At 55.4% G+C, this 55,927-nt stretch carries 58 protein-coding genes, 1 tRNA gene and 2 pseudogenes (2 of these 61 cut by a window edge); 20 read left to right on the top strand and 41 right to left on the bottom strand.

Annotation, left to right across the window (positions count from 1 at the left end; all coding sequences use genetic code 11):
* The 10 genes from ACA051_RS10140 to ACA051_RS10095 form a co-directional block, all read right to left on the bottom strand.
* Positions 1-264, bottom strand: the start of a protein-coding gene (locus ACA051_RS10140) for a TerD family protein (protein ID WP_497374606.1). Its footprint begins 918 nt before the window's first position; the window shows 264 of its 1,182 coding nt (coding positions 1-264); its start codon is at positions 262-264; its stop codon lies off the left edge, out of view.
* Entirely contained in the window at positions 264-848 is a 585-nt protein-coding gene (locus ACA051_RS10135) for a TerD family protein (RefSeq protein WP_497374604.1), read from the bottom strand. Before ACA051_RS10135 ends, ACA051_RS10140 begins: the two co-directional genes overlap by 1 nt.
* 2 nt (positions 849-850) lie before the next feature.
* Complete coding sequence (locus tag ACA051_RS10130; RefSeq protein ID WP_497374602.1) at positions 851-1,609, bottom strand: HAD family hydrolase; 759 nt, start codon at positions 1,607-1,609, stop codon at positions 851-853.
* Entirely contained in the window at positions 1,606-2,556 is a 951-nt protein-coding gene (locus tag ACA051_RS10125; protein ID WP_497374601.1) for an HpcH/HpaI aldolase/citrate lyase family protein, read from the bottom strand. Before ACA051_RS10125 ends, ACA051_RS10130 begins: the two co-directional genes overlap by 4 nt.
* Positions 2,556-3,650 carry a cysteine protease StiP family protein gene (locus tag ACA051_RS10120; RefSeq protein WP_497374600.1) on the bottom strand — a complete coding sequence of 365 codons (1,095 nt, stop codon included), beginning with the start codon at positions 3,648-3,650 and terminating at the stop codon, positions 2,556-2,558. Before ACA051_RS10120 ends, ACA051_RS10125 begins: the two co-directional genes overlap by 1 nt.
* Positions 3,643-4,401 (bottom strand): HAD family hydrolase, encoded by a 759-nt coding sequence (locus ACA051_RS10115; protein ID WP_497374599.1) that lies wholly within the window; start codon positions 4,399-4,401, stop codon positions 3,643-3,645. Before ACA051_RS10115 ends, ACA051_RS10120 begins: the two co-directional genes overlap by 8 nt.
* Positions 4,391-5,518, bottom strand: coding sequence for a phosphoribosyltransferase domain-containing protein (locus tag ACA051_RS10110; protein WP_497374598.1), 1,128 nt, complete (start codon positions 5,516-5,518; stop codon positions 4,391-4,393). Before ACA051_RS10110 ends, ACA051_RS10115 begins: the two co-directional genes overlap by 11 nt.
* 72 nt (positions 5,519-5,590) lie before the next feature.
* Complete coding sequence (locus ACA051_RS10105; protein WP_497374596.1) at positions 5,591-6,730, bottom strand: trypsin-like peptidase domain-containing protein; 1,140 nt, start codon at positions 6,728-6,730, stop codon at positions 5,591-5,593.
* An 80-nt stretch (positions 6,731-6,810) separates the two neighbouring features.
* Positions 6,811-7,806 carry an ATP-grasp domain-containing protein gene (locus ACA051_RS10100; protein WP_497374595.1) on the bottom strand — a complete coding sequence of 332 codons (996 nt, stop codon included), beginning with the start codon at positions 7,804-7,806 and terminating at the stop codon, positions 6,811-6,813.
* 620 nt (positions 7,807-8,426) lie between these two features.
* Positions 8,427-8,624: a hypothetical protein gene (locus tag ACA051_RS10095; RefSeq protein WP_497374593.1), complete on the bottom strand. Its 198-nt coding sequence runs from the start codon at positions 8,622-8,624 to the stop codon at positions 8,427-8,429.
* A gap of 446 nt (positions 8,625-9,070) precedes the next feature.
* Between ACA051_RS10095 and ACA051_RS10090 the strand changes: the two genes are divergently transcribed.
* The 6 genes from ACA051_RS10090 to ACA051_RS10065 all read left to right on the top strand — a co-directional run bounded on the left by ACA051_RS10090 (position 9,071) and on the right by ACA051_RS10065 (position 13,423).
* On the top strand, positions 9,071-9,400 hold the full coding sequence (locus ACA051_RS10090) for a hypothetical protein (protein ID WP_497374591.1): 330 nt from the start codon (positions 9,071-9,073) through the stop codon (positions 9,398-9,400).
* A gap of 101 nt (positions 9,401-9,501) precedes the next feature.
* Complete coding sequence (locus tag ACA051_RS10085; RefSeq protein WP_497374589.1) at positions 9,502-10,470, top strand: DUF932 domain-containing protein; 969 nt, start codon at positions 9,502-9,504, stop codon at positions 10,468-10,470.
* Between the two features lie 77 nt (positions 10,471-10,547).
* Positions 10,548-11,552, top strand: a complete 1,005-nt coding sequence (locus ACA051_RS10080) for a YqaJ viral recombinase family nuclease (protein WP_497374587.1) — start codon at positions 10,548-10,550, stop codon at positions 11,550-11,552.
* Positions 11,553-11,657: 105 nt separating this feature from the next.
* Positions 11,658-12,578 carry a recombination directionality factor gene (locus tag ACA051_RS10075; protein WP_497374585.1) on the top strand — a complete coding sequence of 307 codons (921 nt, stop codon included), beginning with the start codon at positions 11,658-11,660 and terminating at the stop codon, positions 12,576-12,578.
* A gap of 45 nt (positions 12,579-12,623) precedes the next feature.
* Positions 12,624-13,121: a RadC family protein gene (gene radC / locus ACA051_RS10070; protein WP_497374583.1), complete on the top strand. Its 498-nt coding sequence runs from the start codon at positions 12,624-12,626 to the stop codon at positions 13,119-13,121.
* A 122-nt stretch (positions 13,122-13,243) separates the two neighbouring features.
* Entirely contained in the window at positions 13,244-13,423 is a 180-nt protein-coding gene (locus ACA051_RS10065) for a hypothetical protein (RefSeq protein ID WP_497374581.1), read from the top strand.
* A 202-nt stretch (positions 13,424-13,625) separates the two neighbouring features.
* Here ACA051_RS10065 and ACA051_RS10060 read toward each other — a convergent pair.
* The 3 genes and pseudogenes from ACA051_RS10060 to ACA051_RS10050 all read right to left on the bottom strand — a co-directional run.
* Positions 13,626-13,797: pseudogene (locus tag ACA051_RS10060) on the bottom strand (IS5/IS1182 family transposase); the annotation flags it as partial.
* 138 nt (positions 13,798-13,935) lie between these two features.
* Positions 13,936-14,595 carry an inovirus Gp2 family protein gene (locus ACA051_RS10055; protein WP_497374579.1) on the bottom strand — a complete coding sequence of 220 codons (660 nt, stop codon included), beginning with the start codon at positions 14,593-14,595 and terminating at the stop codon, positions 13,936-13,938.
* A 584-nt stretch (positions 14,596-15,179) separates the two neighbouring features.
* Complete coding sequence (locus tag ACA051_RS10050) at positions 15,180-15,368, bottom strand: helix-turn-helix transcriptional regulator (RefSeq protein ID WP_497374577.1); 189 nt, start codon at positions 15,366-15,368, stop codon at positions 15,180-15,182.
* A gap of 1,711 nt (positions 15,369-17,079) precedes the next feature.
* On the opposite strand from ACA051_RS10050, the gene ACA051_RS10045 reads away from it, so the two are divergent.
* A complete protein-coding gene (locus tag ACA051_RS10045; protein WP_497374575.1) occupies positions 17,080-18,168 on the top strand; it encodes a hypothetical protein in 1,089 nt (362 codons plus the stop codon).
* 824 nt (positions 18,169-18,992) lie between these two features.
* Here the strand turns inward: ACA051_RS10045 and ACA051_RS10040 are convergent.
* A tRNA-Ser gene (locus ACA051_RS10040) sits at positions 18,993-19,082 on the bottom strand.
* 845 nt (positions 19,083-19,927) lie between these two features.
* Here ACA051_RS10040 and ACA051_RS10035 point away from each other — a divergent pair.
* From ACA051_RS10035 to ACA051_RS10025, 3 genes are all read left to right on the top strand, one after another.
* On the top strand, positions 19,928-20,143 hold the full coding sequence (locus ACA051_RS10035) for a hypothetical protein (protein WP_497374573.1): 216 nt from the start codon (positions 19,928-19,930) through the stop codon (positions 20,141-20,143).
* A gap of 269 nt (positions 20,144-20,412) precedes the next feature.
* Positions 20,413-20,889 carry a hypothetical protein gene (locus tag ACA051_RS10030; protein WP_497374571.1) on the top strand — a complete coding sequence of 159 codons (477 nt, stop codon included), beginning with the start codon at positions 20,413-20,415 and terminating at the stop codon, positions 20,887-20,889.
* Between the two features lie 128 nt (positions 20,890-21,017).
* Complete coding sequence (locus tag ACA051_RS10025; RefSeq protein ID WP_497374569.1) at positions 21,018-21,794, top strand: hypothetical protein; 777 nt, start codon at positions 21,018-21,020, stop codon at positions 21,792-21,794.
* A 234-nt stretch (positions 21,795-22,028) separates the two neighbouring features.
* Here ACA051_RS10025 and ACA051_RS10020 read toward each other — a convergent pair whose 3' ends face one another.
* Positions 22,029-24,152, bottom strand: coding sequence for an AAA family ATPase (locus ACA051_RS10020; RefSeq protein ID WP_497374567.1), 2,124 nt, complete (start codon positions 24,150-24,152; stop codon positions 22,029-22,031).
* Positions 24,153-24,905: 753 nt separating this feature from the next.
* On the opposite strand from ACA051_RS10020, the gene ACA051_RS10015 reads away from it, so the two are divergent.
* Entirely contained in the window at positions 24,906-26,759 is a 1,854-nt protein-coding gene (locus ACA051_RS10015) for a PAAR domain-containing protein (protein WP_497374565.1), read from the top strand.
* Between the two features lie 11 nt (positions 26,760-26,770).
* The gene (locus ACA051_RS10010; RefSeq protein ID WP_497374563.1) at positions 26,771-27,427 is read left to right on the top strand and encodes a DUF2931 family protein; all 657 of its coding nucleotides are present in this window, start codon (positions 26,771-26,773) and stop codon (positions 27,425-27,427) included.
* Positions 27,428-27,473: 46 nt separating this feature from the next.
* On the opposite strand, the gene ACA051_RS10005 is transcribed toward ACA051_RS10010, so the two are convergent.
* The 17 genes and pseudogenes from ACA051_RS10005 to ACA051_RS09925 form a co-directional block, all read right to left on the bottom strand.
* The gene (locus tag ACA051_RS10005; protein ID WP_497374561.1) at positions 27,474-28,199 is read right to left on the bottom strand and encodes a hypothetical protein; all 726 of its coding nucleotides are present in this window, start codon (positions 28,197-28,199) and stop codon (positions 27,474-27,476) included.
* Positions 28,200-28,218: 19 nt separating this feature from the next.
* A complete protein-coding gene (locus ACA051_RS10000) occupies positions 28,219-30,123 on the bottom strand; it encodes an SGNH/GDSL hydrolase family protein (protein ID WP_497374559.1) in 1,905 nt (634 codons plus the stop codon).
* A 1-nt stretch (position 30,124) separates the two neighbouring features.
* Positions 30,125-31,075 (bottom strand): hypothetical protein, encoded by a 951-nt coding sequence (locus ACA051_RS09995; RefSeq protein WP_497374557.1) that lies wholly within the window; start codon positions 31,073-31,075, stop codon positions 30,125-30,127.
* Positions 31,048-31,752 carry a hypothetical protein gene (locus ACA051_RS09990; RefSeq protein WP_497374555.1) on the bottom strand — a complete coding sequence of 235 codons (705 nt, stop codon included), beginning with the start codon at positions 31,750-31,752 and terminating at the stop codon, positions 31,048-31,050. Before ACA051_RS09990 ends, ACA051_RS09995 begins: the two co-directional genes overlap by 28 nt.
* A gap of 2 nt (positions 31,753-31,754) precedes the next feature.
* A complete protein-coding gene (locus ACA051_RS09985) occupies positions 31,755-32,297 on the bottom strand; it encodes a baseplate complex protein (protein WP_497374553.1) in 543 nt (180 codons plus the stop codon).
* Entirely contained in the window at positions 32,294-33,214 is a 921-nt protein-coding gene (locus ACA051_RS09980) for a hypothetical protein (RefSeq protein WP_497374551.1), read from the bottom strand. The genes ACA051_RS09985 and ACA051_RS09980 overlap by 4 nt, the downstream gene beginning before the upstream one ends.
* The gene (locus ACA051_RS09975) at positions 33,211-33,921 is read right to left on the bottom strand and encodes a DUF4376 domain-containing protein (protein WP_497374549.1); all 711 of its coding nucleotides are present in this window, start codon (positions 33,919-33,921) and stop codon (positions 33,211-33,213) included. Before ACA051_RS09975 ends, ACA051_RS09980 begins: the two co-directional genes overlap by 4 nt.
* Before the next feature lie 448 nt (positions 33,922-34,369).
* Positions 34,370-34,591 (bottom strand): annotated as a pseudogene (locus ACA051_RS09970) (phage tail protein); the annotation flags it as partial.
* Positions 34,584-35,759, bottom strand: a complete 1,176-nt coding sequence (locus ACA051_RS09965) for a baseplate J/gp47 family protein (protein ID WP_497374547.1) — start codon at positions 35,757-35,759, stop codon at positions 34,584-34,586. The pseudogene ACA051_RS09970 and the gene ACA051_RS09965, both read right to left, overlap by 8 nt.
* Entirely contained in the window at positions 35,756-36,073 is a 318-nt protein-coding gene (locus ACA051_RS09960) for a DUF2590 family protein (protein ID WP_497374546.1), read from the bottom strand. The genes ACA051_RS09965 and ACA051_RS09960 overlap by 4 nt, the downstream gene beginning before the upstream one ends.
* Positions 36,070-38,052, bottom strand: coding sequence for a phage tail tape measure protein (locus ACA051_RS09955; RefSeq protein ID WP_497374544.1), 1,983 nt, complete (start codon positions 38,050-38,052; stop codon positions 36,070-36,072). Before ACA051_RS09955 ends, ACA051_RS09960 begins: the two co-directional genes overlap by 4 nt.
* Positions 38,053-38,058: 6 nt before the next feature.
* Entirely contained in the window at positions 38,059-38,199 is a 141-nt protein-coding gene (locus tag ACA051_RS09950; RefSeq protein WP_185045103.1) for a DUF6890 family protein, read from the bottom strand.
* Between the two features lie 23 nt (positions 38,200-38,222).
* Positions 38,223-38,510 (bottom strand): putative phage tail assembly chaperone, encoded by a 288-nt coding sequence (locus ACA051_RS09945; RefSeq protein WP_497316696.1) that lies wholly within the window; start codon positions 38,508-38,510, stop codon positions 38,223-38,225.
* Positions 38,511-38,542: 32 nt separating this feature from the next.
* The gene (locus ACA051_RS09940; protein WP_497375533.1) at positions 38,543-39,010 is read right to left on the bottom strand and encodes a lysis system i-spanin subunit Rz; all 468 of its coding nucleotides are present in this window, start codon (positions 39,008-39,010) and stop codon (positions 38,543-38,545) included.
* Entirely contained in the window at positions 39,007-39,918 is a 912-nt protein-coding gene (locus ACA051_RS09935) for a lysozyme (RefSeq protein ID WP_497374542.1), read from the bottom strand. The genes ACA051_RS09940 and ACA051_RS09935 overlap by 4 nt, the downstream gene beginning before the upstream one ends.
* A complete protein-coding gene (locus ACA051_RS09930) occupies positions 39,918-40,934 on the bottom strand; it encodes a phage major capsid protein, P2 family (RefSeq protein WP_497374540.1) in 1,017 nt (338 codons plus the stop codon). The genes ACA051_RS09935 and ACA051_RS09930 overlap by 1 nt, the downstream gene beginning before the upstream one ends.
* 1 nt (position 40,935) lies before the next feature.
* Positions 40,936-41,838 carry a GPO family capsid scaffolding protein gene (locus tag ACA051_RS09925; RefSeq protein ID WP_497374537.1) on the bottom strand — a complete coding sequence of 301 codons (903 nt, stop codon included), beginning with the start codon at positions 41,836-41,838 and terminating at the stop codon, positions 40,936-40,938.
* Between the two features lie 162 nt (positions 41,839-42,000).
* On the opposite strand from ACA051_RS09925, the gene ACA051_RS09920 reads away from it, so the two are divergent.
* The 3 genes from ACA051_RS09920 to ACA051_RS09910 all read left to right on the top strand — a co-directional run bounded on the left by ACA051_RS09920 (position 42,001) and on the right by ACA051_RS09910 (position 45,183).
* Positions 42,001-44,064 carry a terminase large subunit domain-containing protein gene (locus ACA051_RS09920; protein WP_497374535.1) on the top strand — a complete coding sequence of 688 codons (2,064 nt, stop codon included), beginning with the start codon at positions 42,001-42,003 and terminating at the stop codon, positions 44,062-44,064.
* Positions 43,976-44,842, top strand: a complete 867-nt coding sequence (locus ACA051_RS09915) for a phage portal protein (RefSeq protein ID WP_497336801.1) — start codon at positions 43,976-43,978, stop codon at positions 44,840-44,842. Before ACA051_RS09920 ends, ACA051_RS09915 begins: the two co-directional genes overlap by 89 nt.
* Before the next feature lie 80 nt (positions 44,843-44,922).
* Complete coding sequence (locus ACA051_RS09910; protein WP_221106938.1) at positions 44,923-45,183, top strand: ogr/Delta-like zinc finger family protein; 261 nt, start codon at positions 44,923-44,925, stop codon at positions 45,181-45,183.
* Here ACA051_RS09910 and ACA051_RS09905 read toward each other — a convergent pair.
* From ACA051_RS09905 to ACA051_RS09875, 7 genes are all read right to left on the bottom strand, one after another.
* Positions 45,168-45,371 (bottom strand): hypothetical protein, encoded by a 204-nt coding sequence (locus tag ACA051_RS09905; protein WP_221106939.1) that lies wholly within the window; start codon positions 45,369-45,371, stop codon positions 45,168-45,170. The two genes, ACA051_RS09910 and ACA051_RS09905, sit on opposite strands and share 16 nt — an antisense overlap.
* 514 nt (positions 45,372-45,885) lie before the next feature.
* The gene (locus ACA051_RS09900; protein ID WP_221106940.1) at positions 45,886-46,119 is read right to left on the bottom strand and encodes a hypothetical protein; all 234 of its coding nucleotides are present in this window, start codon (positions 46,117-46,119) and stop codon (positions 45,886-45,888) included.
* Entirely contained in the window at positions 46,113-46,391 is a 279-nt protein-coding gene (locus tag ACA051_RS09895; RefSeq protein ID WP_497374533.1) for a hypothetical protein, read from the bottom strand. Before ACA051_RS09895 ends, ACA051_RS09900 begins: the two co-directional genes overlap by 7 nt.
* Positions 46,392-46,453: 62 nt before the next feature.
* Positions 46,454-46,705: a hypothetical protein gene (locus ACA051_RS09890; RefSeq protein WP_497316665.1), complete on the bottom strand. Its 252-nt coding sequence runs from the start codon at positions 46,703-46,705 to the stop codon at positions 46,454-46,456.
* Between the two features lie 14 nt (positions 46,706-46,719).
* On the bottom strand, positions 46,720-47,013 hold the full coding sequence (locus ACA051_RS09885) for a hypothetical protein (RefSeq protein WP_497316663.1): 294 nt from the start codon (positions 47,011-47,013) through the stop codon (positions 46,720-46,722).
* A gap of 470 nt (positions 47,014-47,483) precedes the next feature.
* Positions 47,484-50,135, bottom strand: coding sequence for a toprim domain-containing protein (locus ACA051_RS09880; protein WP_497374531.1), 2,652 nt, complete (start codon positions 50,133-50,135; stop codon positions 47,484-47,486).
* An 11-nt stretch (positions 50,136-50,146) separates the two neighbouring features.
* Positions 50,147-50,386, bottom strand: a complete 240-nt coding sequence (locus ACA051_RS09875; protein WP_221106955.1) for a hypothetical protein — start codon at positions 50,384-50,386, stop codon at positions 50,147-50,149.
* Between the two features lie 65 nt (positions 50,387-50,451).
* Here ACA051_RS09875 and ACA051_RS09870 point away from each other — a divergent pair, with 65 nt between their 5' ends.
* The 5 genes from ACA051_RS09870 to ACA051_RS09850 all read left to right on the top strand — a co-directional run bounded on the left by ACA051_RS09870 (position 50,452) and on the right by ACA051_RS09850 (position 54,681).
* Positions 50,452-50,712 (top strand): helix-turn-helix domain-containing protein, encoded by a 261-nt coding sequence (locus tag ACA051_RS09870; RefSeq protein ID WP_245006776.1) that lies wholly within the window; start codon positions 50,452-50,454, stop codon positions 50,710-50,712.
* Between the two features lie 55 nt (positions 50,713-50,767).
* A complete protein-coding gene (locus ACA051_RS09865) occupies positions 50,768-51,880 on the top strand; it encodes a phage integrase (protein WP_497374529.1) in 1,113 nt (370 codons plus the stop codon).
* A gap of 41 nt (positions 51,881-51,921) precedes the next feature.
* Positions 51,922-52,611, top strand: coding sequence for a crotonase/enoyl-CoA hydratase family protein (locus tag ACA051_RS09860; RefSeq protein ID WP_497334829.1), 690 nt, complete (start codon positions 51,922-51,924; stop codon positions 52,609-52,611).
* 214 nt (positions 52,612-52,825) lie between these two features.
* Positions 52,826-53,548, top strand: coding sequence for a 1-acylglycerol-3-phosphate O-acyltransferase (locus ACA051_RS09855; protein ID WP_497309446.1), 723 nt, complete (start codon positions 52,826-52,828; stop codon positions 53,546-53,548).
* Between the two features lie 161 nt (positions 53,549-53,709).
* The gene (locus ACA051_RS09850) at positions 53,710-54,681 is read left to right on the top strand and encodes a magnesium and cobalt transport protein CorA (RefSeq protein ID WP_497309444.1); all 972 of its coding nucleotides are present in this window, start codon (positions 53,710-53,712) and stop codon (positions 54,679-54,681) included.
* A gap of 109 nt (positions 54,682-54,790) precedes the next feature.
* Here ACA051_RS09850 and ACA051_RS09845 read toward each other — a convergent pair whose 3' ends face one another.
* Both ACA051_RS09845 and ACA051_RS09840 read right to left on the bottom strand, forming a co-directional pair.
* Complete coding sequence (locus ACA051_RS09845) at positions 54,791-55,513, bottom strand: amidotransferase (protein WP_497309442.1); 723 nt, start codon at positions 55,511-55,513, stop codon at positions 54,791-54,793.
* Between the two features lie 95 nt (positions 55,514-55,608).
* On the bottom strand, positions 55,609-55,927 hold the 3' portion of the coding sequence (locus ACA051_RS09840) for a 3-hydroxyacyl-CoA dehydrogenase NAD-binding domain-containing protein (RefSeq protein WP_497374527.1). 1,826 nt of this gene lie beyond the right edge of the window; 319 of the gene's 2,145 nt are visible here — the last part of the coding sequence; its start codon lies beyond the right edge, outside the window; it ends in the stop codon at positions 55,609-55,611.

Raw genomic sequence — 55,927 nt, 5'->3', positions numbered from 1 at the left:
TTTCTCGACAGCAGGCTCCAGACGGCTTACATCCAATGTGAAGACTGCGCGGCCGGCAGACGACTCAGTCATCTGCACGACTCCGCCCAGCACACTTGTCTGGCCGTAGAAACACATATCGCCGTCGCCGCGGACCTTGCCCGAAGCCCCCAGAACGAAGGCCGAGACGTCGATGTCGGCCCCGGGGATCGGTGTGTAATTGATGTCTACGCGAAGCAGGCCGCTGGCAACCGGCGCATTACCACCAGGTACGAGAGTTGCCATTAGCGCAGCGCCTGAACAGCCAGATTCACCAGGTCATCGGCAGTGCGACCATTGGTGGTCTTGCCGATCGCCTTGAACTCCCAGCCGCCATTTTGGCGTGACAAGCTCGCCATCACGATACCGGTGTGTCCACCCTTTTCGGACAGGTTGAAGCGCGCCAGTTCCGAGTTGTTGCCGGCATTCACAATGCGGCAGTAAGCGTTTTCTACTTTCTCGAAAGTTTGCCCGGTGAAGCTATTTACTGTGAAAATCAGGAATTGAACTGCCGCCGGCAGACGCTGCAGGTCGACGTGAATGGTTTCGTCGTCACCATTGCCATCACCGGTACGGTTGTCACCGGAATGCTTGATCGAGCCGTCTTGGGACTTGAGTTGACGGAACCAGACCAGATCAATGGGCTTCAGGTTGCTGTCGAGAAGAATGCAAGAAGCATCCAGATCGATCGCGCCGCCGCCACCTGTCAACTTGCCGAAAAAACCAGCTTTGACCGGGTCCCAACCCAGACCCAGGCTGATGCTGGTCAAAGCGCTGCCGGCCGTTTTTTCCAGGGAGATGGTTTGTTGTTTGCTCAGGGTAAGTGCCATGGTTACGCTCCTTGTTGATCGTCAGTGTTCGCGTCGCGATCAGATTTGACCGCTACTTGCAGGCTGGCTTGAGCAACGTTGCTCACGCCAGGGTTCCCGCCTTTTGTTCCCCGCATACGTCCACGACGCCACGCAGGATGAAAATGTCGCCAGTGTGCTTCTTGTGCCGCGGCCAGTAGCTCATGGTCGCCGCGGGTGTCGCCCCATGCTTTCAGCCGGTATTGACTCAACGGTCCATAGACAGCCTCAAGCCTGAGCACTTTGTTCTCGCACCTGCAGTTGCTGCCGGTGATGCGCCCAGTCAACAACCCATCAACAACTTCTAACTCGGTACCGATCAACTTGACGCCTAAGCGGTCAGCGAACGGCTGGAGTACCAGGGCTGGTGATGCTGAGCAGAGAGTTACCTCTGAACCAGCCTCAATCTCAGCGGCGATCGATTTTAACCCTGAAGGCCGCATAAGCTGGAGCCAAAACAACCCGCAGAAATTCACGGCCTGTTTATGCACCCACTCAGCCTCCACACCGGTAAGAAACGTACTGACCAATTGTGCTTTGAGTTCGTCACGAGTCATTCGCCGTGCGAGGAATCGAATACTTGGCAACGCGAGCGACAGCACACGTCGACTGAACTCGCGCCTGCCGAATGCAAACTTCAGAAATGGGACGAAGCTGTCATGCCGGGTAAGGGTGCCGTCGAAGTCAAAGACCGACAGCACCTGTTTCCCATGCATTTCAGGCCCGAGCATTTCCTGTGTCATCGAGCCGCCTCTGCCAAGCGAATTGGCGTGTCGCCATTGCCGGCATCTGGTTGCCGTACTCCGTGCCACTCCGCGCGCTCAAGGATCTTGATCGCCCACTTGTAATGGGTCGCTGGCTCACACATGACTTCGTTGTGCTTGAAAACGGCCGGGGCTACATCGCTGACAATCAACTTCGCACTGTTGAGGTCCTCGAGGCTAACGCGCAGCGTGTCCTGGATGATGCTGATCTGGCTAGGATGAATCGCCGTCTTGCCAACCAGACCGTGGGCGATGTCGAGCTCCAACTCTTCACTCAGCAAATTCGGGGTCGCGAGCTGCTCGAACACTGGTGCAGTCAGCGCAAAGCCCTGCGATCCCATAACCCCGGCCAGCATCGGAATTACGTAGCCCATCGGAGTGCTGTAAAGAGTCGTGGCGGGGTTCCGCCGTAGACCCAGGCCGCCCATTAAGTCGTTCCCGCCAATGCGCAAGGCGATGATGCGGTGGTTCAGGTTCGCCTTGAGCGCCTGGCCCAACTCCACCATTGCAACGGGGTTGAAGACGTCGGTGGTCTCCAGCGTTGGCATAAGTAACAACTCAGGATTCGTCACCGCCTGCTCCCAAGCGCCGAGGTTTCGCAACGTCAGCTTTGGAACCACGAATCCATCGACGTGCTTCATCAACGGCCAATCATTCAGCACCGCCGCCATCCCCGAGTCTCGGGGTCGAACGAAAAGTAATGGGCCGTCCGCCGGGCGCCCACCGCGGCCATTGATTGCCGTCAGCAGGACATGCAAGTTGCTCAGCGCGGTTTCTACATCGATGTCCGCTACTGCGTCTTCGAGACAAACCACCAAGGAACGCAGCTCTGGCAGCTTGGTACGGAAGACCACATCGAGCAGATCTGCACGGGTTGCCGGCATGTAGAGCGTCGCGCCAAGCGCGTAAGGAGAAAGGATTTTCATCAACTCACACTCCGAATGATGGTCACTGCTCTGTATGGCCCCAAAGCGGCACCGACCTCCTCCACAGAAACGCCTGCACCTTCAGTCAGGTGCATCAGTAGCTGAACGTCGCTGTCGCTTCGATCTCGGACCAGTACATGGTCAGGAACGCGGCGCAGCACCGCCCGAGTGGCCTCAGCAATGCCCGGCTTAACCCGATTCAGGTTGGTGATGTCAAAACGAGCGGCCAAAGACTCAACAACATGCCTGGCTGCGGCCTGGAGATCGAATTGCTCGCTGTAAGTCCACGGCGTAGCTGCAGAGACAGCGCCCAATGCTTTGCGATGAGCTTCAATCCGTTCGATGAAATCGCGGGTTACGTCGTGGTCTTGCAAGTGGTCGTACACGACACAGCCATGGAGTCCGCCATCGGTAGGCCAGATTGAACGTGAAACCAGACCCGACACGGTGGCACCCAGAATGCCGGATGGAATGACCCAGTCTTCGGCCGAAGCGGAAAGCCAGGCTCGACCGCATGGGTCCGCCAGAACAACCAGACGCGGATCTTGCGGGAACCGCGAGTCACCGTTGAGGCTTCGCTGAATTTCGCCAGAGATCGCACCCTTACCGGTCCAGCCGTCGACGAAGACGATGTTCTCCGCACCGTGCTCCTTGATGATCGCTTCAAGCGCTACGGTATCGATGCCGCGATCACGAACGATGCTGATGCCGTAATGGTGGGCGTCACGGCCCATGTCGATCAGTGCACGGCGCAGCAGAACACCCAGCGGAAGTCCCGCACGAACAAATGAAACCAGAACAATCGAAGGGCCGGCGCAAGCTTCATTCAATGCCAAAGCCAAGGCCTGAACATCGGTGGCCATGTGGACACCGTTCTGAGCCAGGGCGCGCTCATATAGCGCCTTGTGAACTTCAGTCGGCGCACTCTCCAAGCTGATCATTTCGGAGTAGTGCTTCTGCTTCGTTTGAATCAGACGCTCTTTCTCTACGACGTCGGTCACTTCCATTTGTACGGGCTGAAGCAGGAAGTGAACATCGTTCTGAGAGTAGCTGCCGCTACCTACGGTTTTGAGGTCAGCAATGGAGCTAGTCATTGAGCTTGCCCCCAACCAGTTTCGCCAATTGGCTGCGCGCTGGAGTTGCCCACATTTGGCACTCCTCCATGAAGCCGAGGTCTGTAATGCTGTCGCCAAACCCAATCACAGGCCGCTCGCCATTGACCTCACGATCACGGCGCAACAGTTCCTGTACAGCCACCTTCTTCGATAGGCCTGTAGGCAAGAAAGCGAGGTTGTTCGAGTTACCGTGGATGTGCATCCCTTCCAACAAACCCCGGGCCTGGACTTCAGCCAGTACTGTATTCAGGACTTCATCGTTGGTTTCGTTGTGCTTGGTCACCACGTAATGGCGCAGACTTTCTTCCTCAACCACCCATCCGCGCAACGAAATGCCAAGCTCTTTGCCAATAGCCAGTGTTTCAGCGCAGAGATCTGGAAGACGTAGTTGGAAGTCAGCAAGGACTACACGCATGTGCGAGTTCCATTCCTCGTCAAGCTTGCCATCCGGACCGAGAATCACACCGCCATGGGAACAGACAGCGCCGTGGGTAAACGATAGGTTCACCCGACTGAAGGCCTCGACGCTGCGCGCCGTGACGGGCACAACGTCAGTTGTGGCCAGCAGCCACTCAATAAGGGACTTCTGAACCGGGCTCATGTAGCCGTTCGGTTGCCCTTCAACGTCGAAGGTGGCCGGGTGACGCGGCGTACCTTCTTTCATTTTGCGTGCGGTTTGGAACAGGGTGTCGTCGAGGTCGGCCAAGGCCAATGGGCGATTATTGAGCATCGACAATTACCTCCGCGCCCAGGGCTTCAACAAGTTCAGCCGGGACTGCCTGCGCCGGAGTTTCCGTACAGATCAGCACGCGATCAAACTGACCCGGCCGCACGTTGTAGAGGAAATTGGGGATGCCGAGGCCGTAGTTGTCCGAGAAAGACAGCGCATGACCAATGGCGTGGCCCAAGGCGATAGGCGAACGAGTGGTCGAACTGAAATGCACATCAGCGCCAGCACGCTCCAACCGCTCAGCAAGCAGGAAAGGTCGCCACACAAACTCACTGGTACCGACCACGAGAACGCGCTCACCGGCCTTGATCTGTAGATCGGGTGCCAGGGTGTCTTCAACCTTACGTACACCAAGACGGCCCCAATCATTATCAGGAGCCAACGGCCACTCGCCAGAAGCGACGGTGCCCACCGCCGGCATAACCGGCAACGGAGCATCGACGTCTTCATGAAATTCGTATGAGCCTTTCAGCAACGAAACCTGGTGCGCAGATTCGCCAATGGCGTTGCGCACGGCGTCGCGGGACCAATCTGTGAGCACGCAAGTCACGACTTGCTCAACCTTGCTCAGACCAGCATCTACCAGCGCGCGGTGCAGGTTGATAAACGTTTTGCCGGTTGAGGCCTCATCGTCGACCAGGACCAGCGAGCGCGCATTCAGCATCATTTCCAGAATTTCGGGATCGACAGGCCTATGAAACAAATGGGAACTGGCGTGGCTGTGCTCTTCCTCGAAGCGAGCGAAAAGGTTGGTACCCGTAGGGTGCCGCGTGCTGACCATGTAAACCGTGTCAGGGCGAGTGGCACTGAACGCACGATGTACACCGGCACCCAGACCGACTGCGGTCTCGGCCATGCCGATCACAAGGACTGGGCCGGGCAAATTAGCTGGAATTTCTGCAGCCAGCTTTTCGAAACTTGCATCCATAACTGATGGGCGCACTGGAATGTGGCGACCCAGTACTTTCGACACGAACAGAAACGCACGCTTCGGATTATTGCGCTCGGCAAAGCCGAACAAAGAGTCCGGGGAGATGAGGGAGCCATCTACTTTGACATCGAGCAGCCCGCGCACCAATTGCGCGCTGAGCGTTTGTGTACTTGCGTCACGATCCATGAAAAACATTCCTAAAAAGCGTGGGCTCAATACCCTAACGCCGATGACGCGGGTTTCAAGTCAAAATCAGCGCTAAAAATTTCGGGCTTCAACACGCCACATTGACGACTGGGCTTCACGCGCCAACTGTGCTGTTGTGAACGTCTTGACGACAGATGTTTTGCTGGCCTCAACGCGGCACGCGTCAAGGAATGAGAGGAGGAGCGACGACTTAACGGCAAAATTCATGTTTTGCGCGTCAGGTAGCGTGGACGTCACCAAACCAACCACTGCACCTGTGAAGTCGAACAATGGACTACCACTGGAGCCTGGTTGGATCGGGGCAGTGAATTGCAGCAGGCTTGAATCGTTGTGCAGACCGAACAAACCTGAAATGCCACCTTGGGTGACCTGGACACCACCACCGGCGAAGCCGGCTAGAGGAAAACCTAGCGCAACAACGGATTCCCCAAGCTCACAGCCGAAGTCTGCTTTGAAGGCAACAGGCTGTAGCTGGGGCGAATCCAACACCCTCAGCAGAGCTATGTCATTGCGGCGATCGACTACCACGGGTTCTGCCCGGTAGCGCCCCTCAAAAGAGGAAATGTGAAGCTCCTGCATGTCTTCGATTACATGAGCGCAGGTTAAAATGTGATTCTTGGAAACGGCAAAGCCTGTACCAGTCGCGCCAGCGCGCGAGCGATCAGAGTCAGGTGAGTTGCTGCGCCCTTTCGGGTGAGCGTCATTGATATCGAGGCCGATGCGGCGACCCAGTGCGGCCAAGCCATACGCCGAACCCTCAGCAAGGGCGCGAAACTTCCACTGCTGATTACGGCTGTAGAACTCGCCGATGATGATCGCGGACTCGCCGTTTTCGCGAAGGTCCAAGCTGTAATCAATCTGGCCATCAACCTGCAAACGCAGAGTCTGAAGGTCGCTGACTGGTCCGGCGGCGGAATAGGTGTAAACGATGAGAAGAACCCGGTCACTACCCACAGGGAGTGATGCCAGGTTCAACTTGCATCCGACTTTTTCCTGACCACCACTCCATTCCATCCAACCATGGGAGGTTTGGAACAGAGCAGGTTCACCCGTCGGGCGACGTTTCTCATCAACCGGCAATATGGCAACCGCAGCGTACTCCCCGAAGGCCGAGGGTTTGCCGCATTGCAGAGTCCATTCACTCCGTGCGCTCGATATTGCGGTGTTTGCGCCAGGTGCTAGCACCATCATTCCCTGATCTCTCCTTAGCCGAAACTCAATCCAACTGCCGCAGTAATGTAGTTAAATCAAACGCATATACATTGATATCATCATGATGCCACAGCGGCAATAGTGATCCCTTTCACACGAACATCTGGCTGCCAAACGGTAGCCGGCTCAGGCAAACCCAATCGGCGAGCCGCAAAAATGCCTGGCAAGTTGGTGCCGGTAGCGCGGGTATAGCCGATACCACCCGAGTAACGCGGGTTGATTTCCAACAAATGTGGATTACCTTCAGCGTCGTCTTTGGTCTGCACATTCACGATACCGTCACAACCAAAGTGCTCGGCAGCCTTGAGAGCAAGTTCAACCGCGGCTCCATCACGCTCAAAGCTTTGAAATACGCCTTCCTTTCGACGGCAGACGAAAGCTACCGGCCGCCCCGCTTCACAGACCATGTCCACAGAGCATTCGCTGCCGGCCATGTAGGGCATCATGAGCATCGGCGCCGGGGTTTCGCCCGCGCAATAAGCGCGCATGTACATTTCGAAATTCGCTTCGCGTGCATCAGGGTTGGCAAAGCTACGAAACGGATCAGCGTCATCCTTGAACCGCCAAAAACCCTGACCATAAATACCGACTGCAGGTTTGACGCAGACTTCACCGCTTGCAGAAAGGATCTTGTAAGCCGCAAACATCTCTTCAGCGTTCAAGGCTGTAATCCCGGGCACACAAGGCAACCCCGCACGTTCTGCTTCGGCGGTGAATCTGCTCTTGTTATCGACCATGTCGAAGGTGGACATCGACAAACCGCCGGTGACCAACACCAAGCCTGCTTTTTCGAAGCGAGCACGTTCGTGCTCAAATACATTGCCAACGCGCCCAGCCAAAATGACCTTGATGCTGTGTGCCAGCGCGGTAGCGATCACCCACTCAATACGCTCCCCGTTTTCTTTCGGTTCCAGGAAGCTCACGTCTGCAAGGGACGTGATCTCTGGACGCTCCTGACGGTGAGAGGCGTAGATTTTTACTTCTGCCGGCAGTGCCTCGCGCGCGCCAATAATTACGTCGCGCTGGCTGGATTGCCCTTCAAGAAACCAGATCATGAACACCTCGCTGATTGTTGCGCACTGACTGCTTTTTCGTATTGATGATTGCAGCCGTCGGATTCCCTTTGTTGGTCCGAAACATAACGTCTCCGGGCCTATCTTCAAGGCAGATCATGACGAACGATTCCCACGAAGTAGAGTGCGTTCCAAGCGAGTGATCACCCGCACTCCGGCCTGACAGGATCATTCCTGCGCTCCAGGTGAAGGGACATACGTTTGAAACCTAACTCGGGGTTTGAGGATAGAAGCGAAGAACCAGCAAACAGACCGCACAGCAAGAATTGGAGTTAGCGACACCGGTGCCCAAATTCGAAACGACAAGCCAGCGTGGGTGATTGGAAGCTGCTAGAGCAGCGTTCCTGCTAACTAGTTTGCCGGCGAACCATGAAACGAGTCCACAAAGAAACCATTTCCGCATATTAAGAATCGTTGCAAATCGAGACTTTAGAAGCTCTCCAGTAACGCCACATCAATGTTGCTTTGACAGAATTTCGCGTCCTGCGCCCTTTCTAACCGACGATCAATGAAGCGTAGGGTTTCATATCGCGCGAGGGTTTGCACCCCAAAACACACTCCAAAAATTCAGTTTCACTAGGCCAACAGTGAGACACCAACACTCACCCTTCCCCCAGTGCTCCGAAGCGCAGGGCTAAGGCCATGTAATCTGGATGAAATGCGTACCGATCCATCGTGTACAGCGCTTTGCGCTTCAGCAGACTCTCGTTCTCGTTGAACGATCCGTCATGTGGGGCATTGATGAGATGCATGCCTATCCGTACAGCTTCAAGATTGGCAGTCAGTTGTTCTACACGCATCTATTTATCCTCCTCGGGACTGAAGACCATACGGCCGGCATTGCACTGATCGGGCGCACCGCCGAGTGGGGCTTGCTCCGCATTGTTGAGGCCGATGCCAAATTGCCCCCCACGTGCCGAGGCAAGACTGCCCAACCTCCAAATCGGCACAATGCAGCAAGTCAATGGTTCGCGAGGAACAGACTGGGTCAGTGACATCTCGGCAACTGGATCAATTCGGCGTCGGCGCCAACAGGCACGTGGCAGAGACCAGGAGATCCTCGACGTGTGAGGGCATCGAAGCCTAAAAAATGCCCTGAATCTGAAAATATAAACCTCATCCTGCGTTTTTAACACTCTGGGCCGACTGCCGCTGTTTCATCGACAAGTAAGTCGCTCAAATTCAACTCAAAAAAAATACAGCGCTACATCACTGCTATGACATCCCCATCATGGAGCTTCGAACCATGTCATTGCAGTGCCCTCGCTGTAACTCACCCAAAATCGCCTCTCTCCACCTGGCCATGAAAATTGCGGCTGCCATCGGCACGGTCGGCGGTGCAGCACGCGGCGTCAGTGCTGCACTGGCAGGTGGCCAGTTAGGAGCCACTGTTGGCGCTCTCGCTGGCCCACTCGGAATCACTCTCGGAACTGTTTCTGGCGCCATTCTCGGCGGCCTTGTAGGTGGTGCCGGTGGCTGTGCATTGGGCGCTCAACTCGGCGACAAACTTGACCGCCATGTGCTCGCCCACAATCTCTGCCTGATCTGTGGACATCGTTTCAATCTACCAGCTTAAACCGTCCTCCCCTCCTCTCTTTTAGTACATCCGGTCAGTGCCACGCGATGCGTGGCATTTATGCCGGCTTGCACCCTCTTGCACCTTAAGGAATCGTAATCATGGCTCATCAAATCGAACAAATGGCTTACGTTGGCGCGCCCCCGTGGCATGGCCTCGGAAGTCAACTGACTCAAAAACAACCTATTGAAATCTGGCAGCGTGAGGCCGGTATGGACTGGAAGATCCAGGAAAGCCCCGTTCACTTCAAAGCCGACGCTATCGGCCATCTGGGTAGCATTCACTCGTTCCCGGAGCAAAAGGTGCTTTACCGCTCTGACACCAAAGCGCCGCTGTCAGTGGTTTCCAACCGCTATCAAATTGTTCAGCCGCGTGAGGTGATGGAGTTCTATCGAGACCTGACTGAAGTGTCCGGCTATGAGTTGGAAACCGCTGGTGTGCTCAAGGGGGGTCGTAAGTTCTGGGCATTAGCGCGAACCGGGCAAAACACCGCGTTGAAGGCCAACGATCAGGTCAACGGCTATTTGTTGCTGGCGACCTCTTGCGACGGCACGCTCGCCACCACCGCGACACCAACCACCGTTCGTGTGGTCTGCAACAATACCTTGTCCATCGCACTGGATGGCACCACTCGCGCCATCAAGGTGCCGCACAGCACCCGTTTCGACCCACAGGTTGTCAAAAAGAAATTGGGTGTCGCCGTCTCGCAATGGGACGAGTTCATGTATCGCATGCGCATGCTGGCCGAGCGCAAAGTCCAGTGGCATGAGGCCATGGGGTTCTTCATGACCGTATTGTGTGATGTCACGCCCAATAGCAAATTGCCTGAAATCCTCCCCAACGAACGCGCCCTGCGCAAAGTACAAAGCCTGTACGAGGGACGCGGCCGTGGTGCAACGCTTGAGTCGGCGCAAGGCACTGCCTGGGGTCTGCTCAACGCCGTGACCGAGTATGTCGACCATGAGCGCAGAGCACGCAGCAATGAGTACCGCATGGACTCCGCCTGGTTCGGTCAGGGGGCACAAATCAAGCAACGGGCGCTAGAGGCAGCGCTACAACTCGCAGCCTGAAATGCCTCCCCCCTCAACCATAACGCCCGTTCAGCACCGAGCTCAACGGGCGTTTTTGTGTCCGCAAGGTAACCCCTATGAAAGCGATTACTCTAAATGAAAACACCTACAAGAGCCGTCCTGCCCTTCGTCTGATCGGCACTAAGGAACTACCCCGTGAAGATTGGCTCTCCGTGCGCAAGCAAGGTATCGGCAGCTCAGACGCAGGCGCAGCGGTTGGCCTCAACCCCTACAAATCGCAGTTGGAGTTGTGGCTTGAAAAGACTGGTCGGGATACCACGCTACCGAAAATAGATCCTCAGGATGAGGAAAGCCCTGCCTACTGGGGCAATGTTCTGGAGCCGATCGTGGCCTGGCATTACAGCAAGCGCAGCGGCAATCGGGTTCGCCGGATCAATGCGGTACTGCAGCATCCGGATCCTAAACTGCCCTGGATGCTGGCCAATATCGACCGCGAGGTTATCGGCGCAGACGATGTACAAATCCTCGAATGCAAGACTGCCGGCATAAATGGAGCACGCCTCTGGAAAGAAGGCGTGCCCGAGTATGTGCAGTTGCAAGTCATGCACCAGCTCGCCGTCACCGGCAAACAGGCTGCTGATGTTGCCGTTCTACTGGGCGGCCAGCATCTGGAGATCCACCGCATCGAACGGGATGAGCAGATGATTGCTCGGCTGATCGACCTGGAGCGGCTGTTCTGGGATTACGTCGTCAGTGATACCCCGCCACCAGCAGACGGTTCGGCCTCAGCTGAGCAGGCCTTGCGGTGTCTGTATCCACAGGACAGTGGGCAAAGCCTGGACTTTAGCCAGGACACTCTGCTCTGTAAGACCTTTACCGAACTGCAGAGCGTGCGCGAGTCGATTGCTCTGCAGGAGAAGCAGGAAGCTCAGCTCAAGCAAACGTTGCAACAGGCCATGGGCGATGCCAGTCGGGCGACTTTCGCAACCGGCTGCATCACGTGGAAGAAAGCCAAAGACAGCGCGGCCCTGGATATCCCCCGCCTTCTGAAAGAAAAGCCCTATCTGCAAGTGCGCTACTCGACCACCAAAACCGGCAGTCGGCGCTTTCTGCTGGCCTGAACGCTCGTTCGCTCTTCCCTTATTTCCATGCCCTTTCTCTCCAACGCCACCCGGCCGTTTGCGCGGTCTCGGTGGCGTTTTTATTTCAGCTACAGGAGAACTCCCATGCTCAAAGGTTTAGCCATCACACCCCCGATTTTGGGCCGAATTTCCATCGGCAAGATCGTCGAAAGGAACGGCAAACGTCTGCCGGAGAAAGATGATCAGTTTACCATTACTTCGCAGGTTCAGAGCCGCGACGGCTGGCTGCTGCATCCACTCAATGAGGAGCTGCGCAACGGCCAGGACGGCAAGTTACGCAGCGTTCCGATCCGTTTGTTATTCAACGAACCGGACCTCAATTTTAGGGCTGACTACAGCCTGTTCGACCGTAACACCGGCCGGCCGCTGTGCGTCGGTAACGGCGAAACCTGCAAGCGTTTGACCAAGGATGGCATCCAGTCGTTGCCCTGCCCTTCACCTGACGGCTGTGCACTGGCTCAGGGCAATGCCTGCAAGCCTTACGGCCGGCTGAACGTGGTAATTGGCGATGACGATCCGCTGGGCAGTTTTGTCTTTCGCACCACGGGTTACAACAGCATCCGCACCCTGGCAGCACGCCTGCATTACCTGCAAGCCATCTCCGGCAATCGGCTGGCCTGTCTGCCGCTGGAGTTGCGTCTACGCGGCAAGTCCACCCGCCAGAGCCATGGCACGCCGATCTTCTATGTGGACATCACGGTACGCAGTGGCCTGAGTCTAGAAGACGCCTTGCTGGAAGCCAAACAACTGGAGGAAACCCGGCAAGCCGCGGGCTTTGACCAGAGCGCCTTGGATCAAGCGGCCCGGCAGGGTTTTAACAACGGGGCCTTTGAAGACAGCGAGGAGGAAAGCGGGGCCATCGTCGAAGAGTTCTTCCCCGCCCTTGAAGATCAACCCGGCCCTGTAGAGCCCCAAGGCCAACGGACAGCGCCTGCCCAATCCTCACTCGCACAAAAGTTGGAGTCGCAAGTCACTCGGCACGACAGCAAATCCACCGTCCAGTAACTGGATTTCTCAACCCGCCCTTCGCATTCGTACAGGAATACCCGCATGAAATATCACAAACTTATAGCCGGTGAAATGACCGGCACGTATGTCATGGAATCCCCGGTCACCGAAGCGGACATCCTGCAGATGGCTCAACAACTGGCGATGAGTCGCCTGTCTAAAGGCCGGTCACTGACTGAGCCAAAGCAGGTCTTCAGCCACCTGCAAACACTGCTGCAATACCACGAGTACGAAGTCTTTGCACTGCTGCTGCTCGACAGCAAACACCGGGTTATAGGGTTCAGGGAGTTGTTTAGAGGCACGCTGGATGGAGCCAGCGCGTATCCACGGGAAGTGGTCAAGATCGCCCTTGAACACAACGCCGCGGCCGTAATTTTGGTTCACAATCATCCCTCAGGCGACCCGGAGCCCAGCCAAGCCGATCGCACTCTGACCACAACCTTCAAGAACGCGCTCAACATGATTGGCACCCAGACGTTGGATCATATCGTTGTGGGCAGCGAAGGCTGCGTATCGATGGCTGAACGGGGCTACTTATAGCGGCTTCCTTTTCATTCTCAATTCATCCAATGGGCTGCACCTGACTTGGGTCGGTGCAGCCCATCGGCATGAGTTGCCTCTGCAGCAGTTAATGCCTATCCCCTTTTCGGTGAGGAAATGTCATGAGCGTCATCCGTTTTCTTTTTTTGCTATTCACCTTTTTCGGCGTTCTGGCCAGCTGTGCTGCTGCCGTACTTATGGTGGTTGTCCTACTGCGCTTTCCCCCGCTACTGATTGCCGTGCTACTGGCCTGCTGGATCTTCAGCCGACTGCAGAACAGCACAGACAAACCCTCTCAATGAACGGCATAGACCAGCGTGAGCAGCTTAAAGGTTGCTCACGCGGGGGCCTGACCATTCCTCTTTTGCCACATTAGTCGCGACTTCAGCACTACACAACCAATCAAATTCTCCAATGCGGCAGCTTCCAAAGAAGCCCAGCTCTATGTCAATGCGACGCTAGTAGATCGTGCTCAGGTTTTGCAACTGATGAAGGCCACGACGTTTCCAACAACAGTACGAACTGGCGGCAGACGCCTCGGATGGCCTTGCTGTTGTCTTTTCGGAAGTTGGCGATGGTCTTGAAATTCGGCAACAAACGCCTGGTCAACCACATCAGCTCAACGTTGCATTGAGCTGATGTGGTTGAGATAGCCGTAGATGTAGATCTCGTACAAACCGCCAATCGAATGCAGTGTTTGCTCGGCCACCGGCCCTCGCAGTTGCTAGGCACGTCCGCGACCTCATCGACAGGAAAGATACCTGCGAGCAGATGAGACGCTTCCTGCTCGATCATGGCGCGCTACACGGGCCCATTATCGTCTGCTACAACCAAACGCACGGCATCCACTACCGTAATCCTTGGTCTCAGCCTTACAGAGGTAACTGACCCGATAGAAGTATCGATCCATTTCTTCCGGGTCATCCTGAGAGAGGTGGTACGTGGCGTTTGCAGGGATATTCACCAAGCCATCAGCCTCCTCGAACGGAATCCTCAAAGCACTGGCCCAAGCAGCTTGAATGCGGCTGTATAGATTCTCCGTCTCTGATTGAAATCGCCCCACTTTGTGGTAAGCATCCCGATTGAGTAGCAGCACGAAGTGGTAGTGTGGCCGCCCCTGCCGCCCAATCTCCCTGACCCAGCACCAGCGAACACTAGTTCGATGAGCAGAGCCATTCAGGCGCTTTGAGCGCTTACGAGCTGATTGAATCCTGAAGGTCAAGGAATCGACAAACCTGGAGATGACGGTATTGCGTAAATCGGGTACTGAATCGTCAGGAAAACGTGGATCGAAACGTAATGCGAACACCTCGCGATGATCACTCAGTGCGAGCTGAGTCGTTTCGTACAGACGTTCAAGGTATTCAGAAATGAAGGGGCTGTAGGGCACCATTACCGGATGACCGCGAAAGCTGTCCTCGTGGTGCAGATGAAGATTGCTGTTGCCGATGTGACGCTTGGATTGGTTAGCCATGAAGGTGATCCGCTGAGTGAATACATAAACTCAGTGGGATGAGTATTTATTTACGGCTTGATCACCAATGGACTGACCTCGGATCAGCGTCTGGCGCTGATCCTGTGACTGGCTGAGCTATAGCAGAGTGAAGGAGTTCATGGTGCTTACCCCCATCAAGAGGGGAAGCCTAATAGCCCTCTGAGTAGGACCTAGATTGGTATCTATATTGATGATTGGTGATGTAAGGATCTATTAGCCTTTAGAAGATTAGTAATGATTAATAGAGGGTGTAGTAATAATACTAATACCGAGATCCACTACTCCGCTCCAGCCAGGGAGTAGAGCAGCGAATTACTGGAGAGCGCGGCGAGAACGTAGTCTTTTCAGTGATTCAGAGACTCTGGAACTAAACCACTGGTTTGGAGCGACAAGGTCAGCAGAAACGCCTCGCCACCAAGGTACTCAGCGCTTGTCTACAAGTTCTGCCGAACGTAAGTGCGGCGACCGCTGGGGCTCATACGGCATACAGGCATCACGACGGGAGTTAACTCCCGTCGTGATGCCTGTACATTGCTAATCGCGCTCTCTACTCAGGCTGTTGTTTAGTCAGTCAGGTCGCGCGCCTCGATCCTGGCCAAGATCCAATCGTGTACCTCTCCCTCTACCCAGCCCACGCAACGCTCCCCTAGAGAAACCGGCTTCGGGAACGTACTTTCAGCGATGTACTTGTAGATGGTCGACCGGGCCAAACCGGTCGAGTCGATAACGTCTTTCAGGCGAATGATCCTCATGAACGGGGCTCCTCTGTTCGTTCAGAGGATGGGCAGGGGCGGTATAAAAATAATTACCACCTCCACACCGCATGAATCGACTCGTCACTTCCTGAAGCTTTGAAACCACTCAGATTCGCGCAGGCAAACTACGTGAAGCGATGGCTATTTAGCTACAGCCTCACTATACGAACACTCTCTCCCTCGGCTACTACAGTCAGCCGCCCGCCTGGAGATGTTAATAGGCCGTAGCAAAATCGATCCTCAAGAATAATTTCCTGCTCCGCTGAAAACACTGCTGGGAAAGGCATTCTCAAATCGACTACATGACACCCACTTTCCTTACTTACAGCGCGGGAAGCCGAAAGCACGGACACGAATGGAAAAATTGAGTGCCCTCCATTTGAAACGACGGGACTCGGAAGAATCTGGTGATCCATTAAATGGAAATCTAAACGAACGACTAACTGCATTGCAGCTTGCACCCTTCGAGCCTTGCGGAGAGCAGCCAAATAAAGTGAATTCACAAGTTGCTGCAACTCGCCCTCATTGGGAAATACGTCACCTTCACTTCCGGTCGTTGTTCGTGGCGGTTCAAAATCCTCCCGAATACGATCCATCAAGACAGTGTTGTGCGCGTGAGGAAAACTACTGAGTGACGTCCAGCTCGTAGACAAGAAGCAGGATGCATATTCATCAACTCTGACTTGAAAAATGCGTGAAACTGCTAACTGATGCTTATCATGGAAAAATGCTAGGAACCTATCATTCGAATGTATTTCTTCCCTGAACCGTACGGCCGCCTCCCCCTCGATTTCTTCACCCGCCCATGGGTAGCACGATACGATTGAAGTCACTAATTGTCGGGGGCCCGCCAAATCGGGATGATTTAAATTTAGGAAGTAAAAGCTCTTAGTTGGTCTGAAGAGAACGGTGCTAGTCGCGCCAGGCACGTGCGCCCTGATCAGCCCGCCTGTCAAAAGTGTCTTTATCCGATTGCTCAAACGCTCACTGGTTAATCCGGTCAGCTTTGATAAATCAGCATGCCCAAGCGTACGAACAACGCCAAGCCGATCAGCCCGGCATAGCAGTACAGCCATAATCAGGCGATTCACATTACTCAGACGGCCAACCTGCCTAGTCTTCCTGACAGCTCTCCCCCGCACCAGAGCCCTTTCCAGCTGGACATCCTCACAATCCACTTCTGTTGGATAGTCCACAGGAGGCCTTTCTGTAGTCACCCGCGGTTGTTGCAATAGCTCGGCGATAGCCTCCAAGTGACAACTTGGGGACTCCGCGACACTGAGACAGCTGCCAGAGTCGCCCTTGATCCACTCTTTTGACGCCCGATAGAACCGTCCCGCGCGACCTTTGTTGCCTGTCAACTCGGAACGGCAAATGAGCGCCCCTACAGCGACTAGTGCCTTCAAAGACGCAGACATCACTGGCTCCGATACGCCAAAACTTTGCGCCATTTCTTTTGTAGAAAGCCCCTCGGACTCACGATATCCAAAGGACAAAACGAAGCATGCCAAGCAGTACCTAGACTCTGGCCCAAGCTCGTCACAGCGGGTGGTAAGCGCATCTAAAAGCATAAGTCTTCCGTGATAACCTCGTGATTGACTTTATATTACATTAGAAAATACACCCTGTATTTTTATTAAATATTATTCGTACCCCTATGAATAATTAGCCGTGGTAAAGTGACCAAAAAATAGACTTGAGTCACTTTATGAGCAATCAATCCCACTACCTGGCCTGGATCAACGAAAATGAAACCGGCCTAGCCGCTTGGATTCGCAGATACCTGACAAAGAGAGGGAAAAGCCTTCCGCGCAGCCTTCTTAAGCCCAATGAACTGGGTGGAATCAAAAGAGAGATTGAGAGGTGGCCGACTACCGGCCCAGAGGGCGACACGACATGGAAGCTATTGCGGCAAATGAACGAGGCCTGGACTCAGCAAAAGATCAGAGATAAGAGAAAGAAGAACAAGCAAAAGGCCTGTAGCTTCGTTCTATCCTCTGCCGCACAGAAAAATCTTCAGCAACTGACCAACGCGCATGGGCATGGCACTGCCGCTGATTGCCTTGAATGGCTACTGCAGAACAGCGGTGCTCAGTTCAAGGCCGCTGACAAGGAAAGGAAAGAGACAAAGGAACGACACAACGAAGAGTTGCGGGGAAAACAGAGCCATATCGACGCTCTAGGCCATCTTTTAGGCCATACGCTATGGGAACTTGCTATATCAACCACTGAATTGATTGAAGCCAGAAAGACGTGTCAGACACTCTGCGGCGCTCAAGAAGGTGAAATTGAAAAAGCATACGGAGTTGCGCGTAAAAATGCGATTGGACGGATCTCAGGACTAACGCACCTATCACCAAAACATATTGCCGGACTCATTCAACGGCCAAGTAGTGAAAAAATTACAACCAGCGAGCCAAATACTCTGCCAGCCAAACTAGGGCAGCCTTCTACTTCAAACATCGAACCTCCCAACTCGCTAGAGCAAGAACACCTGAAAGCAGAGAATTACAAGGTCGGAGGGATTAGCACTGCACGCCCAGAAGAGCCTTTAAAACTCGTAGGTCCCACTGAACAGTTCCCAAATATGACGAATCCAGATGATGCTGTGGAACTTCCCGGAGAACCAGAACATTTTGAGCAATCACACACGCAACTAGAATTTTCTATAGAGGGGGTGAAACTACCAAAACGCGGAAAACTCTCTACCGATACGCAAAAGTCACTTTCAAAGCTTTTTCTTCCACCAAAGCAGCAGGGTTTAGTTCCATTAGAGCCGGACGATGCCAGCGATTGATTCAGGTCGCTGGTTCCCATCTCAACCATGCACAGAACTAGAGGCCTCAAAGCTGTCTTTCTGCGCTGATCGAGCAAGCAGATGAAAGTCGCCGCACCATGCATAACGATGTTCGACAACAGGCAGCCAAGGAAAAAGACAGAAAATCAAAGCGAACGACTGAATTCAGCCCGTTAAAGTTCAACTGAACATCACCACGAAGCACTGCTTGAACGGATGAGCAACTGGGAGCTGTCCTTGGCGCAAGCTCAGCCATAGCTCTATAGGGCCGACACAGACACGGAGACGCTGGTCCGGGACAAGATGGTCCAATCGAGGAAAGAGACTAAGAAAGCCATTTTCAGGCAGGATATTACGATACCGAAAGCGGCGTGGTTGCCAAGTCGGCGCCTGGAGCAATACTGACGATCTCAACATGATGATGGACGACCACTATCAACATGAATAGAAAACCTACCAGAATGATTTAACAGGCCACCCTGAGTACCTGTAGCACACCCTGACGAGTTAGAACCTATTCAGGATTACAAGCACACAGAAAATCATTCACAGTGCCGAAACCGATCTGCCAATACTCGATGAAAATGAGGGGGCAGGCACTTCAGACTAACAATGCGGACCAACATCGTTTCAACCCGAAACCCACCCAAGTGAGCGCGGAGAAAAATCTACAGCCTAGGTGGCCTGAATTTGGCAATCTGGCCGTCGATCATCCCCATGAAATTCGTAGGAAATACTGAAAATCCAAGTGGGGGAACAAATGGGGGAACAGAATACGACGGATACAAAAAAGCCCCGTAAAACGGGGCCTTTAGGTTAAAATTTGGCGGTGAAGGAGAGATTCGAACTCTCGATACAATTTCTTGTATACACACTTTCCAGGCGTGCTCCTTAAGCCACTCGGACACTTCACCGTATCTCGTCAAACATGTTCTGTCTGTCGAGGCGCGCTAATGTAGTCGAAAGCTTTTCTGATGGCAAACTTTTTTTGCAGAATTTTCATGCGCTTAGCGTTTTAGTCGTTCCTGTCGGTTCCGGGCGATGGCAAACCTGCCAATCTCTGGCTTCGCGCCCTCTTCTATAAGGAGAGGAATGCACGGCGGGAGTGGCGAGCTACGCTTGCCCGGCGGGGAAAGGGTGACTGGCGGGTCAGTCACGGCGCTTTACCTGGCCTGCGGCGGTGGGTAACGTCTGCCCCAACTTTCATACAAGGAATAGCGTCATGAGTGAGTTGATTTCCTATCAACCCCCATAATTCGTAATCGCTGGTCAAAGCCTTATATTCTAAGGGCTACGGAATATTCGCTGTCTATTTCTGAATATATTATCGAGCGCCGTGGACACAATGTGGACACTTGGTGCCCGATTGCAAGAGCCTACTCGTCGTCCAGTTCTTCAGGCCGAAATCGCATAATAGTGGCGCATTCGCCGTCCAGCCGTACCGATACTCCATACGGGCTGACACTCCCTACCACCGTACCGTAGGGCTCCTCCCAAGGCCGACGCTGCAATACCCTTTCTCTCGGTACGCTGACGCGCTTACCGTGTCGAAGCTTACTAATGTCCATAGACTTCCTGAGTGACAAAAAGAAACTGAGCTCATGCTATCCCAACGATGTGGGTATATCGGTGAGTGCGATGCTGCGAAATGCCGTGGCTGACCCGCAAAGCCCGTCCTACTGAGTCCCCACCCTCGACCTGAAACATGACCTTCCAACTACGCTGCTATGCTTCCAGCTTTCCGAATGGAGTCGAAGCCATGGCCAGCGAATATTCCCTCCCAATTGTCCTCGAAAAAATCTACGAAAATCAGTTGGCCCTTGAAGCAGCGGTCATGGAATTGACGCTCCTGGTAGAGCAGCAAGGCTTCGCGGATGTCGGCGACAACGCCCGTAATGCCTTGGATCGAATTGGCGAGAATGCTGGTTTCATTAAGCAGGGTTTAGCGCGCCTCAGAGCGATTGAAAAGGATTAGATATTGGCTCTGTCCTTGGCTCTTTAAAAGGCAGATATCGGCCAAAAGCAGCCATTCAGACACCCCCACCCAGCTACTCCAGGACGATCTAATTGGGCTGCGACTGGCGAGATGCCTATGGCTCCTGCTTAGGCCCCATTAATGAGGTGAACCGGCTATTGAGCGAACTCGCAAGGAGACTCCCCAAAACGAATTCTTAGGGTTCAAAATGATTAGTCCGTTGTAATCTGGCTAGAATCAGTGCTGCGTCAGTCGAGTAGAGGTGAAGCATGGGTACAACGTCACTCGTGGCCTGGATCGCTCTCGCGGTTTCGGCGTTCAGTTTCTTGTTCAACGTGATTGGATTCTACCGGTCTAGGGCAAAGGACCTTTTCAGCTTACGCCAAGAGGTACTTATAAAAGCGGAAAAAACGCGGTCGTCCTGGGCTAGATCGATCCAAAACAACAAATCGCTGATTCACAAAGCAGAAGTTAACAATCGGCTTGAGCCAGAATTGCGAGCCATGCTCATTAATTTTCTAGGGGGCCATCAGGAGTTTTTGGAGCAATGTGAGGCAGATGCCTCGGCCTTTACTATGGACGTCTATGAGAACGGGGCGAAATTCACTGAGAGCAAATGCCGTGAATATCTACGGATGCTCGATCCAAATCTAGAAGTTTTTGAGAGGACTGAAGGGGTAGCTGAACGTAAGTATATTGAATTGATGGAACGAGCCGAGGCCGCTGGGCGCATGTCTCCTGTCTAGTGTGGGCTGGGACCGATCCCAGTGTGTTTTTAGCGCAAGTTTTGAAGGCAGCAATAGTTACAGCTGGAGTATGCGATTAGAAATACATGTTTTGATTGATTTTTGTTTGTAGCCATAAGGATGGATATATGCAAGTGTTATCGCTGGTGGTCAACATTTCAATGCTTGCCTCTATTGGCATACTTATATGGCTGCTAAAATATTATTTACCGAATTACGCTAAGGAAAAGGCAAAAAACCTTGCCACAAAGGAAGATATTGCAAATATTACAGATAAGATTGAGTCGGTTAAAACAGATTACGCAAAGCAACTTGAGCTTCATAAGATGGATATCTGGCGTGAGCAACAAGCCCATTTGTGGTCAAAGGAAGAAGTTAAAGTAAAAATTGATACATTTAAGAAGGCGGTTGTCACCGTCGCCAAGTTAAATAATCTTATTCTTAAACATCAGATGCTATCATCAAGTCGCGAATTAGCCCTTGCTGCGGCGGGTGTGGCTAAAAGTGAAAACGATAATGATATGCACAAGCTGCATTGGGAGATGTATATTCAATATAGAGAAAAGGCAGAGCTTTCATACGTTGCGTTTAGGGATGTTATTGTGGAAATAGGTGAATTGTTCGCACTGTTTTCGGTTTATTTTAATACTGAAATGTCTGACTCGTTACAGCGGATTCTGGGCCTTGCACACGGTGCGATTGGTTTGAAGATGACTTCAGATCAGTTTTATTCGCGCTTGAAACTTGAGTATCATGATTGCCAAGATATAGATATGGCCCGTGAAAAAGTCGGAGCTTATTATGATCGCCTTTGTGATGGGCAAGTGCCTACCGCGGAGTCGAATAAGTTTTTTGATCTGCTTAAATCATATATTAGGTTGGCGCGAGAGGAAACAAGTCAATAAAAGTAAGGCTGTGCGCGCTTTATTAGTTTTGTTGGCTGTTGAGTTTACAGCTCTATTTAAGATCTTAATGCCTGATTCTCACAAATTGCAACGAAATAATTGGCCGGATTCAGCCGTTGCCGACCGATAGATATGGGGCGGAAGCGTTTGATCGCGAACAGCTGTCTCGACGATTAGCGGATGTCAATGCCGACCTCGGTTGCGCGAAAGAGTGTATCAAATAAGCAGGAAATGTTAGACCTGTTCCAGTTTTTTAGAATCTCTCACTATTTTTTCGCACTCCATAATAATATACTCAGGGATTGTGTCGAATTTTGAAGGGTTAAGCTGACATATAAATTCGTTCTCAATATGATAGGTTTCATTGATGAACTTCTTAACCACAGAATTTCCCACCTCCAAATCTAATAATCGAAAAACCTGTAACCGCTCATAACCGTTCGAGCAACTCAAGTACAGGGCTCTCATTTGATCTATATCAAGTAATCGCTTTAACAATTTGGCATAGGAAAAAAGCGGTATATGGGTCAGAATATCAGTAAGCCCGTCGTCAAATTTGACTAGCTCCATCTCGGGATATAAGTTTTCAGGGTTTTTTTGTTCCCTCGTATCTATTGCATGCTCTCTTTTGTGTAGTAAGTTGGATAACACCTGGTAAGCATCGCCTCTGTTATCGCTGATCTCAAAAGAGCGCCTTAAATAGATCAGCTTAATAATATCGTCTTTTTCAGATGCTAGTGTACTTTCGCATATCTGGAAAAAGGTTTGAATATCCTCTTTGCTGATAGTGCACTCGCAAATTTTCCCGCTTGTAAATTTTAAAAATGAGGTAGATGTTTGATTGCTAAATTTATCTGAAAGTGACCTGACTGTATCGATTATAGGCTCTACATCATGAGTAAGCATCAGAACAGTTTTACCCTTCAGACATGAACTCGCTTCCCTGCGGAAGAGCATTTCTAATATGGCATATTTTTTGTTTTTGTCGAAGGATGAGATTGGATCATCGAGAATGACGAGATCCGGTTTTTTAGAAAGGCATTCATACATAAACAAGACTAAAGCAAACGCATTTCTTTCGCCGAAGCTTAGGTGCTGAGTTCCTCCATTAAGATGCAGTTCATGATCAATGTGTCTCAACCTTAATTGAGCTTTATCATCTTCACCTGCAATCTCAACAGAATAGCTGTATCCAGCATAGGATAAGAATTCATTTATATCTCTTTGATGACGCTCTACAGTCTTTTTTATTTCGCTTCGCTGTTGATTGATTTTTCCTTGAAGTTCACCGGCACGCGCAATCAATTTGTCAATCGCGGCGTTTATAGGGTGGATGGCTGCCTGCATTTTGGTCGAGTCAAGCTCAGGGAAAAATTTTAGATCAAGTTTATAGGCCGGCAATTGCTCAGCTACTTTAATATTGCCTTTGAATTGAAATGTAGAAACAGATTTGATCCTTTCGAGATTCTCGACAAGGTTATCAATTTGTTTTTTTATAGTAGTAATAGCTTCCTCGTGTTCTTTGTTAAGGCCTTCCGTGAGTTCTGTTATTGCCAAAATTCTTTCTTTTGCCCCGTCGGACAAGTAGTTGCCGAGCTTCTCGAACGCTCCAATTATGATAATCAAGTTCTTGATAATGTTTTTGTCATACTCCTCTCCTACTTTTCTGATCTGCTCTTTTTTATCCACTGCATTTGATGTGCAAAAAGGACAATTATCTGAAAGTTCTGAAAATTCATACCCTTTTGTCTGCCAATCTATCCAGCTCACGCTTTGTTTACTTTGGATAAAAGGAGTGTAGGACTCCAAGCCGGCAGGAACATGTTTTATTTTATTGCCGGAAGACAATCCTTTCATGCCGGCAGACTTTTTATCCAACCCAGCTTTACTTAGGCGAAATGCACCACCCATTTCCTTTAGCGTTGATATTAAGGTTTCCAACTCTTGGTTATCTGAAAAGATGTCTCTTATGTCGGAAACTAGTTTTTCTGCTTCCAGCTCAATAAGCTTGTAAACTTCTGTCCTAATGAATATATCAAAGCTGTTGCTAAGTAATTCGTCTTGTTGAAAAACGAACTGACTGACATACTCTTCGTTGAAGCACATAATCGTGTTTAACTGTTCTGCGCCTGTGATTTCAGGCCGCTTGTTTTCAGGGTTATTTTTTCGCAGCTTAAATGGCATAAGTTCGGCCAAGAGATTGTTATCTCGCTTCGCGCCAAGAAGAATAGCTTTGGCGATCGTGCTTTTCCCTGTGCCATTAGGCGCAAATTTTATGTTTAGTTTCTGTAACTCAAGCAAAATAGCGGCAAAGTCAATATTATTGCAGTTTCTAATTTCTATCCCTATCGAAGCCATATTTGCTCCAAATCCTACTTATAGAAATAGAAGAGCATAGTCGTTCCGTAGCTTGGTGCCAGTACACGGATGGGCTTTCTTATCATGAGCAGGAAAAGACAGCAATTCGCTTTCAAGCATCTCCCAGTCGAACGTCCGCTTATGGCCGATTTCTGCCCGTCGCGACCGTCAGGTTTGGGTCGATTGCGGTCACCCGAATTGGCCATCTCACCGCTGGTCACCTGTGAAATGCGCTAAACGGCCTGAAAGCCCCCTGCGCCGGGGATTCCAGGCAATTTGATACCCATTCTGAAACACGTCAAAAGCTCCCCTGGTGCGAGCTATTAAGAAATCAAAAACTCGATAAGACGCATGTTTTCGAACGACACTCCCTTGCAAACCGGGGCCTTTAGAAATCGGCCACCGACCTGGCTTGCTTTGGGTGTTGCGCAAAGCTGCTGCACTTCTTTGCAAAACCTTGCACTCCGTGAAATAGCCAGATACCTCACAGGCCCCGCAGCAGGCTTGGGCGCCGCCTTGATTTACACCACCACCCGATTTGCACATAAAAGGAACGCAAACACCGTCGGCGGGAGGGGGATAAGTGCTTTTTTCCGATGATTTTTTGTGAACCGGGGAATTTTTCAGGCTTTGGTGTTCCAACACCTGGACACGAGCTATTTACGTAGTCGAGTTTGGGAAACGTCTGATTGTTTTCTATTTATGAGTGTGGGCAAGGTACTGCCTCTATGAAATCTGATATGGAAGTCAAAAATGACTGGCAAGCCTGCTGCACGCAAGACCGATACCGTGAGCTGTCCTCGCTGTGGTGGAACAGCCATCGAATCCGGATCACCGAATGTATTTTTTGATGGTCTACCCGCTGCCCGGGTAACTGACTGCACCACCTGCGGCAGTATTTTGACCATGGCCGCCATGTCCTCGGTTCAGATCAATGGCCAGGCCGCACTGGTCACCGGCTCACAAGGAACGCATGGCGACACCATTACGGGTGGGTCATCGAGCATCATCATCGGCAACAACTTCACACCTGCACCTGTTTCGCCGGTTGGTCCGATGCTCGCGCATCTGGTTGAGCCTTCCAGCTACCCCCCCCCGATCACTGTACCTGCGTCTACCCTACCGCCGGCCGTAACTGCTGATGTCTCGGTTTTAGAGGAGGAAGAAGAGGAAGAAGAGCTCGATGATGAGAAACCGGTGGGTATTACTTTACGCATTGGCGTGTTCTTCGATGGCACATTGAACAATGCGAATAACAGCGTGATGGGGCAGCTGTGTGGCGCAACCCACGCCATCAAGCCTGAGGACCTGGACGCCAGTTGCAGACCGTATATGGCTGATCCGGAAAGCAGCTACGCGAACGATACATCGAACATAAAAAAACTCAGCGATTTGTATTATGTAAGTGAAGAGATTGACGAGTCCTCGCACCAGGGTAGCGTGTCCCAGATGCTTTACGTTGACGGAATAGGTACGTCGACCGGTCAAGCAGACAGCATGTTAGGCGCTAGCATGGGGCGCGGGACAGCGGGCGTAAGCGGTAAAGTAGAGGATGCTTTCCGTGAAATTGGGAAAAGGATTTTCCGGCTTTTCCAGACCTCCCCCGATTCTAAAATCGTAAGCCTTACTTTTGATGTTTTTGGTTTCAGCCGAGGCGCAGCTGCTGCACGCCACTTTGCCAATGAGGTGGCTCTAGGTCAGCAAGGCCCCTTGGGGCAAACCATTAAGATGTTTCGACGAGCCTTCCACGAAACTTTCAGCGGTGAATACCATCACGATATCAACGTTGGATTTATTGGCTTGTTTGATACTGTGCCGTCAGTAGGTGGCTTGGCCAATCTGGGCTATATACGTAGCCAAACACAACCAGGGCTCAAACTGTACCTATCTCGCAGCTCGTTTCCCAATGTAGTCCAATTGGCTGCTCGGGATGAAATCCGTGCCAACTTCGCCTTGAATCGAGTAAAACCCGATCACCTGGAAATCACATTGCCCGGTGTCCACTCGGATCTTGGCGGCGGGTACTTTCCTGAATCCGAAGAGAACCTGCTGATCAGCCCTATGCAGGCGCTGGATGTTCCCGTCACGACAGACGTGAAATACACCTCGATCTACCGCGACGCGCAACAGGTGAAGGCGCAGTGGGAAGCCAAAGGCTGGCCATCCGAAATGCTGGAGGTCGTGACTCCCTATGTTCGGGGTTTACCTCCATCTCAACAGGATCGTTTGAACCCTTACAAACGTGTCTATGCGGCGTTGCAGCTCAAGAAATCCGTGCGAGGCGAGCTGTCGCGGGTTTACCTGCGAGTCATGTACGAGTTGGCCAAGCAACGAGGAGTTAAGTTTGAGCACCTTGATGAGCAATATCCAACTTACACCATCCCATCGGAGCTTCAGGCGCTGTGTGACCGCTTCGTCGCGGGTGACTACAGTACAACTCCCGCCGAGGAGCAACTGCTCAAATTGAAGTACATTCACACCTCGGCCAGCTGGAACCCACCGACAATCTTGCAAGGTTCAACACCTCGGACCAGTGCGGGTTTACTCTACTTTAATGCCCCAACCACGGACGGGATTCGCGTACAACATCCCCATGTACCCGACTAGGAGTCAAAATTTTGCGATCACTATGGATCTTGTTGGGGGCTTTGCTTGTGGGTGCCTGCCAAGCGAAAGAGCTTTCGGGAGAGCATCTGGACCCAGACGCAGTGCCATGGGAACTCGGTTTTACCGAACCCAATTTTATGAGGGTTTGGGTAGAAGACAGTGCGGTAGTTGATATCGATGGCGTCTTGTATCGTCGAGTTGGGAGCGGCGTAGCAGCGGGAGGAAAAAGCAGTAAAGCAGACGCCGCTCGTGGTTGGCGCAAGGGGATTGGGGGTAACGAAAAAACCGTAGTAGGGGCCAAAATTCCTGTTCGTATCTATGTGCGCTGGCAATCGCTTGTCGAGCCGCAAACCTACCAAGGTTGGTTTGAAATACCGGAAAGTGCGCGGCAAATATTGCGCGATGCAGTGACAAAAGATTGCCTGGAATATCCGGAAGTAAAGGACTTACGAGCAGGAGGGTCTGTTCAACTTGGTCTTGCCCCTGGCGGGGTAGTACAAATTTGGGTGCGAGATCAGTGCCAACGGCCAATTAAAGTCGCACGCGGCCAAGCCACGATTGAACCCAAGGGGCCTGCTTTAGGACTCTCCCATGGTAGTTACTTCCCTTTGGAAGATGACTCTAAACGCTATATCGAAAAGAACGGCATCCCCTACGGAAGCTGGTGAATAACCGGTTGTTCAGCCCGCCCATTGGCGGGCTTTTTTCTGTCCGTTACATCAGGCCGTAGGCTCGATGCAGCTCAACTGAAGCGGCTTCAATATCGGAGTTATTCAGAGCTCGGTCGTACGCTCGGATAAATGCGTAGCCACCCACAAGTCCTGCTGTGGCCAGCGCCGATCCTTGGCCACCCAGAATATTCCGCCCACTGACAGACGCCCCCGTCGCGCCTTCAACGATAGGGCTGGTACCGACTTTAATTTTTGAGGTTGGGCCGTCGAAAACAGCAAGAATGACCGTCCACTCGGTCGATTTATCACCGCTTTCCAGTCGACTGGCCGCTGAGATACTTTCATAGAAGCCATTCGCACCTGGTGCGAGGATCTGGGCACCCGAAGCCATCAGACGCGCCTGATTCGCTGCGAAGGCAGAAGCCTTCACGACCATCGCGTAAGTCATCGACTGCGCGACCGCGACCGTCCCCGAGCCGTTTCCGATCTGCTGTGTCCCGTCAAATAAAACGGCTGGGTTACCGCTTGGGCCACCGGTCAGCGAAAACTTCGGTTTCCCCCAGCCCGTGTACTGGAAATTAAAGGTGCGGTTGACGATCGGCGCCGGCCCGTTTGCCAGCCAGGTGTCGATGGCGGCTCCGTCGGCCAGCGCTGCCAGACTGGCGGCATCGAGCTCGTAGATGATGTTCGACTGCACATCAGGGATGGTTGGCGTATCGGGCAGCGGGTTGGACAACACACCAGGTGCGCTAATCACGAGGGAAAACATTTGATGCTCCTTACTGCGTTCAGCGCAGCGCGGTGTAGAAAAATTCAGAAATCACAGGGGCACCCTTCGCCGGATCCGGATGGATCTTGTCATCACTGATCAGCGGGGTTTGGCCGGTGCTGGCGTACTTCGCGGGGTCGCCCATGGCGGCGTATTGCATATCCATAAAGGCAATGCACTGCGTCCAGCACCATGCGGCAGCGAGCTTGGCGTAGGCACTCATGGGGTACTGGCTGGATCGCGTGGTGTCCCAACGCATGGCGACGATGAAGGATGCCCCGGGATGGACTTCCAGGTGAGTCGCAACCACGCCCTGCAGGTTGGCGAGAAAGGTCGCCGGCGTAACCGACGCGCCCTGGTCATTGCCGCCCAGCATCACCAGCACGGCGTCCGCAGGAATGAAGCCCGTGGCGGACTTCTGCTGCGTTAACCAGGCTGCATCGTTCTTGTACCAGTCACCCGACGCCGAACCGCTGGCCGCGCACTTGGAAACGACCACCCCCGATGCACTGTTTTCGGTGTAGATGCCAAACAGCGTCGGCGTGCCGGTGACGACTTCCATGCGGAACTTCCAGTTACTGCCGACAGGCAGGACCGGGAAAGGCATTTGCTGGGGGCCAACCCCGGACAAAGACAGCGTGTTCCACTCCTGGGCATCACCCCAGCGATACCGCAGGGTGGAACTCGTGCCGTCACCCAGGAACAACAGCTTCGCCTTCGTCGCTGCGGTCGAGATATCCGCGGTGTCGACGGCGGTGATGCTCACGTAATCACCCACAGCCCCCGCCTTGATCGTCCTGTTATCGGGACTGGCCGTACCCAGTGGCGATAGCGTCCAGCTACCGCCGAAGTAGGTCAGGCTGCCATTGGTGTACAGGAAGTTTTTTGTGCCCAGGGACGAGCCGTGGTTGAAGCCGATGTAACCCGAACCGCCGAAGCCAAAGTCTTTGGCTAAAAATCGGGTGAGGTCATTCATGTAGAAGTTGTGGGCGGCGGAATATGAGTCGCCGATGATTTTCAGGTACAGCTTTACCCCAGGCACACCGGCGCGAATCTGGCCTTGTTTCATGCGCAACTTAGGCAGGTTGGAAATGTTGTTGTAAGCGGTTTTTGGATGGCTGTCGTCACTGCCGATCAGCGGTTTCAGCCGCTTGGCCCAACGAAAGATCACCCAGTCCGGCACCTGTCCGTCTGTGTCACGGATCGACAAGTCAGTCAGACGCCCCAGGGCATCAGGAAACGCATACAGTAGCCCCGGGACATACGCTGGCTTGACGCCCAGGTACTTGTACAACATTTTCAGAGCCCAATTGCTCGGCCCGCCATCCCGGTTGTTGATGCCCATCCACGTTTCATGTCCAGCAGAGTCACGCACAGCCACCAACGTGTCATTGACGCTCTGAACTTTGAATTTGCTCTGAACGAAGTTGTTGATCGTTTCAACGGCGGTCGAGCTCGGGTAGCGCGTTTGCTCAACCGCCACCCCCGCTTCATTTTTAAACAGAATGAGCGACTGGGCGTTCTCCGGTGAAACCACCGTGAAGAACATGCCGTCGGTTGTCGTGCGCAACCCTTCCGCCGTACTGGCTTTCACGCCGGCGGCCAACTGGGCGGCGTCCCTTGCCGATTCTGCGCGTAACGCCGCGCCGTTCGCCTCCGCCAAGGACTCAGTGACGTCCAGGAACTGGACAGGCAAACGGTAATCCCGTTTCCCTTTGGTGATGCGCAGGTCATACAGCCCGTTCGGTGCAGCAAACTGCGCCAGTCCGTTTGCGTCGACCAGGAAAGGGTTCAACAACCCCAAGCCGTTGCTTTTACGCAAACCGAAAACGATGTTCTCGGTCCCGCGCTCGTACAGGTAGCAGGTCGCACCTGGCAAGGCGTTGCCCAGGTCATCCTGTGCAAAAAAACTCTTGAGTTCCAAATTAGGCTCCGGTGATGGGCTTGAGCTGCCCAGTAAGCTGTAGGCCGGTACCGGCGTTGGTAGTGAAGTTAGCAGCGTTGGCGGGAACAGGGCTCGGTCCGTGGACGTGGGCCGCCAGTTCGGTGTTCATCTGCGTGACCAGGTCGATCAGATCGCACAGCACCTGCAGTACGTTCACCGACTCAGAACCCAGCCAGGTCTTGGGGGCGATACTGCGGCGGGCGCCTTCGATGCGCTCGAGCAGCTCGCCTCCCACCGTCAGATTGAGTTTTTGGCCCACCACCTGATTGAGGTCGCGCCCGCTGGCCAGGTGCAGGTCATCCAGCGCGGCCAGGCTGGCGGATCCGCCCGACAGCAGCTTGAGCGCGCCGATCGCTTCGATCGTCTTGATGCCCCCGACCGACTCGGTCGAATGGTCGTCCACCGCCACCGTACTGCTCTGGTGGCGCTCGACGTTGCTCAGGCTCTCAACCTCGCGTTCGATCGACTTGTCCTGGATCCGCCCATCGGTCTGGCGCAGCCAGTTGCCGTCCGCGTCGGCGCGTTGCTGGGCCGCCTCGCTGTGCTGCCACACCTGGTCACCTTTCGGCACCTTTGGCAGGCTCAGCCCGTGCGGCAGGATCGCCTGGATAAACGGCTTGCTTGGCAGGCCATAGGCGAAAGACACGACGACCCGCGTCCCTTCTTCAGGGAACGCGAAAAAGCCCATCTCATCGCCGCCCATGGGCATGGGCAGCGGCACGCCGGCGAGCACCGGCAAGTCCGGATCCGGCTCATCGTCCTCACCCAACAGTTCGAGGTCCACCGCAAAGCGCGGACGGAAGTCGTCGCAGATCCCGGCGCCGGCGGGGGCATCCGCCACACCCACCACACGGGCGAAGCGCGGCAGGTGATAACCGCCGGTGAGTTCGGGAAATTGCCGCTCTACGCTGCGGCGGATTGCGTCTTCCATCGGATCGCCATTTGGTTGCCGGCGAGCGTCACGTTGGTGATCCGCTCGCCTTGGTTGATGGATGCACCTGGTCGCAACCCGGGAAGGGCCGCGATCATCGCGCTATGATTGTTTTGGTAGCCGTTGAAGAGCTCGACGGGCAGCTGCAGCGGCGATCGGGAACCGAAAAAGCCGTCAGCCCAACTGCCCACAAACACTTCGCCGTCGCCTTGCTGCTGCCAGATAAAGTCGGGGATCCCGAACACCCGGGACAGGCTGTCCATGGCCTGATAGCCGGCGGCCAGGTTGTAGAAGAACGGGGCTTTGACTTTGGCGTATGCCTTGTCCGGCACTCGAAAGCTCAGCCCGGTTTTCTGGTTGATCTCGCTCAGCACCGTGCTCAGATCCGCATGGCGCAGATTGAGCGGCAAGGGGTTGGCCAGGATCGCCGCGAGCTCACGACAGAACAGCACTTGCTCGATCGCATTGGACGGCGTGCAACGCTCGACATACCCAATGAAGTGACGCTGCAGCGGGCTGTCGTTGTAGCCGATATCGAGCGTCACCAGCCCCTTCACCGACGCCGCCGCTTGAATGGTCAGCGTGGCGCGGCCGGGGGTGCGCAGTTCAAGGCGAACGTCATCGGCGATCAGGGGATAGACCACGCCACCGATGGTCAGCACCTTGTGCAGTTTCATGCTCAAGCCCCACCGCCCAGGTAGTTATCCAGCTTTTTCAGGGTGGCTTCAAAACCGCTCAGTTCCTGACTTGGTGCGCCGGGTTCACCTGCACCTGGTGCGGTCACCGACTGCCCCGGGGCGCCCTGCTGCGTGACATCTTTGGCCGATCGCCGCGTCTCGACCCGCTCGGGGTTGGAGAGCTTTTCCGCCAGCGTGAATTGAACAAGCCAGGCACGAAGCGAGTCGTCTTCCCGGGCGCTGACGCCGTCGGAGAATTGCACCTGGCGCACGCCGAACGCGGACGCGGTGTCGTTGACCAGTCGATAGGTTTTGAGCTGGCCACCGGTGCCGGTCGCCTCGGCCAGGCGCATCAAGTTGCGCAGCTGCGACTCATCGACAAACGGAATCAGCAACGTGACCGCCAGCGTCTTGGGCTTGAACCCTTTGTGGGCCGAGTCGGTGTTGCTGGTCTGTCCGGACAAGTCGTCACTTTCGATTCGCAGGTTGGCGGTGACCTTGAGGTTTTTGCCGCGTACCTGTTCGCCATCAAGCAGTAAGGTCATAGGCCCACTAGTTCCCGAACAAAGCCCAACCCTTTCAGGGAGCCGACCAACAGCACGCCGGCCGACAATCCCCACTCGTGCCCAGGTGCGTCGTCCTGCAGCAGCTGGTGCCGCAACTCGGCGGCATTCCCCGGACCGATCAAGCGGGCGCGCATGGTGTCGTCTGCAGTGCCGCCGGTGAACTGCGATTTAAGGTCGGCCAACTGTTGGGCCTGTGCCTGGGCCTGGCTGGCTTTGCGGGCAGCCAGTCGCCCCAAGTCCGCCATCGGCGAACTGTCCGCGTAGCTTTCCAGTGCCGACAGCTGACTGTTCAAGGTTTGGGTGGCGGCCTTGGTCACGGTGCAACGCTCCAGGGGCAGCGCCCCCCAGCGCGGCAGCGTGCCGGCGGTAGGCAGTTCCCACTTTTCAGCGTCCAGCGCGAACAGGTTTTTCGCTCGCCGTTCGGCGCGCTGCAGGTCAGGCATGGGCAGCACGGCGTTGAATCGGGACAAGGTCGCCGCGAACTTGTCGTAACGCGTGCCCAGGAACATCACCGCCAAGGCGTAACGCGCCCCGGCAGGACGACCGTCGTCGCCGGTGTCTTCCAGCTTCTCGCCCAGCTGCTGCAGCAAGTTCGGCGCGGACAGATAACGCTGGTTACCACGCCCCTGTCCGACACCACTTTGAAAGGGCGTCACCACCAGGCAGGCCGGTACTTCGCCCAAGGCCTCACTGAGCCCGGCGCGGCCAGCGGCCACGGCCGCTTCTGCAGCAGCACCTACCGGTCCTGGAGAGGTGGTGGCCAGATCGGCCAAACCTGCCAGGCGTTGCCCAGTGCTGGTCAGTTCGCTGCTCGCCAAATCCTTGGCCGCCTCGAGGTCGGCGAGCCACTGGGTGGACTGCTCCGGCCAGCGCATGGTGATGGGTGCCCAATTCATACCGGCGTGGACTCCCACACCACGGCGTTGAGCGCGTCCAGATCCGACGTCGATCGCGCCGCTGCCAAGGCTTGCTTGAGGTCGTTGGCTTTGAGCAGACGTTGCAGCTTAAAGTCGGTGAACTCGTCGCCGATCTGGCGTAGCTGATCGCTGGTGTGTTCCAGAAAGGCTTTCACCCCGGCTTGATCTTGGCAGGGGAATACGCCACCCAAGCCGCGCAAAATCATGCTGGTCAGGTTCAACTGATCCTGAAGCTGGGTTTCGTAGAAAAAGCGATCGCCCAACACCGACGACCAGAACCCGCCGGTGATCTCCTGCAGACAAGCCGTGTTGACCGTCGACAGTTGGGCAACGTAGCGCAGCTCGATCACGGCCGGGATGTCGTCAACCCAGTGACCATTGCCCCAGATCTGCCCCGGGCCTGGCACTTCCAGCGTGTAGCCGGTCGGCAGCGAACCCGCACGCTCGATGACCAGGGGCTCACGGGTCTGGATGTTGTAGGCCGTCAGCCCTTGATAAGAGTCAACCAACTGCCAGCGTCGACCATCCCAGAACGCCGCCTTTCTTTCCGGTACCGCCGGCGGCGCGAGTTCAACACACCCGCCGGGAATCAACCAAACATCTGGTTCCAACGGCGAACGATCGGCCACGGTCTTGCCGGTGAAGATGCCCAGGTGATCGGTTTGATAAACGGTTTTGGTATCCATGGCGGGTCTCAATACTTAATGCAGGCAAGGAACGCGATGTTTTGCGGGCGTGTTTCGGCTCCCCCGGAATAGCCGACGGTGATGACGTGGCTATGCGCAGCCACTGCGTTCACGCTGATGTTGTGGGCGTGTAAGCCATCGGCGGAGGTCGTCGAATAAGAGCCGGCCGCCTGAGTCACGTCATCACCTGAAGCCAAGATCTCGCCACCCGGCATGCTCGGGACCGCTGACCCTTCTTTCACCTGGTGGCTGTGGGAACCCTGAGCATCGCTTGACGCGGTGTGGTTGTGCGCGCCCGCTGCGCTGGCGCTGCCCGTGTGGTTGTGGTTACGAACTTCGTCGGCCTGAGAGCTACCCAATACCCGGCCGGCATCGATGCCGCGACCGTCATCCAGAACGCGGATGAACTTGCCGCGTGGGTCCGGCAGGTTGAAGGTATTGACGCCGTCACCCGCCGGCGATACAGCTTTTCGGGCTCGCCGTGAAAGCGCTGGATGTCGCGCTGCCAGGCCAGCAGATCGAGCACGCTCAAGTGGCAGGTCTCGGCGTCCATCTGCAGCAACGGCCAGTGCAGCCACTCTTCGACCTTGATCCACCAGGCTTGCGTGGCCGCTTTCAGCTTGGCCAGCTCCGGCCCGTCAAGCCAGAACGGGAGGCTCAACTTAAGCATTCAACATCACCTCAACCCCGGACAGGCGCGGGATGGTCAGCTTTGAAATGATGTCCGCGTTGTCAAAGTCCAGCGAATCAATGCCTGGGAATTGCTGGTGCAGTTCCTCGCCCAAGCGGCTAAAGGAAAAACGCGATTGGGGGTGAGTCAGCGTCGGCTGGTAGTCGCTGGCGGTGCTCTCACGAAACGCGGCGCGGATGAACAGCTCGATGTCAGATTTCAACGCAGGCCAGCGCTCGGCACCGACTTCGGCCTTGGGCCAGACCGTCAACGTCACCGTGTGCAGCGTGGCGGGCATCTCCAACACCAGCAGGTCGTCACCGTGGCCATGGTTGCCCTGGTCGCGGATGTAGTGGTTGATTTCAGCCAGGAAGGTATCCGCCGGCGAGTCGGCTTCGAACAGCACGAACGCGTTGGCACTGCCGGGGCCCCGGGGCGCGTTGTGCTCAAAGTAAACGCCGTCGGGCTGCACACCGGGGAACACGGCGATCATGGCGCGATACACGGCATCGGTGTGCCATTGGTTGACGGCTGAGAACTGGTTGCGCACTCGCAAACGCAGCTCGTCGTCAGGCTCAGTGTCGGCGCCGGGTTGGCTCAGCCAGCCGTCAGCGTTCACCACCTGGACCACCCCGGGCACCGGCTCCGGCAAAATGGAAAAGTAACCTGGTGCGAGATTGAATCCGCTGCCGGCCTGCTTGGCCCGGGCCAACACCCGGATCTGGGATTCGCCATCGGCAAAGCTGGCCGCTGCCACCGTCACCAGTTCGTACACGTTGCCGTTGATCGCGATCGACTGCACCCGAGTGCCGGCCGGAACTTCCAACAGCCCAGCCAGCGCACTTCGGGTGAACAGCAGCAACCCCTCGGCCTTGGTCGCCGGTTTGCGGGTGACGTTCACCGCCCAGGCCAACATGTCCAGCCAGGCACCGGTGGCGGTCTTCACGAAGAAGTTCGGCAACACGGTGCCGGCAATGAAATCGATCAGCCACATGACCGGCTTGGTCACCAGGGCGGTGATCACTCGCCAGAACGGCGACCAGGCACTGGTGTTGCTCAACTTGCTGCCCTGGGCGACGACTTCCAGTTCCCATGCAGCGCGCAGCTTGGCCTCGGTCGTCGGAATACCGGCGTCACTCAACGCCTGCTTGAAATCTACGTCACTCACAACACTACCTCGACAGATCCGAATTCAACGGTTTTGGCGGTGACCAGGTACCTGCCCTTCCCTTCTTCAAGGATGCGGACGGTGCCTGGTACCAGGCGCACGTCCGCCTCAACCAGCAGTTCCAGTTGCTGAATGCAGTCGGCTTGACGGAAGCGATCGCGCTCGGCGACCTGCGTCACCAACAGCCCGCTTTCGCGGATCATGTGACCGATGTCCTGGGCGATGCTGGCCCGGTCGTCCACCAGCAGCGGCTGACTGGAAGGGTCAAGGGTGAGGTCGTTTTCGGTGATCAGCAGATCGATGTAGAGACTCATCCGCCTACCCCCATCGCGACCATGTTTTCCAGCTCCAGCGGGGTCAGTGGTTTGGCGGTGTGGATGTTCACGTTTTCAACGTGGGTGCCCTTGTTCTGGCTGCTGGTGTTCTGAATGCTGGTCAGCAACCCGCCCGGGGGCACAGCGGAGGCCCGCGACGGCGAAAGGCTTGGGATTGCCGCATTGATGGTCTGCTGCGTTTTCTGCGCGGTGCTGGCGGCGTTGGCCGCGCTCAACGCCGCGTCGACACCCGGCACTTCTGGCATGCCGCCAAAGCGCGCCTCGATGTTCACGCCCGGGATGCTGTTGATCATTTCGATCAGGCTGTTGATGGCTTTGTAAAAGACGCTGACGATGCTGTCCCACGCGCCCTTGGCCATGCTCGACCAGCCGCCCATGGAGCCGAACCAGTCAGACAGCGTTTTGAACTGGTCACTGACCCACTTGAAAGCCTCGCTGTTGAGCAGCGCGGCGGTCCATTCGTCCCAGTAGTAAACGGCGGCAATGACTAGCGCGACCAGGGCGGCAATCCCCATCACCACGACGCCGATCGGGTTGGCGGTCAGGGCAAAGTTGACCAGCCAGATCGCGCCCTGCCACAGCAGCATGGCGCCCCGAATGACGGCCAGTCCGGCGCTCAGACCATAGATCACGGCGGTATAGGCCAAGATGGCCAGCTTCTGCAGGACGAACCCGGCAGCCGTGCGCAGATTGAGCAACTGCACCACTTTCCACACCGTGACCAACCCAAGCCAGGTGGTTCGGGCGATCCCGACGACGAGGGTGAGCAGCGACATGCTGGCCACGATGCCCAAAATCGTCAGCGTGGTGATGCCGATCACGCGGGTGATGTTCGGAAAAATCTGCGTCCAGCGGCTAAGGGTTTTCCCGATACCCACCAGCTTATCCATAAGTGGCGCCAGGATCGGAATCAGCACCTGGCCAAAGGCGATGCGCAACGACTCGACGGCAGCGGCGAACTGTTGCCACGGATCGACCATTGCTTTGGCCATGTTCTCGGCGTTTTCCAAACCTCGAACTTTTCCCAGTTGGTCCATGCCGTTGCGCAGGCGATCGGTGTCCTTGGTCAATGCGGTAATGACGCGGGCGCCCTCCCCGCCGAAGGCTTCGATCAGCTTGGTCCCGGTACTCGCGCTGTTCAGGTCGCCAAACTTGCCCTCCAGCTTGCCAAGGATGTCGAGCATCGGCAGCAACTTGCCGTTCTGGTCGACGAACTTCATTCCCAGCTTTTCCGAAGCACCGCCGATGTTCTCGAAAAATGATTTGTAGATGCCGCCAGCGTCCCCGCCTTCCATGGTGCTGCTGAGTGAGCCGATCACGGCGAACTGCTCGGCCAGGTCCACACCGGCGGTGGTGGCGATCGAGCCGACTTCCTTGAACGCGTCCTTCAACTGCGCGCCGTCAGTGCGAAACAGCTGCACCGCCAGCGCCGTTTGGCCGCCGAGTTTTTCCACCCATTCGCCCTTGCCCATGGCGTCGGCCTGGCCCTTGAACAGGTTGTACATGGTGCCCACGTAGTGCCCCATCGTTTCGGCGTCGGTCCGGGTCGCCTTGGCCATCACGTCGGAAGCATTGGTGAACACCGCCAACTGATTACCGGTCAGCCCCTTGATGGCGCCCTCTACGGTGGTCGCCGAGGCGACAAAGTCCCGGGCGCTTTCGCCGTAGGTAACCGAGAACTCCAACGCCTTCTGATTGAGCGCGGACAACGCATCCTCAGCCACACCCAACGAGCGGACCTCGCCCAGGGCGCGGTTCATCTCCAGTGCCGGCGCCAAAGATTCGGTAATGGCCACACCCGCACCGACCATGCCACCCAGCCCCAAGCCCATCGTCTTGATGTTCTTTTCGCTCTTTTCGGCTAGGTCGGAAAACCCCATTTTCACCTTACCCAGGGGCGCGGTGACCTTGTCGGTCAGACTCAAGATGAAGGCCAGGCGAGCAGCGCGGTCAGCCATGTGTATTTATCCATTCAGTGCATGAGCGATGCCGTTAGCCACGGCGATTTCCATGCGTCTCCAGTGTTCGTCCTCCAGCCACTTGGCCGCGCCCATCACCTCGGGTGTGGGCTCCGCGCCAGGCAGCCAGCGACTGGACAAGGTCATCAGTTGACCCAGTCCGTCTTCACTCAGGCGCTCAGCGTGCTCGAGTGCTTTTTTACGATGATTTCAACGTCCGGGGCGTACTCCTCGAGCAGCGCGCCGGAGATCTGCATCGTCATCACCGGGTTGGCCAACAGCGTGCGCAGCTCGGTGCGTTGATCGGCCGCCACGGTGTTGCTGAGCAAGTTGTGCGACGGCGACACCTTGTTGTTGGCGGTCATCGCGTTGAAGTACTTGGTCACGTCCTGCGGGGTCATGGAGAAGGTGAATTCTTTGTCGCCGACTTCCAGGGTGATATCGCGTTTTTCGGTCATGTCGTTGTTCCATTCAGGTTTAAAGGTGACAGTCAGCGCAGGCAGATCCGGCGCACGTGGTCCTGCAGGCCCAGGATCATTTGCCGACTGAGGGCAAGTTGATTTCTGAGGGTGAAATAATCCGATCCAGCGTCTGCTGTGAGTTCGGCGGTGCCTGCATCAGCCACGCGGCCGGCGCCGGTTTGGGCGGGCGTTGCGGTGCGGCAGGTGGCGGCGAGGCGCAGCCGCTGACGGCCATCGTCAACAGCGCGGCGCAGGTCATCGTTTTGATTGAGCGCATGGCTCAGCTCCTGGGTACGTTGAAGATCGATCGCATCGCGGTCGGCCAACATTTCACCGCTGACGCGGGCCGCTTCGCGCAGGCCTGTCACCTCAAGCTGCACGCCGTCGCGTTCGCGGCGAGCGGACTCGAGCTGATCGCGCACCTGGTCAAATGCGATCCAGACCAGCAGCCCGGACAGCAGAAGAAAAAGGACGAGGCGCAACGGAGGGATGGTCATTGCGCGCACAGGCTCGCTTCCGCCAGACGCCGCGCATGCAGTCCGCGAACGAACTGTTTGCGGCCCTGGGCGTCGGTAACAAAAGCCCACACCGGTGTTTTGCCATCCGGAGCCCAGGCCATCGCCTTGCAGCCGTCCGCAATGCGTCCGGCGTTGATCAGGCCGACCGCTCGACTGGCGCACGTCGTCGGCACACCGAAGTTGTGCGCGTGGCTACTCAGCGCGTCGAAGGTGTTCTGCCCCACGTGCTGATTGGTGATGCAATCGGCCAGCTGCAGTTGCCCTTTCTCGATCACCAACTGCTCCACCTGGTCACAGCGAGCGTCCGACCAGTAGTCGCCAATCACGACCGGATAAGGGCTGGTATGGCGGGTGATGCCTTTGCAAACCGTTGGCAGTCCCCGGGCCAACTGGTCGGGGTAGACCATGTTCTGGCCCTCTCCTTCCCATTGACCTAGAAAACCGAGCAAGGAAGCGCTGACCAGCGCAATGGCGCCGGTGGCGATCTTGGTGCGCAGGTTCATAACTTGCCCTTCCAGTCGCGCAGCATCTGACGGTACTTGGGGACCAGCAGCACGATCTGCAGCACCATGTAGAGCGCGGTCAGCATGTAGGCTACCGCTGACCAGTCGATGGCACCTGTCACACCGGTAACGCTGCACGTAGTCCAGGTACTTGGGCACCAGCTCGTCACGCTTGAGTTGTTGGCGCAATCCGAGGTTATCGATCGCGCTCAGTCGCTCGAGGTCCTGGGCCAATGCGTCTTCCATCAGCTTCAGGTGTTTTTTGGCGTTGGCTGGGCTGGCCAGCGCGGTGGAAGCGGAATACACCACCGCTGCTGCACTGGCACCTTCAGCGGCTGGACCTTCGGCCTGAATGCGGCGTTTGTGCGCCAGGGCCAGGCTCATCAGATCAACTCCACGTGTTCAGCGGCGGCGAATTTTTCCAGCTGCTCGATCACGTAGCCTTCGTTGCGGCCGTTGTAATCCTCAACGCGGGAGCGCTTTGGGTTCTCGATCAGGTGACGGCGCCAGCTGCTGTCCTGGAAGTAGATCGACAGGTTGTCCCAACTGGTGACGACCACGGCGTTAACCGGAAAGTGCGGCACGGTGAAGGTCGGCAGACCGCCATAGGTCGCGATGACCTGGGCGCTTTCAATGCGTTCTTTCTCGGTGGGTTTGCCCGCCTGGTTCGAATACAGCTTGGCCTTGTCACTGGCCAACAGGTCACTGCCGACGATGGCGATCAGGTCGCCGCCGTCACGGAATACGGAGTCGATCATCTGCTTGGTGTCATGCACCAGGGCGTCGAGGTTTTCATAATCGCCGCCGGCGCCGAGGGTGATTTTCCCGGCCGTTTTACCTTCGTGTAGCACCTGCTCAGGAATCTGTTCACGGGCCAATTGCAGCCAGCCCTTGTTCACGTCCTGCAGCATCGGGCTGGTGGCTAGATTGGTCTGGATGGCAGCGGTCAAACCGTGCCAGCCGATCATGATGCGATCCAGGGCGATCTGTTTCTGCACGGCCGCCGAGTAGCGATCGGCAAAGTCCGGGAACTTCGCCCAGCTGTCGATTTTGGCGAACGGCAGGCCGACATCCGACTCGGTGTGAAACAGCTCGTAGCCCAGGCCGTTCAGATCGGAAACGTCTTTGGCTTCGCGGTCGGTGGTCTTGGTGTTGGTGCGGCTGGTCACGGGACCATTCACGCCGAACATGACCTTTTCACCCTTGATCTCGGTGACTGGCACCACGTTGATGCGTTCGAGGAAATCCGCACGCTCGGTGATCTTGTCGTTCAGTTCCTGGGCAATGCTCGGCTCGACATTGAACTGGCGAGAGACGTCGACACTGTAGGTCTCGGCGATCGCTTCACGCAGCGCGGCGTATTGCTTCAGAGCGCGATTGCTCAAAGATTGCTGGCTCATGTCACAGCACCCGCTTTTTAGTGTCGGTGGAACCGGTGGTTTTCGGCAGCGGCAGACCGGTGGTGGTGTTGAAGGCTTTTTCCAGCAGCGCTTCGATACGATCGAGACGCTTGTTGTCGCCGCCCTGCTTGGCGAACTCACGATCCGTTTCGGCCTGGGTCACGATCGCGTCAACGGCTTCTTTGACGTCATCGACTTCAGTGGTAGCCGGGGCGGTGACTTCAACAGTCACGGGCTCGATCACGGCGGCGAGGCCGGTGACGACAAGGCCGAGTTGTTCGTTCAAGGCCTTCAACGCCTTGGCTGTAGCTTCATCCATTGGGGGTTTGCTCTCGGTGGGAGTGGTCGTTTCGGTGGCGGTGTCGTCAACAGCGAAGCGCTTAAACAGGCGGGCCAGCAGGCTGGTCAACTTGCCGATTTCGCCCTTTGGCTCCTCATCACCCAACTCGCCGAGAGGAACAGAGGCGGCGTAATGCACGGGCTCGCCGGTCTTGCGGGAAAAGTAGAGTTCCTGGGTACCCAGGCTGGCCGGGGAATCGGTCACGGCGAGGCCGGACAGGTAGGCTTTGCCGCTGTTCGCGAAGTTCGGGGTAATTTCGATGCTGGTGAACAGCTTCTCGCCCTGGTCATTGAGGCAGAGCAACTTGTCATTAGGCTTGAGCTGGGCTTCCAAACCGACTTGGCCCGGTTCCAGATCATCCGCTTCTTCCACCAGACGTACTGCAAAGACGGTCCCGTAGGCACCGGGCCAGCGTTCGTGTTCACACCAGATCACCGCCGTGTACTTGGTTGGGCTGTAGGTCTCAGCGATATCGCGCAGTTCCTGGGGAAGGATTTCACGACCGTCAGCGGTGGTGCCGCTGGTGGCGACGCGTTTCCAGAACGAAACAAGGGAACGGGGCATGGGCGATAACTGCGCTCAATCGGTGATTTGAGCCACCACGATAGGCACCGGCCGACCACCAAACAAACGGTTCACTTTTGCGATGGTCCTATTTCGCAGATATAGGACGAACACGGATTTTAACCCCGCGTTTCCGGCGTTTTCGCCGCATAGACTGCGGCCATGCAATACGCCCCCGAACTAAAAGAAGCCGCCAAACGCCTTTATTTGCGCCGCTGCAAGCCGCGTGAAATTCAGGCGCAATTGTCCCTGCCCAACATCCGGATCATTTACTACTGGATCCGCCAGGGTGACTGGGACGACATGCTGTCGGATGAAGAACCGCTGACCGCCGTCGGACGCCGGATCACCCTCCTCCTGGATAAAGCCACGTCGCTAACCAAAGGAGACCTGGACGAACTCGATCGACTGACCACCATTCGCGATCGGCTTTTGAAGCAATCCGTAAAACCGCTACCGGCGCCGATCGGTGATCCGCCGGCGGACGATGGCCAGCGCCGTGAAGGGCAACGCAGCGAGCGCCGAGAGCGAGGCGATCGCCACGACAAGGGCGGCAAGAAGCGTGAGAAGAAGGCTAAAAACGAAGTCGGCGAACTGACCGAAGTCGACTTTCTCGACAAGTTCATCAGCAAAATGTACGGCTACCAAAAGGAGCTGTTTGCCGCCAAACAGAATCCGCTGACGAGTCGGATCCGCAACATTCTCAAAAGCCGCCAGGTGGGCCTGACCTACTACTTCGCCGGCGAAGCTTTCATGGACGCCGTGCTGACCGGCGACAACCAGATTTTCCTGTCCGCCAGCCGCGCCCAATCCGAGATTTTCCGTAGCTACATCGTGTCGTTCGCCCAAGAGTGGTTCGGCCTGGAGCTGACCGGCAACCCGATCGTCCTGAGCAAAGACGGCAAGCCATGGGCCGAGCTGCGCTTTCTCAGCACCAACAGCAGCACCGCCCAGGGTCACCATGGCCACGTCTACGTTGACGAATATTTCTGGATCCGCGACTTCGAAAAACTGAACACCGTCGCCAGTGCCATGGCCACGCACAAGAAGTGGCGTAAGACCTACTTTTCGACGCCCAGCGCCGTGTCGCACCAGGCCTATCCGTTCTGGACCGGCGAGAAATTCCGCAACAGCAAACGCAAGAACGCCAAGGATCCGTGGCCCAGTGAAGCGCAAGCGGCGGCGGGTTCGCTGTGTCCGGACGGGCAATGGCGCAAGGTCATTACGATTCTCGACGCCATCACTGGCGGTTGCGATCTGTTCGACCTCGAGCAGCTGCAGCTGGAGTACGACGAAGACAAATTTCAGCAGCTGTTCATGTGCAAGTTTATTGACAGCACACAAAGCGCCTTCTCCCTGGCAGACCTGGAGCGTTGCTACTCCGACCAATCGTTGTGGACCGACTACGACCCCGACGACCCGCGTCCGTTTGGCAACAGCCCGGTCTGGATCGGCTACGACCCGAGCCGCACCCGCGACGATGCCAGTTGCGTGGTCATCGCCCCACCGCTCGAGAACGGCGGCAAGTTCCGGATTCTGGAAAAGCACAGCTGGCGGGGGCAGTCGTTCAAGTACCAGGCCGAGCAGGTCAAAAAACTCACCGAGCGCTTCAACGTGCAGCACATCGGCATCGACACCACCGGCATCGGCTATGGCGTGTTCGACCTGGTGCGCGACTTCTACCCGCGTGCGACCTCGATCCACTACAGCCTTGAGACCAAAAACACCTTGGTGCTCAAGGCGCAGGACACGATCCAAGGCAGCCGCATCGAGTGGGACGCCGGCTGGAACGATATCGCACAAGCCTTCCTGACGATCAAGCGCGGCACCACCGGCGGCGGTCAAGTGACCTACAGCGCCTCGCGCACCGACGCCTCCGGCCACGCCGACATTGCCTGGGCGATCATGCATGCCCTCGCCCATGAACCCCTCAACACCAACAAACAGCGGCGCAGCCGCTACACCTTCAGCGGATCAAGCACCCATGGGCAAACCAGAAAAAAATCAGCAGCAACCACCGGCAACCGGTCCGATGCGGGCCTTTTCATTCGGTGCGCCGGAGCAGGTACTGAGCGAAAACATCGGGCATTACCTGGGCGTGTTCGCCACCCACGACGGGCGAACCTACACGCCGCCGGTGTCGCGCCAAGGCCTAGCCAAACTGCTACGCGCCAACGCGCATCACGGCGCTATTCCGGGATTCAAACGCAACCTGTTGCTGCGTGAGTTCGTATCGTCCAAAGGCTGCTCGATCAAGACCATGAGCTGCGCAGCGCTGGATTTCATGGTGTTCGGCGAGGCGTATTTTCGCCGTAACCGCAATGCCTTCGGCCAGGTGTTGGAGATGGATCATCTGCCGGCGATCAACATGCGGGTGAAAGTGGGTGGCGGGTTTGTGATGCTGCAGAAAGACGGCAAAGAGCTGGAGTTCAGCGAGGACGAGGTTGAGCACGTCATGAACTATGACGTGGAACAAAACATCTATGGCGTGCCCGAGTACCTGGGTGGCATGCAGGCGCTGCTGCTCAATGAGGCCGCTACCCTCTTTCGCCGGCGCTACTACAGCAACGGTGCACACGCAGGCTACATCTTCTACACCAACGACCCGAACCTGACCGAAGAAGACGAAGTGTCTCTGCGCGATCAGATCAGTGCCAGCAAGGGTGTGGGTAACTTTCGATCGCTGTTCGTGAACATCCCGGGCGGTACCGAGAAAGCGATTCAGATCATCCCGGTGGGGGACTTCCAGGCCAAGGACGAGCTGGAGAAGGTCAAGAACATCACGCGTAATGACGTGATCGCTGCCTGGCGGATGAACCCCGCACTAGCGGGCATCATTCCGGAAAACAACGCAGGCTTTGGCGATATCGAAAAGATCGATCGCGTATACACCAGCAATGAAATTCGCCCGATCTGCCAGTTATTCAATCAGCTCAACGACTCATTGAGACCAGATCGGTGGATTGGCTGGCGGGAGTCTCCAGCAGTTGAGGAGTCCCCTTGATATCAGGGACAGGAAATGAGTAAAGCACTACTTGCTGTGGCAAAATAGTGCCTTATATGGAACCTTGGGGAAGGGGCGTTATGCGGGTGTATTGCAAAGAGTGTGGCAGTAAAGGACGAATCGCTTCGCGAGATGATCTTTCGAAAGAGTTTGCCAAGCTTTACTGCCAATGTGGTGACGCGGCGTGCGGTCATACGTGGGTTGCTAACCTCACTTTTTCTCACACCTTGAGCCCTTCTGCCCAATCGTGTGATCGCCTAGTGTTTGATCGACTTCGCGACCTTACCCGCGCCCAACAACGCGAGCTATTCGATCAGCTGGGTACTCAACTCGCCCTATAGTTTTTTAACTTAATCTCAAATTCGCTGAAATTTTTTATAACATCAGCACTCATTTCTAAAAAGCCATTTCTAGCGCGCTCAGATAACTGAAGCTCTGAGGCTGACGCACCCATCAAAAATATGAACTTATTTCCGAGACTATGCGCCTCATCGATCAGCTCTGTTTTTTTTGGTCCGGCGTCCATCATTGTAAAACTTCCTGTTTGGCGGTTCTCGATGGGCCGAAGTTTAGTTAGTGGCTTTTTGAATCGTCAAGCGCTTTTTTTAATCCTTGTAAAACTTTCAAGATAGGTCATTTTATTTTTATGGGGGCCGCCGGCACACGAAAATCCGTGACTTCACCCCGTGCCTGTTAGGGCTAGGGGTATGCGGCTGTGCCTTTTCGGTTTCAAGAGAGTCAGTACAAAAGTACAAACTCCCACTTTTTAACTTATTCAAACATCCATAACCTTCAGAAGGCACTTAACACAAAAACGTTAAAGCGCTAATACACTAAAACCGTAAGGCGCCATAACGCTAAGTATAATGATATTGCACAAAACTAGGCACACTGCAAATCATGAAGAGCCGAATAGCACCTACAGTAATGTAACAATCCGACATTTCAGCACTGACTCATCGGACTTGTAAAAAAGGGCGCCTACAAGGCGCCCTTTACGTTCAGGATATGGGAGTATTAACGGCTAAGTGTTTCGCACCTCATCACACCAAACCATCAATTTTGATCACGCCGTAGCGTCGGCGGCCATCAGCGGTTTCGAAAGCTGCAACGACCTGCCCACCAGGCAGCGGGATTTGCACTAGGCCATTGCCGGTTTCGTGTTGAAGCAATCGAGTCGCCTCTACTAAATGGAAGTCAGTCGGCAGTTCAAGTTGCTGGCGAGCCTTTTGCTCTTGGTCGTCCGAAACGGCAATGAATTGTCTGTCGATCAGCATAGGGATACATCCTGTGATTCCGAAGGTTTGGCGAGCAACTGCGCGACTACGGCGGCATCGCGATCAGATAATTCACCCAAGGCTTGCGCCATGTCTGCCAAGTTTTCTAGGCGCTCTCGGGCTTCGGGTGTCTTGTGGACCAGGTAACCAATCAGCGCCGCGCCGATCACGGCGACGGCCAACATTGGACGCGTTGTGTTAATGGTGCCGCGGCGTTGCTCTGGCTGTGTGATAGCCTTGTGGCTGCTGCTGCTCGGGTGCTGTGCTTGCATGGTGTTGCTCCTCTTGTAGTGGTTGGTGTCGGGGAGGTGCGAACTCCTCGACACCGTCTCTCTCACGCTTGCCGCAATCGGCTCGCCGTGAATACCGGGCGCTGTTCACAGCGCACTTCAAACAACCCCAAGTCATCACCGTCAACGTCCTGCATGTGCACGACGGTGATAAACGTCGGGGCGTCTTCTGGGTGATCCCTCCAATGTGCGGCGGCCGCCAGTTCGGCTAGGTCTTCGGCTGTGCGCTGCGCCACGTAATCGGACGGCAGCGGCAACTGGCCGGGCAAAGTGTTCGCGCGGTAGCGAAGAATCATTGCAACTTTCCCCCTCAGGCCTGGCGCACCAGGTGCACCACGAAATCAGATGGGATACCCGAGTGAATGCCCCGCGCTTTCAATTCCATAACGGCTTGGATCTGGAACCGGGTGCAGTCGTCTGCCAGAAATTGCTTGTTACCGGCCATGGCCTGATCGGCAATTCGAGTGATGAAGAACGGGGTTGTGCAGTGTTCGCCGACGATGATTGGCGCCTCGATCCCCTGGCCTTTCAATTCGGCTTGGATGGCTCGCAATCGGGTGGTTTTGCCGGTGCGCTGCTCACCGGTGATGACTTGTACCTGCATGGTGTTGCTCCCTTTTCTACTGGTTGAATCGGGCTCCTGGCCCAAAAAATACCGCGTGTGCCCGGGTGTACCCTGGAACATCCAGAACGACTAAAAGTTGAAAATGGCGAACCCGCTGTTTACGGGGCTTTCAGGGTGATTACTGCTATCGACCCAGAGCCGGAACATCGCAGAACGGGATTTCTTCGAAATCTGCTGTAGGCCCTGATCTACAAGGGCTGGCGAGGAGTTCCGGCAAATGGCCTTGACGGAACACTTGCGGAACAGGGATCGGAAAGATGTTCCGGTGTGATCCAGCGTGTTCCGGTCTTGATTGATGGGGCATGTTGTTTTATCTATATGTTTTTTATAGATATTTTCCTTATAGATATTCATGTTCCAGATATTCCGGCCATTGAGTGGCCACACTCGCATTCCTTCAAAAACACTGGTTTGCCCCCCTACACGCCTTTTTATCCACAGGACCTTCATCAGGATTTACTCCCCTTCCGGAACAGCCAGCAGTTGAGCGAGCGCTTCTCAATGACCGAGCGAACTTTTCGAGTCTCAACAAAGGTGTGTGAGGTGCTGAGCGGCAGTGCGCGGTGCAGCTGTGTCGCGTGAATGACTTCTTGGCCCGCGAGGCGACAGGCGTTGTGGAAGTGCTCGATGTTGATAGCAATCAGGTCTTTGTCAGCGCTGTGATTGAGCGTTTCCTGAATGACTTCACGATCGCCAGCTTCGTCGCTGATCGAAACCACTCTTTCATTGAGGTAGTGATAGATCTGCCAGAAGCGTCCCGCCGTTGGGTTCTCGGTACTGACGCGTTGTTGCCGATCGATGGCGCGGCGCTCAATGTGCTTGATGACCTGTTCCAAAGCGTCGTCACCCCAGTCGGGAAACAGTCCCTGAGTGGCTTTTGCGGCAGCCATCATCTGCGCATGACAGAGAACAATCCGTTGATGCTGAATCACCGGGTTGGCCTGCAGACGTTGCTCATACAATGGGAACGCATCGAAATAGCGCTGCAGCCAGGCTGATTCCTGCCCGAGGCAATGCCCCAGGTAACCCGACAGCTGTTCGACAGGAAATCCGTTCAAGCGGGTGGCGAGCGCCTTCAACGCCGGGGTGTGGTGTGCCCGGGTTGCATGAAGGTGGCCGATCCGGGTCAGGATCGCTTCTGAGCCCTCAACACTGGCGTTTTGCGAAATGCACAACGCGGCCAGGAAGATCAAACTGTCGGTGTCATTGCTCGAGGACTTCACCCCCACCGTGCGGAGCGTGGCGTTGTGGTCAAACAGCGGTTTCCACTTTTCCCAGTTGTACTGGCTGATAACGGTGCGGCCCTGGGCGTCAACGCTCTGGCTGTCAGACTCGATCAATACCACCGGAAAGTTGCTGACCTGGGACAGCGCACGGGTCAGACCGATGGCACTGGCGCCGTCGCTGTTGGGTTTGATGCCTTCATAGTTGGAGCGCCCGAGCAAGCGCCACAGGAAGCGCAGCAAGCTGGATTTACCGGCACCGGCGTCCCCCGTCAGCTCCAGAAATAACCAGGACTCTTGTTTGCTGCGGATCTGCTGGACGAACAACGTCGCGGTCCACCACGACAACACGGCAAGCCCGTTCAAGTGATGCACTGCAAAGAAGTCAGAAAACCAACTCGGATCGAAATCAGAACCACGGACGATGGCCAGGCTATTGAGCGAGGTTTTTAGGCCCGCTTTCCCAATCTCTAGGTAGCCGTGATTGTTGGCCATGTACTCACGCCCCTTGTGATACCCAAACTTCTGATAGCAGTAGGTCTTACTGGCAGCGTCGTAGCCGACGAAGGGCAGCGACCGGACGGTCAGGGCGTTATCCAGCCACTTGCTGCGCAGCATGGCCAAGACCTTTTCCCCGCCTTCGAAGTTGCCGCCTGGGGTGCGTTCCAGCAGCGATTTGGCGAAGCTCCGCGGATCACCGATAGAGTTCGGCGCCAACGGTTCCTTGCAGTTTTGCGCCGCGTTGGGGAAGTTGAATTGGAAGAAAAACTGCTGGTCACCGCTGATCGCATCTCGCTGGATGTATTCGAACTGCGGCACGCAGTTGGCCACCTGCTTGATGTCGCAGTATTTGTAGAACAGCTGCTCGCGAGGGACCGCCTCTTCATCTTCCCGCGGCTTGTTCAGGTCGGAGTTCACCTTGGCGGAGTACAGCCGTTCGCCGAAGTCCAGTAGGAAGAAGTTGAGCGGTTTTTTCTTGTGCAGCAGGTAAGCCTTTTTTGCAGGACTCTCGGCAACAAAGATGCGCCCCTGGTAATTGGCCTCCTGCATAAATTGATCATTCAACTGACCGTCGCGATAGACGTCGTCCCAATCGCGGTCGTTGCCGGCAAGGGCTACCCATGCCAGTTCATCACGGGCAAGCAACTGGCTGCGGTACTTCGGAATAACTGAGTGGCCGGCCGCGTCATCGTCCAAGGCGATGATCCAGCGCACCTTCAGGCCTTTGTGTGCCTCGATCATGTCCCAGGGGAAGTTGTTGGCTGAGATAGACGCGACGGCCTTGTAGCCAGCCAGAAACAAAGCGATCGCATGGAAGATGCCCTCAACGACATAGACGGTATCCCCTTGCTCGATCGACATGCCTGGCGGAACCCAAGCGCCTCCCTTGTAGGACATCTTGTACTTGATGCCGGCTTTGTCCCCGCCATTGGCCGTGACCATCGTCGCGTCAATGATTCGTTCCCAATAGCCGTCGCAGAGCGGGAAACGGACTGTGTCCGCCCACTGGTCATCCTTCATTTTGCGTCTGCTTTGCACGTACCAGCCTTTCATCTTGCTGATATCGAAACCGCGATTACGCTGTAAGTAAGCGTCGGCCGTAGCATTCGGATTTGTCTCGGTACGAGGAAACCGTTCACTAAGGTTTTCGAACAGATGGCTGTAACGTTCCCGGGTCTTTTCTTCGAACTGGCACTGAATCAGGCGGTTGCACTTGAGTTGGTAGGGCTGCTTGCGGGCAATGTACAGCGTGCGTTCGCTACAGCCTGGGCAGACTCCCTTTTGGAAGTAGGTACTGCCAATGTCCTTAAAATCCAGCTCGTGGTCATGCTCCAACGCGGCGACCACTTCCAGGCGATAGATGTCTTCGAATTGCATTCCCTGGCCCCTTACTGCTCGCCAGTCTTGCTCTTACTTTTCCCACCCCGAACACGCTCGGCCTGTTCCGTCGCCTCCATAGCCAGGTAGACCATATTGATGAAGACCGTGCCTTTCTTTTGGCCTGGCTCTTTCTCTCTGACCAGAATCATTCCTTGGTCTATTTTGTGACGCACAGAGCGCTCCGAGAGCCCAGCACGACGCGCAAACTCATCTGGGGTCACGTATGGCGTGTCGATTACAACCTGCATTTGGTATTCTCCGTGGGTATATATTCTGAAAAAGTTCCAGATATGGAACTATCTTGGTTCCATGCATGGAACTTGTCAAGGGAGACATCGTGGAAATTCCAGCGAAGCTGAAGGCGATCAGGGCGAAGGAAGCGCTCACTCAAAATGAGTTCTGCGAGGTGATGGAAATCAGCATCAGCAGCTACAAAAAATACGAGGCAGGCATTGCTGAAATGGGCGCCCCACCCATTTTCAAGATCGTCAACCACCCGCGTTTCAAGAAATACACGCTTTGGTTAATGACCGGCGACGTAGCACCAGAATGCGGCCAGATCAGCCCTCTCTAACCTCTGACAAGGATTGTCCTGTGAGCCTTTTTTCCATCCGACTTGTGTGCGGCTTATGTCATTAAAAAAGCTTGAGTCTGGTGAATGGCTCGTGGACTGTCGGCCGGATGGCCGCGCAGGCGCACGTGTTAGGAAAAAATTTCGAACCAAAAACGAAGCAATGGTTTACGAACGTCGCTTGATGGGGGACGGTGCCAAAGGCGAGTTTGAAAAGAAGCCAAAACAGGACGAACGCCGGCTTTCAGACCTCGTTTCTCTATGGTTCAGGCTCCACGGCTGCCACCTCAAGAGAGGTGAAAAATGCCTAGCCTTCCTTGAGCGCATGGTCAAAAACCTGGGCGATCCTCGGGCTACCGACTTCACCGCGAGTAGCTTTACCCAATACCGATCAGATCGGCTCGCCGGTAAATGGGGCCGCGCAAAAGTAGACGAAGATGGCAAACGGAACGGAGCCACGACGCCGATCACAGCGAACACGGCAAACCACGAACTGAGCTACTTGCGTGCTGTGTTCAATGAACTGGAGCGCTTGGGGGAGTGGTCAGGGGAAAACCCGTTATCCAAGGTCCGGGCCTTGAAGTTCGATCAAAGCGAGATGGCCTATCTGTCCAGCGATCAAATATCGCTGCTGCTGACGCGCCTTGACGAAGACGAGTCAGACGTTAGCGCCATCGCACGCGTCTGCCTTTCAACTGGCGCACGGTGGGCAGAAGCGGCAAATCTGGAGCCAGGGCAAGTGAGGGACGGTCGCATTCACTTCACTCGAACGAAGTCAGCCAAAAACCGCACGGTTCCAATCTCGCCGGCGCTGGAGAAATTGCTTACAGAAGCTATGCCGTTCAAGTCTTCCTACCGGGAAACCTGGTACACCTTTTCCGATGTCGTAAACGAATTAGACCTTGGCTTACCAAAGGGCCAGGTTACGCATGTCCTGCGTCATACCTTCGCCAGTCACTACATGATGAACGGCGGGGACATCCTCACATTGCAGCGGGTGCTTGGACATTCAACACTGGAAATGACTATCCGTTATGCCCACTTCAGCCCCGGCCACCTTGCGGAGGTTGTCAATTTGAACCCTCTCGCTGGCAGCCGTGGACACTTTGTGGACACCACACAAAGAAAAGCTGTACAGACCCAACCCGAAGAAATCAACCAAACCCTTTAAATAAAAGGGTTTCAGCCTATTAAAAACAAAAGGAACACAAGATGAGCGACCTGATTTCCTACCATCTCGAAGACGGTATCGCGACCCTGACCCTGAGCAACGGCAAGGTCAATGCCATTTCCCCGGACGTGATTGCTGCGTTTAATGCTGCGCTGGATCAGGCGGTGACTGATCGTGCGGTGGTGATCATTACCGGTACGCCCGGGATTCTGTCCGGCGGTTATGACTTGAAGGTGATGACGTCCGGCCCGAAAGAAGCGGTCGCGCTGGTGACGGCCGGCTCGACGCTGGCTCGTCGTCTGTTGTCGCATCCGTTCCCGGTGATTGTGGCGTGCCCTGGGCATGCGGTGGCCAAGGGCGCTTTCCTGCTGTTGTCGGCGGACTACCGCATTGGTGTCGACGGCCCGTTCAGCATTGGTTTGAACGAAGTGCAGATCGGCATGACCATGCACCACGCCGGTATCGAGATCGCGCGTGATCGTCTGCGCAAATCGGCGTTCCACCGCTCCGTCATCAACGGTGAGATGTTTAATCCACAGAGCGCTGTGGATGCCGGTTTCCTCGACGTTGTGGTGTCGGCCGAAGAGCTGCAAGGTGCTGCGCTGGCGGCGGCGCGTCAGTTGAAGAAGATCAACATGACCGCGCACAAGAACACCAAGTTGAAAGTGCGCAAGGCGCTCCTCGATACGCTGGACAACGCGATCATCCTGGATCAGGAACACATGGGTTAAGCCCGGACAGGCTTCACAGAAAAGCCCGACCGTCGTGTCGGGCTTTTTCATACGCACGCTGTTGAAAATCCCACAACCGCTCTAGCACGCCTCTGACCCACAAGTCGGAAACATGCGCACAAACATCGCCTATCTCCTCCCTCTATAGCGGCAATTGCCGAAAACAGTGCACATCCGTACACTGCGCCACCTTTTGTCCCGGTGGGGCCTGTAAATGCTGTTTGTGTTTCGTATGTTATTGATGGGCCTGCACTTTATTCTGGCCGGTGTGCTTGGCGTGATTCTGGGCCTGTGCCGCCCGTTCAACCCGGACAACAGCCGGTTGTGTGCGCGTCTGTATGCGTGGCCGGCGATGTGTATTTTGCGTTTGCGGGTGAAGGCCGATGTCGGGCCATTGATGGATAAACCCGAAAGCTGCGTGATCATCGCCAACCACCAGTCCAACTACGATCTGTTTGTGTTCGGCAACGTGGTGCCCCGCCGTACCGTGTGCATCGGCAAAAAAAGCCTGAAGTGGGTGCCGCTGTTCGGGCAGTTGTTCTGGTTGGCCGGCAATGTGTTGATCGATCGCGGCAATGCGCACAAGGCGCGCCAGTCGATGCTGACCACCACGCACACTTTGCAGCATGAAGACACGTCGATCTGGGTTTTCCCGGAAGGCACGCGCAACCTCGGTGAAGAGTTGCTGCCGTTCAAGAAAGGCGCGTTCCAGATGGCGATCGCCGCAGGCGTGCCGATCGTGCCGGTGTGTGTCAGCAGTTACGTCAAACACATGCGATTGAACCGCTGGCGCAGTGGAAAAATTCTGATCCGCTCGCTGCCGGCGATTCCTACGGCGGGATTGAGCCTGGACGACATGCCCCTGCTGATTGCCCAGTGCCGCGAGCAAATGCGCGAATGCATCGAGTCGATGGACCGGCAACTCCAAGCCGCTTAACAATAAAACCCGCCTAGTGCGGGTTTTTTTCGCCAGCGAGCTTCTGCCGGCGAACTCGGCAGATTTCATTGACTCTCAAGCAACAGACAAGGCTAAGCTGAGCACGACTTGCCACTGGGTCTTTGTTAATCAAAAGCGCTAATAAGAAGTGAACCAAAATCATGGGTAGAGTTGTTGCTGCTGCGGTTTATAGCGCCGGAAAAAAAGTCTCCAATATCACCCTCGACGAAGGCGCTGCCTGGGCTGCAAAGCCTGACCACTTTGTCTGGATCGGCCTCGAAGAGCCGAACGCCCTGGAGCTGAGCAACCTGCAACGCCAGTTCAACCTGCACGAACTGGCCATCGAGGACGCCCTGGAAAAACACAGCCGACCGAAGCTCGAGACCTTCGGCGACGCCTTGTTTATCGTCACGTATTCTCCGGTCCGGCACGAAGGCAAACTGGAGTTCATCGAGACTCATATCTTTGCCGGCAACGGGTACATCATTACCGCGCGCAACGGTCATTCGGCGTCCTACGCGCTTGTCCGCCAGCGTTGTGAGGCGCGTCCGCTGTTGTTGGAGCATGGGGAAGATTTCGTACTCTATGCCATCCTCGATTTCGTGATTGAAAACTACCAGCCGGTGGGCGAAGCGATCCATGCCGAGATCGATGAGCTGGAGCGCAACGTGTTGTGCAGCGCGTTGAATGAACATGACATCCAGAAGCTGCATGGCCTGCGCCGAGACGTTTTGCGCCTGCGTCGTTATGCGGCGCCGATGGTAGAGATCGGTGAGGAACTGCAGAAGCTGAGCTTTCCGTTTATCGACAAGAACATGCGCCCGTACTTTCGCGATGTGCAGATTCACGTAACACGGCAGATGGAGGACCTGACGACCTTGGCCGATATTGCCAGCCAGACCATCGAGGTCGGGGTGCTGTTGGAGGCGTCACGGCAGAGCGTGGTGCAGCGCAAGTTTGCGGCGTGGGCGGCAATTCTGGCGTTCCCGACGGCGGTGGCGGGGATTTACGGGATGAATTTCCAGAACATGCCGGAGTTGACCTGGCATTACGGGTATTTTGCGGTGTTGGGGTTTATTGCGGTGGGGTGTGTGAGTTTGTGGGCGAGTTTCAAGAGGTCGGGGTGGTTGTAGCCATTACTGCGGCGCCTGTGATGTTCGCGGGCGAGCCTCGCTCCTACGGGGATCTGTGTCGCTCACAAAACCCGTAGGAGCGAGGCTTGCCCGCGAAGCTTTTAAAGTTTCAAACAGCCTCTGGCTTGTGCGCCACAAACCGCATCATCCACTCCGCAACCGTAGCGCCGTGATGCTCCTGTTCAAGGCTTGCCACGCCTTTGGTATAGACCTGCTCGCCCAGCGCCTCCTGCCGAATCTCCAGCAGCGCCCGCGAATAGTCGTGAATGAATTCCGGGTGCCCCTGGAAGCACAGCACCTGATCGTTGATGTGGTACGCGGCGAACGGGCAGAAATCGCTCGAGGCAATAACCGTGGCGTTTTCCGGTAACGACGTCACCTGATCCTGGTGGCTGATCAACAAGGTCAGTTCTTCACGCACAGGACTCATCCATGGCGCCTTGGCAGCGAGTTTGTATTGGTGAGTACCGACGCCCCAACCTTGGGTCGCACGTTCGCTTTTGCCACCCAGCAGCAGCGCCAACAACTGATGGCCGAAGCACACGCCCAGCAACTTGTCGCCACGCTCATAGCGCTTCAGCAAGTAGGCCCGCAGGGTTTCAATCCACGGATCGGTGCCGAAGGAATCGGCCTTGCTGCCGGTGACGAGGTAGGCGTCGAAGGTCAGATCGTCACTCGGGTACTCGCCCTGCATCACGTTGTACACGGTGAACTCGGCAGCGATGGGTTGCTGCGAAAACAGATTCTGGAACATCTGCCCGTAACCCTGATATTGATCGACCAGTTCCGGACGCAGGATGTCGGTTTCCAGAATGCAGATGCGTAACGACATAAAAAATACCTGACACGTGATGGGAATAATGCACACCCCAGAGCCTGCCTCGAAACACCGTAACAAGGCAAGCCCCGGAAGGCGTCATACGTCCCTTAGAAGGCCTCCCCTTTGGCCGCTTTTTCCAGCAGCAACGCCGGCGGCGCAAAACGCTCGCCATACTGCTGGGCCAGGTACTGGGCGCGGGCGACGAAGTCTCTCACTCCGTATTGGTTGATGAACTGCAGCGCGCCACCGGTCCAGGCCGCGAAGCCGATACCGAAGATCGAGCCGACGTTGGCGTCCGCCGTCGAGGTCAGCACGCCCTCCTCCACACAACGCACGGTTTCGATGGCTTGCACGAACAGCAGGCGATCGCGCACATCCTTTGGCGAAATCTGCCCGTCAGCTTTCTCGAAACGGGTTTTGAGCTCG

This window comes from Pseudomonas sp. LBUM1669, from assembly GCF_059695705.1.
The sequence above is the reverse complement of the archived record's forward strand: the minus strand, read 5'-3'. Positions and strand labels throughout refer to the sequence as shown.

Bases quoted from the DNA above. Each gene is read 5' to 3' on its own strand.
- ACA051_RS09995 (WP_497374557.1), bottom strand. From the start codon at position 31,075: ATGGAAGACGCAATCCGCCGCAGCGTAGAGCGGCAATTTCCCGAACTC.
- ACA051_RS10125 (WP_497374601.1), bottom strand. From the start codon at position 2,556: ATGAAAATCCTTTCTCCTTACGCGCTTGGCGCGACGCTCTACATGCCG.
- ACA051_RS10015 (WP_497374565.1), top strand. From the start codon at position 24,906: ATGACTGGCAAGCCTGCTGCACGCAAGACCGATACCGTGAGCTGTCCT.
- ACA051_RS09910 (WP_221106938.1), top strand. From the start codon at position 44,923: ATGCGGGTGTATTGCAAAGAGTGTGGCAGTAAAGGACGAATCGCTTCG.
- ACA051_RS10130 (WP_497374602.1), bottom strand. From the start codon at position 1,609: ATGACACAGGAAATGCTCGGGCCTGAAATGCATGGGAAACAGGTGCTG.
- ACA051_RS09850 (WP_497309444.1), top strand. From the start codon at position 53,710: ATGGGTAGAGTTGTTGCTGCTGCGGTTTATAGCGCCGGAAAAAAAGTC.
- ACA051_RS10080 (WP_497374587.1), top strand. From the start codon at position 10,548: ATGAAAGCGATTACTCTAAATGAAAACACCTACAAGAGCCGTCCTGCC.
- ACA051_RS10075 (WP_497374585.1), top strand. From the start codon at position 11,658: ATGCTCAAAGGTTTAGCCATCACACCCCCGATTTTGGGCCGAATTTCC.
- ACA051_RS09935 (WP_497374542.1), bottom strand. From the start codon at position 39,918: ATGAGCCTGGCCCTGGCGCACAAACGCCGCATTCAGGCCGAAGGTCCA.
- ACA051_RS10030 (WP_497374571.1), top strand. From the start codon at position 20,413: ATGGGTACAACGTCACTCGTGGCCTGGATCGCTCTCGCGGTTTCGGCG.
- ACA051_RS10065 (WP_497374581.1), top strand. From the start codon at position 13,244: ATGAGCGTCATCCGTTTTCTTTTTTTGCTATTCACCTTTTTCGGCGTT.
- ACA051_RS09875 (WP_221106955.1), bottom strand. From the start codon at position 50,386: ATGCAGGTTGTAATCGACACGCCATACGTGACCCCAGATGAGTTTGCG.
- ACA051_RS10105 (WP_497374596.1), bottom strand. From the start codon at position 6,730: ATGATGGTGCTAGCACCTGGCGCAAACACCGCAATATCGAGCGCACGG.
- ACA051_RS09890 (WP_497316665.1), bottom strand. From the start codon at position 46,705: ATGATTCTTCGCTACCGCGCGAACACTTTGCCCGGCCAGTTGCCGCTG.
- ACA051_RS10050 (WP_497374577.1), bottom strand. From the start codon at position 15,368: ATGAGGATCATTCGCCTGAAAGACGTTATCGACTCGACCGGTTTGGCC.
- ACA051_RS10045 (WP_497374575.1), top strand. From the start codon at position 17,080: ATGAGCAATCAATCCCACTACCTGGCCTGGATCAACGAAAATGAAACC.
- ACA051_RS10095 (WP_497374593.1), bottom strand. From the start codon at position 8,624: ATGCGTGTAGAACAACTGACTGCCAATCTTGAAGCTGTACGGATAGGC.
- ACA051_RS09945 (WP_497316696.1), bottom strand. From the start codon at position 38,510: ATGACCGAAAAACGCGATATCACCCTGGAAGTCGGCGACAAAGAATTC.
- ACA051_RS10055 (WP_497374579.1), bottom strand. From the start codon at position 14,595: ATGGCTAACCAATCCAAGCGTCACATCGGCAACAGCAATCTTCATCTG.
- ACA051_RS09975 (WP_497374549.1), bottom strand. From the start codon at position 33,921: ATGGATACCAAAACCGTTTATCAAACCGATCACCTGGGCATCTTCACC.
- radC (WP_497374583.1), top strand. From the start codon at position 12,624: ATGAAATATCACAAACTTATAGCCGGTGAAATGACCGGCACGTATGTC.
- ACA051_RS09845 (WP_497309442.1), bottom strand. From the start codon at position 55,513: ATGTCGTTACGCATCTGCATTCTGGAAACCGACATCCTGCGTCCGGAA.
- ACA051_RS09960 (WP_497374546.1), bottom strand. From the start codon at position 36,073: ATGAGTCTCTACATCGATCTGCTGATCACCGAAAACGACCTCACCCTT.
- ACA051_RS09870 (WP_245006776.1), top strand. From the start codon at position 50,452: ATGGAACTTGTCAAGGGAGACATCGTGGAAATTCCAGCGAAGCTGAAG.
- ACA051_RS10035 (WP_497374573.1), top strand. From the start codon at position 19,928: ATGGCCAGCGAATATTCCCTCCCAATTGTCCTCGAAAAAATCTACGAA.
- ACA051_RS09900 (WP_221106940.1), bottom strand. From the start codon at position 46,119: ATGCTGATCGACAGACAATTCATTGCCGTTTCGGACGACCAAGAGCAA.
- ACA051_RS09880 (WP_497374531.1), bottom strand. From the start codon at position 50,135: ATGCAATTCGAAGACATCTATCGCCTGGAAGTGGTCGCCGCGTTGGAG.
- ACA051_RS09920 (WP_497374535.1), top strand. From the start codon at position 42,001: ATGCAATACGCCCCCGAACTAAAAGAAGCCGCCAAACGCCTTTATTTG.
- ACA051_RS10085 (WP_497374589.1), top strand. From the start codon at position 9,502: ATGGCTCATCAAATCGAACAAATGGCTTACGTTGGCGCGCCCCCGTGG.
- ACA051_RS10020 (WP_497374567.1), bottom strand. From the start codon at position 24,152: ATGGCTTCGATAGGGATAGAAATTAGAAACTGCAATAATATTGACTTT.
- ACA051_RS09940 (WP_497375533.1), bottom strand. From the start codon at position 39,010: ATGACCATCCCTCCGTTGCGCCTCGTCCTTTTTCTTCTGCTGTCCGGG.
- ACA051_RS09860 (WP_497334829.1), top strand. From the start codon at position 51,922: ATGAGCGACCTGATTTCCTACCATCTCGAAGACGGTATCGCGACCCTG.
- ACA051_RS10135 (WP_497374604.1), bottom strand. From the start codon at position 848: ATGGCACTTACCCTGAGCAAACAACAAACCATCTCCCTGGAAAAAACG.
- ACA051_RS09905 (WP_221106939.1), bottom strand. From the start codon at position 45,371: ATGATGGACGCCGGACCAAAAAAAACAGAGCTGATCGATGAGGCGCAT.
- ACA051_RS09855 (WP_497309446.1), top strand. From the start codon at position 52,826: ATGCTGTTTGTGTTTCGTATGTTATTGATGGGCCTGCACTTTATTCTG.
- ACA051_RS09930 (WP_497374540.1), bottom strand. From the start codon at position 40,934: ATGAGCCAGCAATCTTTGAGCAATCGCGCTCTGAAGCAATACGCCGCG.
- ACA051_RS10005 (WP_497374561.1), bottom strand. From the start codon at position 28,199: ATGTTTTCCCTCGTGATTAGCGCACCTGGTGTGTTGTCCAACCCGCTG.
- ACA051_RS10090 (WP_497374591.1), top strand. From the start codon at position 9,071: ATGTCATTGCAGTGCCCTCGCTGTAACTCACCCAAAATCGCCTCTCTC.
- ACA051_RS10115 (WP_497374599.1), bottom strand. From the start codon at position 4,401: ATGCTCAATAATCGCCCATTGGCCTTGGCCGACCTCGACGACACCCTG.
- ACA051_RS09925 (WP_497374537.1), bottom strand. From the start codon at position 41,838: ATGCCCCGTTCCCTTGTTTCGTTCTGGAAACGCGTCGCCACCAGCGGC.
- ACA051_RS10110 (WP_497374598.1), bottom strand. From the start codon at position 5,518: ATGGATCGTGACGCAAGTACACAAACGCTCAGCGCGCAATTGGTGCGC.
- ACA051_RS10100 (WP_497374595.1), bottom strand. From the start codon at position 7,806: ATGATCTGGTTTCTTGAAGGGCAATCCAGCCAGCGCGACGTAATTATT.
- ACA051_RS09865 (WP_497374529.1), top strand. From the start codon at position 50,768: ATGTCATTAAAAAAGCTTGAGTCTGGTGAATGGCTCGTGGACTGTCGG.
- ACA051_RS09885 (WP_497316663.1), bottom strand. From the start codon at position 47,013: ATGCAGGTACAAGTCATCACCGGTGAGCAGCGCACCGGCAAAACCACC.
- ACA051_RS09985 (WP_497374553.1), bottom strand. From the start codon at position 32,297: ATGACCTTACTGCTTGATGGCGAACAGGTACGCGGCAAAAACCTCAAG.
- ACA051_RS09980 (WP_497374551.1), bottom strand. From the start codon at position 33,214: ATGAATTGGGCACCCATCACCATGCGCTGGCCGGAGCAGTCCACCCAG.
- ACA051_RS10025 (WP_497374569.1), top strand. From the start codon at position 21,018: ATGCAAGTGTTATCGCTGGTGGTCAACATTTCAATGCTTGCCTCTATT.
- ACA051_RS09990 (WP_497374555.1), bottom strand. From the start codon at position 31,752: ATGAAACTGCACAAGGTGCTGACCATCGGTGGCGTGGTCTATCCCCTG.
- ACA051_RS10120 (WP_497374600.1), bottom strand. From the start codon at position 3,650: ATGACTAGCTCCATTGCTGACCTCAAAACCGTAGGTAGCGGCAGCTAC.
- ACA051_RS09950 (WP_185045103.1), bottom strand. From the start codon at position 38,199: ATGACCTTGTCCAGTCGCTGGCTGCCTGGCGCGGAGCCCACACCCGAG.
- ACA051_RS09895 (WP_497374533.1), bottom strand. From the start codon at position 46,391: ATGCAAGCACAGCACCCGAGCAGCAGCAGCCACAAGGCTATCACACAG.
- ACA051_RS09955 (WP_497374544.1), bottom strand. From the start codon at position 38,052: ATGGCTGACCGCGCTGCTCGCCTGGCCTTCATCTTGAGTCTGACCGAC.